At 51.7% G+C, this 57,671-nt stretch carries 49 protein-coding genes and 1 tRNA gene (2 of these 50 cut by a window edge); 37 read left to right on the top strand and 13 right to left on the bottom strand.

Annotated features, from left to right (window positions below; all coding sequences use genetic code 11):
• The 15 genes from proQ to ACQ66Q_RS04700 all read left to right on the top strand — a co-directional run.
• Positions 1-108, top strand: partial view of an RNA chaperone ProQ gene (gene proQ, locus ACQ66Q_RS04770; RefSeq protein ID WP_430455746.1) — the final stretch only. It extends 624 nt beyond the left edge of the window; 108 of the gene's 732 nt are visible here — the last part of the coding sequence; the start codon falls outside the window, past its left edge; its stop codon occupies positions 106-108.
• A gap of 15 nt (positions 109-123) precedes the next feature.
• Positions 124-2,124 (top strand): carboxy terminal-processing peptidase, encoded by a 2,001-nt coding sequence (gene prc, locus ACQ66Q_RS04765; RefSeq protein WP_430455745.1) that lies wholly within the window; start codon positions 124-126, stop codon positions 2,122-2,124.
• 115 nt (positions 2,125-2,239) lie between these two features.
• On the top strand, positions 2,240-3,619 hold the full coding sequence (locus ACQ66Q_RS04760; protein ID WP_377243093.1) for a sodium-dependent transporter: 1,380 nt from the start codon (positions 2,240-2,242) through the stop codon (positions 3,617-3,619).
• A 64-nt stretch (positions 3,620-3,683) separates the two neighbouring features.
• Positions 3,684-5,168, top strand: coding sequence for a Na+/H+ antiporter NhaC (nhaC, locus tag ACQ66Q_RS04755; RefSeq protein ID WP_430455744.1), 1,485 nt, complete (start codon positions 3,684-3,686; stop codon positions 5,166-5,168).
• Between the two features lie 96 nt (positions 5,169-5,264).
• On the top strand, positions 5,265-7,829 hold the full coding sequence (gene pepN, locus ACQ66Q_RS04750; RefSeq protein ID WP_430455743.1) for an aminopeptidase N: 2,565 nt from the start codon (positions 5,265-5,267) through the stop codon (positions 7,827-7,829).
• A complete protein-coding gene (locus tag ACQ66Q_RS04745; protein WP_430455742.1) occupies positions 7,822-8,049 on the top strand; it encodes a DUF2835 family protein in 228 nt (75 codons plus the stop codon). The genes pepN and ACQ66Q_RS04745 overlap by 8 nt, the downstream gene beginning before the upstream one ends.
• Positions 8,050-8,365: 316 nt before the next feature.
• Positions 8,366-10,504, top strand: a complete 2,139-nt coding sequence (locus ACQ66Q_RS04740; protein WP_430455741.1) for a DUF1302 domain-containing protein — start codon at positions 8,366-8,368, stop codon at positions 10,502-10,504.
• 18 nt (positions 10,505-10,522) lie between these two features.
• Positions 10,523-11,881: a DUF1329 domain-containing protein gene (locus tag ACQ66Q_RS04735; RefSeq protein ID WP_430455740.1), complete on the top strand. Its 1,359-nt coding sequence runs from the start codon at positions 10,523-10,525 to the stop codon at positions 11,879-11,881.
• A 77-nt stretch (positions 11,882-11,958) separates the two neighbouring features.
• Entirely contained in the window at positions 11,959-12,981 is a 1,023-nt protein-coding gene (locus ACQ66Q_RS04730; protein ID WP_430455739.1) for a WD40/YVTN/BNR-like repeat-containing protein, read from the top strand.
• Between the two features lie 2 nt (positions 12,982-12,983).
• Complete coding sequence (locus ACQ66Q_RS04725; protein ID WP_430455738.1) at positions 12,984-15,302, top strand: efflux RND transporter permease subunit; 2,319 nt, start codon at positions 12,984-12,986, stop codon at positions 15,300-15,302.
• A 270-nt stretch (positions 15,303-15,572) separates the two neighbouring features.
• A complete protein-coding gene (locus ACQ66Q_RS04720; RefSeq protein WP_430455737.1) occupies positions 15,573-20,411 on the top strand; it encodes an NAD-glutamate dehydrogenase in 4,839 nt (1,612 codons plus the stop codon).
• 83 nt (positions 20,412-20,494) lie between these two features.
• Positions 20,495-21,505 (top strand): quinone-dependent dihydroorotate dehydrogenase, encoded by a 1,011-nt coding sequence (gene pyrD / locus ACQ66Q_RS04715; protein WP_430455736.1) that lies wholly within the window; start codon positions 20,495-20,497, stop codon positions 21,503-21,505.
• A 102-nt stretch (positions 21,506-21,607) separates the two neighbouring features.
• Positions 21,608-22,126, top strand: a complete 519-nt coding sequence (locus ACQ66Q_RS04710) for a hypothetical protein (RefSeq protein WP_430455735.1) — start codon at positions 21,608-21,610, stop codon at positions 22,124-22,126.
• A gap of 118 nt (positions 22,127-22,244) precedes the next feature.
• Positions 22,245-23,360, top strand: a complete 1,116-nt coding sequence (locus ACQ66Q_RS04705) for a lysophospholipid acyltransferase family protein (RefSeq protein ID WP_430455734.1) — start codon at positions 22,245-22,247, stop codon at positions 23,358-23,360.
• On the top strand, positions 23,361-23,618 hold the full coding sequence (locus tag ACQ66Q_RS04700) for a DUF2960 domain-containing protein (protein ID WP_430455733.1): 258 nt from the start codon (positions 23,361-23,363) through the stop codon (positions 23,616-23,618).
• Between the two features lie 45 nt (positions 23,619-23,663).
• Here the strand turns inward: ACQ66Q_RS04700 and ACQ66Q_RS04695 are convergent, their stop codons facing one another.
• Together ACQ66Q_RS04695 and ald are read right to left on the bottom strand one after the other, a co-directional pair.
• Positions 23,664-24,122 (bottom strand): DUF192 domain-containing protein, encoded by a 459-nt coding sequence (locus ACQ66Q_RS04695; RefSeq protein ID WP_430455732.1) that lies wholly within the window; start codon positions 24,120-24,122, stop codon positions 23,664-23,666.
• A 124-nt stretch (positions 24,123-24,246) separates the two neighbouring features.
• On the bottom strand, positions 24,247-25,365 hold the full coding sequence (gene ald, locus ACQ66Q_RS04690) for an alanine dehydrogenase (protein WP_430455731.1): 1,119 nt from the start codon (positions 25,363-25,365) through the stop codon (positions 24,247-24,249).
• Between the two features lie 148 nt (positions 25,366-25,513).
• Between ald and lrp the strand changes: the two genes are divergently transcribed.
• The 7 genes from lrp to ACQ66Q_RS04655 all read left to right on the top strand — a co-directional run bounded on the left by lrp (position 25,514) and on the right by ACQ66Q_RS04655 (position 32,784).
• On the top strand, positions 25,514-25,996 hold the full coding sequence (gene lrp / locus ACQ66Q_RS04685) for a leucine-responsive transcriptional regulator Lrp (protein WP_208933512.1): 483 nt from the start codon (positions 25,514-25,516) through the stop codon (positions 25,994-25,996).
• A gap of 127 nt (positions 25,997-26,123) precedes the next feature.
• Positions 26,124-28,901 (top strand): DNA translocase FtsK 4TM domain-containing protein, encoded by a 2,778-nt coding sequence (locus ACQ66Q_RS04680; protein ID WP_430458535.1) that lies wholly within the window; start codon positions 26,124-26,126, stop codon positions 28,899-28,901.
• Complete coding sequence (lolA, locus tag ACQ66Q_RS04675) at positions 28,902-29,516, top strand: outer membrane lipoprotein chaperone LolA (protein ID WP_430455730.1); 615 nt, start codon at positions 28,902-28,904, stop codon at positions 29,514-29,516.
• Entirely contained in the window at positions 29,513-30,853 is a 1,341-nt protein-coding gene (locus tag ACQ66Q_RS04670; RefSeq protein ID WP_430455729.1) for a replication-associated recombination protein A, read from the top strand. The genes lolA and ACQ66Q_RS04670 overlap by 4 nt, the downstream gene beginning before the upstream one ends.
• Positions 30,843-31,220: a fluoride efflux transporter CrcB gene (crcB, locus tag ACQ66Q_RS04665; RefSeq protein WP_430455728.1), complete on the top strand. Its 378-nt coding sequence runs from the start codon at positions 30,843-30,845 to the stop codon at positions 31,218-31,220. Before ACQ66Q_RS04670 ends, crcB begins: the two co-directional genes overlap by 11 nt.
• A 6-nt stretch (positions 31,221-31,226) precedes the next feature.
• The gene (serS, locus tag ACQ66Q_RS04660; RefSeq protein WP_430455727.1) at positions 31,227-32,516 is read left to right on the top strand and encodes a serine--tRNA ligase; all 1,290 of its coding nucleotides are present in this window, start codon (positions 31,227-31,229) and stop codon (positions 32,514-32,516) included.
• 64 nt (positions 32,517-32,580) lie between these two features.
• Positions 32,581-32,784, top strand: coding sequence for a hypothetical protein (locus tag ACQ66Q_RS04655; protein ID WP_430455726.1), 204 nt, complete (start codon positions 32,581-32,583; stop codon positions 32,782-32,784).
• A 53-nt stretch (positions 32,785-32,837) separates the two neighbouring features.
• On the opposite strand, the gene ACQ66Q_RS04650 is transcribed toward ACQ66Q_RS04655, so the two are convergent.
• Genes ACQ66Q_RS04650 through ACQ66Q_RS04630 form a run of 5 tightly spaced genes read right to left on the bottom strand, consistent with a single transcriptional unit; the run spans position 32,838 to position 34,858 of the window.
• On the bottom strand, positions 32,838-33,185 hold the full coding sequence (locus ACQ66Q_RS04650) for a TusE/DsrC/DsvC family sulfur relay protein (RefSeq protein ID WP_430455725.1): 348 nt from the start codon (positions 33,183-33,185) through the stop codon (positions 32,838-32,840).
• Entirely contained in the window at positions 33,173-33,430 is a 258-nt protein-coding gene (locus tag ACQ66Q_RS04645) for a DsrH/TusB family sulfur metabolism protein (RefSeq protein ID WP_430455724.1), read from the bottom strand. The genes ACQ66Q_RS04650 and ACQ66Q_RS04645 overlap by 13 nt, the downstream gene beginning before the upstream one ends.
• Positions 33,430-33,780, bottom strand: coding sequence for a DsrE family protein (locus ACQ66Q_RS04640; RefSeq protein ID WP_430455723.1), 351 nt, complete (start codon positions 33,778-33,780; stop codon positions 33,430-33,432). The genes ACQ66Q_RS04645 and ACQ66Q_RS04640 overlap by 1 nt, the downstream gene beginning before the upstream one ends.
• On the bottom strand, positions 33,780-34,166 hold the full coding sequence (locus ACQ66Q_RS04635; protein WP_430455722.1) for a DsrE/DsrF/TusD sulfur relay family protein: 387 nt from the start codon (positions 34,164-34,166) through the stop codon (positions 33,780-33,782). Before ACQ66Q_RS04635 ends, ACQ66Q_RS04640 begins: the two co-directional genes overlap by 1 nt.
• Before the next feature lie 26 nt (positions 34,167-34,192).
• Positions 34,193-34,858 carry a Bax inhibitor-1/YccA family protein gene (locus ACQ66Q_RS04630; RefSeq protein WP_430455721.1) on the bottom strand — a complete coding sequence of 222 codons (666 nt, stop codon included), beginning with the start codon at positions 34,856-34,858 and terminating at the stop codon, positions 34,193-34,195.
• A 213-nt stretch (positions 34,859-35,071) separates the two neighbouring features.
• On the opposite strand from ACQ66Q_RS04630, the gene ACQ66Q_RS04625 reads away from it, so the two are divergent.
• A tRNA-Ser gene (locus ACQ66Q_RS04625) sits at positions 35,072-35,162 on the top strand.
• An 87-nt stretch (positions 35,163-35,249) separates the two neighbouring features.
• Here ACQ66Q_RS04625 and sppA read toward each other — a convergent pair.
• Positions 35,250-37,127 (bottom strand): signal peptide peptidase SppA, encoded by a 1,878-nt coding sequence (sppA, locus tag ACQ66Q_RS04620; protein WP_430455720.1) that lies wholly within the window; start codon positions 37,125-37,127, stop codon positions 35,250-35,252.
• Between the two features lie 181 nt (positions 37,128-37,308).
• Here sppA and ACQ66Q_RS04615 point away from each other — a divergent pair, with 181 nt between their 5' ends.
• The 4 genes from ACQ66Q_RS04615 to ACQ66Q_RS04600 all read left to right on the top strand — a co-directional run bounded on the left by ACQ66Q_RS04615 (position 37,309) and on the right by ACQ66Q_RS04600 (position 43,125).
• Positions 37,309-39,327 carry an FAD-dependent oxidoreductase gene (locus tag ACQ66Q_RS04615; RefSeq protein ID WP_430455719.1) on the top strand — a complete coding sequence of 673 codons (2,019 nt, stop codon included), beginning with the start codon at positions 37,309-37,311 and terminating at the stop codon, positions 39,325-39,327.
• Positions 39,328-39,713: 386 nt separating this feature from the next.
• A complete protein-coding gene (glgC, locus tag ACQ66Q_RS04610; protein WP_430455718.1) occupies positions 39,714-40,946 on the top strand; it encodes a glucose-1-phosphate adenylyltransferase in 1,233 nt (410 codons plus the stop codon).
• Positions 40,947-41,012: 66 nt separating this feature from the next.
• Positions 41,013-42,431, top strand: coding sequence for a glycogen synthase (locus ACQ66Q_RS04605; protein ID WP_430455717.1), 1,419 nt, complete (start codon positions 41,013-41,015; stop codon positions 42,429-42,431).
• Between the two features lie 133 nt (positions 42,432-42,564).
• Positions 42,565-43,125, top strand: a complete 561-nt coding sequence (locus ACQ66Q_RS04600; RefSeq protein WP_430455716.1) for an NAD(P)H nitroreductase — start codon at positions 42,565-42,567, stop codon at positions 43,123-43,125.
• Positions 43,126-43,187: 62 nt separating this feature from the next.
• Here the strand turns inward: ACQ66Q_RS04600 and asnS are convergent, their stop codons facing one another.
• Positions 43,188-44,588, bottom strand: a complete 1,401-nt coding sequence (gene asnS / locus ACQ66Q_RS04595) for an asparagine--tRNA ligase (protein ID WP_430455715.1) — start codon at positions 44,586-44,588, stop codon at positions 43,188-43,190.
• 116 nt (positions 44,589-44,704) lie between these two features.
• Here asnS and ACQ66Q_RS04590 point away from each other — a divergent pair, with 116 nt between their 5' ends.
• Positions 44,705-45,076 carry a hypothetical protein gene (locus ACQ66Q_RS04590; RefSeq protein WP_430455714.1) on the top strand — a complete coding sequence of 124 codons (372 nt, stop codon included), beginning with the start codon at positions 44,705-44,707 and terminating at the stop codon, positions 45,074-45,076.
• 2 nt (positions 45,077-45,078) lie between these two features.
• Here ACQ66Q_RS04590 and bioA read toward each other — a convergent pair whose 3' ends face one another.
• Positions 45,079-46,383, bottom strand: a complete 1,305-nt coding sequence (gene bioA, locus ACQ66Q_RS04585) for an adenosylmethionine--8-amino-7-oxononanoate transaminase (protein ID WP_430455713.1) — start codon at positions 46,381-46,383, stop codon at positions 45,079-45,081.
• A 135-nt stretch (positions 46,384-46,518) separates the two neighbouring features.
• Here bioA and bioB point away from each other — a divergent pair, with 135 nt between their 5' ends.
• The 7 genes from bioB to ACQ66Q_RS04550 all read left to right on the top strand — a co-directional run bounded on the left by bioB (position 46,519) and on the right by ACQ66Q_RS04550 (position 52,275).
• Positions 46,519-47,556, top strand: coding sequence for a biotin synthase BioB (gene bioB / locus ACQ66Q_RS04580; RefSeq protein ID WP_430458534.1), 1,038 nt, complete (start codon positions 46,519-46,521; stop codon positions 47,554-47,556).
• 5 nt (positions 47,557-47,561) lie between these two features.
• Positions 47,562-48,764 carry an aminotransferase class I/II-fold pyridoxal phosphate-dependent enzyme gene (locus ACQ66Q_RS04575; protein ID WP_430455712.1) on the top strand — a complete coding sequence of 401 codons (1,203 nt, stop codon included), beginning with the start codon at positions 47,562-47,564 and terminating at the stop codon, positions 48,762-48,764.
• A complete protein-coding gene (bioC, locus tag ACQ66Q_RS04570) occupies positions 48,757-49,545 on the top strand; it encodes a malonyl-ACP O-methyltransferase BioC (RefSeq protein WP_430455711.1) in 789 nt (262 codons plus the stop codon). The genes ACQ66Q_RS04575 and bioC overlap by 8 nt, the downstream gene beginning before the upstream one ends.
• On the top strand, positions 49,545-50,228 hold the full coding sequence (bioD, locus tag ACQ66Q_RS04565) for a dethiobiotin synthase (RefSeq protein ID WP_430455710.1): 684 nt from the start codon (positions 49,545-49,547) through the stop codon (positions 50,226-50,228). The genes bioC and bioD overlap by 1 nt, the downstream gene beginning before the upstream one ends.
• Positions 50,229-50,319: 91 nt before the next feature.
• Positions 50,320-51,195 (top strand): protease HtpX, encoded by an 876-nt coding sequence (gene htpX, locus ACQ66Q_RS04560; RefSeq protein WP_430458533.1) that lies wholly within the window; start codon positions 50,320-50,322, stop codon positions 51,193-51,195.
• A 219-nt stretch (positions 51,196-51,414) separates the two neighbouring features.
• The gene (locus ACQ66Q_RS04555; protein WP_430455709.1) at positions 51,415-51,975 is read left to right on the top strand and encodes a YSC84-related protein; all 561 of its coding nucleotides are present in this window, start codon (positions 51,415-51,417) and stop codon (positions 51,973-51,975) included.
• 66 nt (positions 51,976-52,041) lie between these two features.
• Complete coding sequence (locus ACQ66Q_RS04550; protein WP_430455708.1) at positions 52,042-52,275, top strand: TIGR02647 family protein; 234 nt, start codon at positions 52,042-52,044, stop codon at positions 52,273-52,275.
• On the opposite strand, the gene ACQ66Q_RS04545 is transcribed toward ACQ66Q_RS04550, so the two are convergent.
• Genes ACQ66Q_RS04545 through ACQ66Q_RS04535 form a run of 3 tightly spaced genes read right to left on the bottom strand, consistent with a single transcriptional unit; the run spans position 52,256 to position 56,023 of the window.
• Positions 52,256-54,187 (bottom strand): transglutaminaseTgpA domain-containing protein, encoded by a 1,932-nt coding sequence (locus ACQ66Q_RS04545; RefSeq protein ID WP_430455707.1) that lies wholly within the window; start codon positions 54,185-54,187, stop codon positions 52,256-52,258. The genes ACQ66Q_RS04550 and ACQ66Q_RS04545 overlap by 20 nt on opposite strands.
• A complete protein-coding gene (locus ACQ66Q_RS04540) occupies positions 54,181-55,122 on the bottom strand; it encodes a DUF58 domain-containing protein (RefSeq protein WP_430455706.1) in 942 nt (313 codons plus the stop codon). Before ACQ66Q_RS04540 ends, ACQ66Q_RS04545 begins: the two co-directional genes overlap by 7 nt.
• The gene (locus ACQ66Q_RS04535) at positions 55,115-56,023 is read right to left on the bottom strand and encodes an AAA family ATPase (protein ID WP_430458532.1); all 909 of its coding nucleotides are present in this window, start codon (positions 56,021-56,023) and stop codon (positions 55,115-55,117) included. The genes ACQ66Q_RS04540 and ACQ66Q_RS04535 overlap by 8 nt, the downstream gene beginning before the upstream one ends.
• A gap of 82 nt (positions 56,024-56,105) precedes the next feature.
• On the opposite strand from ACQ66Q_RS04535, the gene ACQ66Q_RS04530 reads away from it, so the two are divergent.
• Together ACQ66Q_RS04530 and ACQ66Q_RS04525 are read left to right on the top strand one after the other, a co-directional pair.
• On the top strand, positions 56,106-56,561 hold the full coding sequence (locus tag ACQ66Q_RS04530; protein ID WP_430455705.1) for a low molecular weight protein-tyrosine-phosphatase: 456 nt from the start codon (positions 56,106-56,108) through the stop codon (positions 56,559-56,561).
• A gap of 144 nt (positions 56,562-56,705) precedes the next feature.
• Positions 56,706-57,671: the 5' portion of a class II 3-deoxy-7-phosphoheptulonate synthase gene (locus ACQ66Q_RS04525; RefSeq protein ID WP_377243007.1), read on the top strand. It continues 384 nt past the right edge of the window; the window shows 966 of its 1,350 coding nt (coding positions 1-966); its start codon is at positions 56,706-56,708; the stop codon falls past the right edge of the window.

Raw genomic sequence — 57,671 nt, 5'->3', positions numbered from 1 at the left:
AGCCCAATCGCCGCCACTGTCGTAGAGTTAGCTAAACAAGACGTTATTGTGCAGCTGGCTTCAGGCATGATTGTCAAAACCCAGCGTGGAAGTTTATTTCAGGCTTAACACAAAGAGTGTCCGATGAGAAAATTATCAGGTATTGCCGCAGGTTTGTTTTTGGCGTTCAGTGGCGCCACTATTGCTGCACCGGTCGCGGAGAAAGTCACGCTACCGGAACTGTCTCAGCTTGACCAACATTTTACTGCCAGTAAACGTATAGCGGCGATCCTGACCCGTGGGCATTACCTGCCGGTACAGATTGACGATAAGCTGTCAGCAAAAGTGTTCGACCAGTATCTGGATAGTCTGGATTATTTTCACAACGTGATGCTCAAATCGGACGTTGCGACGTTCGAGCAATACAAATTTCAGTTCGATGATGCCATTGCCAAAGGCCAGTTTGACTTTGCATATCAGATGTTTAATCTGAGCCTGCAGCGCCGGGCTGAGCGTTTTGATTACGCCTTATCGGTACTTGATAAAGGCTTTGATTTTAATACTGAAGATGCCTACGAATATGAACGCGAAGATGCTGCCTGGCCGGAAACTGCAGCGCAGCTGAATGAGCTGTGGCGGCAACGGGTCAAGTTCGATGCGTTAAATCTGAAACTTGCAGGTAAAAAACCTGAAGAAATCAAAGATATCCTGACTAAGCGTTATAAATCGGCGAAAAAACGTCTGGCGCAGACTGAAAGCGAAGACGTGTTTCAGCTGGTGATGAATGCTTATGCACGCTCGATTGAAGCCCACACTTATTATTTGTCTCCGCGGAATACCGACCGCTTCCAACAGGAAATGAACCTGTCGCTGGAAGGGATTGGTGCGGTGTTACAGGCAGACGATGATTACACTGTGATCTCCAGTCTGGTACCGGGTGGCCCGGCTGATCTGACCAAAAAGCTCAAACCCAAAGACAAAATTGTCGGTGTGGCACAGGGCAATGACGAGTTTGTCGATATCGTTGGTTGGCGCCTGGACGATGTGGTTGATTTGATCAAAGGCCCTAAGGGCTCCAAAGTCCGGCTGCAGGTAATGGCTTCCAGTGACAGCGCCGGCGCGACACCACAACTGATTGAAATTGTCCGCGATAAAATCCGTCTGGAAGATCGCGCTGCCAAAGGCGAAGTGTTTAAATCGCAGTTGCATCAGAGCGATAAAAAAGTTGGCGTGATTAACATCCCGAGCTTTTATAACAATCTGACCGAAGATGTGCGCAAAGAGATCATCAAACTCAAAGCGGAAAAAATCGACGCGCTGGTCATCGATTTACGCGGTAACGGCGGTGGTTCTTTACCTGAAGCCATTTCATTGAGTGGTTTGTTTTTTGACCGTGGCCCGGTGGTGCAAATCCGCGAAGGCAACGGCCGCATCACCCAAAACGACGATACCGACGGCACTACTTTGTATGATGGGACTTTGACGGTGCTGGTAGACCGTTACAGCGCCTCAGCGTCAGAGATTTTTGCTGCTGCGATGCAGGATTATGGTCGCGCGCTCGTTGTTGGTGAACACACTTTTGGGAAGGGCACAGTGCAGCAGCATCGTGGTCTTGGCCGGATTTATGACACTTTCGATGCCGAGCTGGGCGGATTAAATTACACCATCGCCAAATTCTACCGCATCAATGGCGGCAGTACGCAACATAAAGGTGTAGTGCCGGATATCACCTATCCAACGCCAATCAATCCGGAAGAATGGGGCGAAAGCAAAGAAGAGAATGCATTACCGTGGGATTCCATCGCGCCAGCCAGTTATGCCAGCGTGCCGGATATCAAAGCTGCCTTGCCAATCTTGCAGGAAAAACACCAAAAACGCATTGCCGAGGAAGTTGAGTTCAAATACCTGAATGACGATATTGCCTTGTACAACAAGGAAAAAGATCAGAAAACAGTGTCATTGAATGAAAAGGTCCGGCTGGCGAAAAAAGACAGCGACAGCAAACGTGAACTGCAGCGCCTGAATGAGCGGCTGGCACGGTTAAAACTGCCGGCGGTAAAATCAGTTGATGACGCACCGGAAGTGCTGGAAAAACTCGATCCATTGCTGGAAGAAACTGTGCTGATCACCGCTGATCACCGCTGATCTGGTGCTGAGCAGCAAAATCGCCAAAAAATAACGCCGCATTGCGTGTGACCACGAACAAAGGACTGCCTGCAGTCCTTTGTTTTTATCTGAGATCCTTCAAAAAGAGAATGTTATGACGACTGCAAACGCTGCCGTCCAGCCGCAATGGTCAAGCCGGCTGATGTTTATTATCGCTGCTACGGGCGCGGCCGTGGGCCTTGGTAATATCTGGAAGTTTCCGTACATCATGGGGCAAAACGGCGGCGGCGCCTTCATGCTGATGTATTTGCTGTGCATTTTGCTGATAGGCATTCCGGTGTTGATGGCTGAAGTGATGATTGGCCGGCGTGGCAGACAAAGCCCGGGGTTGTCCGTCAAAGCGCTGGCGATTGAAGCCAAAGTGAATCCGCTTTGGCAGATCGCAGGCTGGATGGGACTGGTCGGTGGATTTTTAATTCTGTCGTTTTATTCAGTGATCGCCGGCTGGGCCTTTGCTTATGTCAGTAAGGCCGCGCAAAACAGTTTTGCCGGCCAAAGCGCCAGTGACATTGGCGCGATGTTTGGACAGTTTTCTGCCGATTTGTCTAGTTTGCTGCTGTGGACCACGTTAGTGATTGTGCTGACCTGCGTTGTGGTTGCCCGTGGGGTGAAACAAGGGCTGGAGCAAGTGATCCGCTGGATGATGCCAGCTTTGTATCTGCTGTTGATTGGCCTTGCCATCTATGCCGGCCTAACCGGTGATTTTGCCAAAGCGCTGCATTTTATGTTCGCGCCGGACTTTAGCAAACTGTCAGTGTCTGGCATGTTGATCGCATTGGGTCATGCGTTTTTTACTTTAAGTCTGGCCTCTGGCGTCATGATCACTTACGGCGCATATATGCCGGGCAGAGTATCGATTGCCCGCACTTCGATTTGGATTGCACTGGCAGACACCTCAGTCGCGTTGATCGCGGCCATGGTGATTTATCCTATTGTATTTGCGCATAATCTTGATGCCGGGCAGGGGCCTGGACTGATTTTTGTCACCTTGCCGGTGGCCTTTGGCCAGATGCCGGGTGGCCAACTGGTTGGCACCTTATTTTTTGTCATGCTGGTGTTTGCGGCTTTTACCTCAACCATTGCGATGATTGAATCTGTTGTTGCTTGGCTGACACAGGCTAAAGGTTTCAGCCGAGTGCGCGCTTGTGTGTTGTCCGGCATTGTGTTGTGGTGTTTAAGCCTGTTAACTGTTTTCAGTTTCAGTGGCGCCAGCTGGACCCAATGGCAATTCCATTTTGTCGGTAAAGAAGTGAATAACCTGTTTGAAATCATTGACCATCTGACCTCAGACATCATGCTGCCGCTCGGTGGTCTCGCCATCGCCATTTTTGCCGGCTGGAAAGTACAGCAACACGCCAGCCGGGAAGAGTTGAATACATCGCCGGTTGCTTATAGTATCTGGCTGTTCTGTATCCGCTGGTTCACGCCAGTGGCGATCGTAGCCGTGTTTCTGAATCTGACCGGTGTACTCTAATAAAAAAACAAAAGCCCGCCTGACGGGCCAAATACTAATAATAAAGCAAACAATAGAGCAATAAATGACAACATCAACAACTCCCAAAGCGCCCAGTATGCTGGACGCGCTGCTTCCGCTTGGCGCGCTGATTTTCCTGCTGAGTTTATCTGTTTACTTGTACGGCAGTGACTCATCTTTTGGTCCTAACCAGATGGCGTTGTTTGTTGCCGCTGGCATCGCCGTATTGATCGGCCTGAAAAACGGCTTCGGCTGGGAAGAAATGGAACAGGCGATGATCCGGGGGATCGCCTTATCACTCGGCGCCGTGCTGATCCTGTTTTCAGTGGGTGCATTGATCGGCACCTGGTTATTGTCCGGCACTGTCCCCGCACTGATTTATTACGGCTTGCAGGTGTTAGATCCAAGCTGGTTCTACGCTGCCACTTGTGTGCTCTGTGCGATTGTTGCACTGGGTATTGGCAGTTCCTGGACTACCGCCGCCACTGTTGGTGTGGCGCTGATTGGCGTGTCAATGGGCCTTGGTTTGTCACCGGTGATCACGGCTGGCGCGATAGTGTCAGGGGCTTATTTTGGTGACAAAATATCGCCGCTTTCTGATACCACGAATCTGGCACCTGCGGTGGCCGGGTCTGATTTATTCTCACACATCCGTCATATGTTATGGACCACAATTCCGAGCCTGATCTTAGCCATATTGTTGTTTATCCTGATTGGGTTTAACGCAAATGGTGTCGCTAACGTTGAAAAAATCGATCAGATCAGTCGTGATTTGCAGCAACACTTTGATATCTCTTTGCTGCATTTAGTGCCAATGGTGGTATTGCTGGTAATGGCGGTGAAGAAAGTTCCGGCCTTCCCGACCGTATTTATTGGTGCCTTGCTTGGCGGCGTTTGGGCTGTGCTGTTTCAGCAGCCTTTAATTGAGAAAATGGCCGACCAGGCCTATCCAACCGTGTTGGCACAATTGAAAGTCGTGTGGACCACTTTACACAGCGGTTTTGTTATTGAAACCGGCAATGTTGAATTAGACAAGCTGCTGAGCGGCGGCGGCATGTCAAAAATGATGAATACGGTTTGGCTGATTATGTCGGCAATGGTATTTGGTTCAGTATTGGAACATACCGGTTTGCTGCGACGGTTTGTGCAGGCGATTTTACGCCGCGCGCACAGCACCGGCTCGCTGATCACCAGTACCATACTGACCTGTATCGCCACCAATATTCTGGCAGCTGATCAATACATGGCGATTGTAATGCCGGGTCGGATGTATAAAGAAGAATTTGAAAAACGGGGTCTGGCGCCGGTCAATTTATCGCGGACTTTAGAAGATGGCGGGACTATTACCAGTGCGCTGATCCCGTGGAATACCTGCGGCGCCTATATGCACGGTGTGTTGGGTGTCAGTCCGCTGGACTATATTTTTTACGCGTTCTTTAATTTGATTAATCCGCTGTTGGCGATTGTTTATGCTTACCTCGGGATTAAAATTCTGCGGCTGACACCGCCGGAAGCGCTGTTGCCCGTTGTGGACAGACCAAAGGCCTGATCTGACAGCCTGCGACTTCGCAGGCTTTTTTTATCTGTTGATACGCCGCAAATGCTAAGTGTTATTTGTCGCGACTTTTATGTACCGGAGTTGTTTATGAGCGCCAATACTGCCAAAAATCGTCTTGATTATCAGCCACCGACTTATGTGATCAGTCAGGTTGAGCTCGAATTTGAGTTGTCACCAGCGGTAACGCGGGTGTTGGCGGTCAGTCAGTTACGCCGTGCTGTAGCCGGGGCTACGAGTCTGTGGCTGGATGGGCAGGATTTGCGCTTGATCTCGTTGACGGTGAATGGCCAAGACTGGACGGCGCGTGAGCAGCGCGCGGATGGTATCTTGCTGCGCGACCTACCTGAGCAGTTTGAACTCTGTATCCGCACTGAGATAAACCCGGCGGCGAATACGGCGCTGGAAGGGCTGTATTTGTCGAATGGCGCTTATTGCACACAATGTGAAGCTGAAGGTTTTCGCCGCATTACGTTTTACCCGGACCGGCCTGATGTCATGGCGGTATTTACCACGCATATTATTGCCGATACGAACCTGCCGTTTTTGTTATCCAACGGCAATCTGATTGCTAAACATCAGCTGGCTGATGGCCGCGTGCGGGTCAGCTGGCATGACCCTTTCCCAAAACCTTGTTATCTGTTTGCGCTGGTCGCCGGTGATTTTGATGAACTGACCGGCAGCTATGTCACTAAAAGCGGCCGCGATGTGGCGCTGAAGTTCTATGTCGATAAAGGCCAGCAACAACAAGCACAATTTGCGTTGGAATCGTTACAACGCGCGATGAAGTTTGATGAAGATGTGTATGGTCTTGAATACGACCTGGATATCTATATGGTCGTTGCGGTCGACTTTTTTAATATGGGCGCGATGGAAAACAAAGGCCTGAATGTGTTTAACAGCAAGTTCGTGCTGGCGGATGCGCAGACTGCGACTGACACCGATTACTTTAATATCGAAAGTATCATCGCCCACGAATATTTCCATAACTGGACCGGTAACCGCGTAACGTGTCGCGACTGGTTCCAGCTCAGTCTAAAAGAAGGCTTGACGGTCTTTCGCGATCAGCAATTCAGTGCGGCGATGGGCTCAGCCACTTTATGCCGCATCGATGCGATTAAAACCATCCGTACCGCGCAGTTTGCGGAAGATGCCGGTCCGATGGCGCATCCAATCCGCCCTGATGTGGTGGAGGAGATGAATAACTTTTACACGGTCACGGTTTATGACAAAGGCGCCGAAGTGATCCGGATGCAGCATACGTTGCTGGGCGCTGCAGGTTTTCGCCGCGGTATGGATCTGTACTTCCAGCGTCATGACGGTCAGGCGGTGACCTGCGATGATTTTGTTCAGGCTATGCAGGATGCCAATCAAACGGATCTCAGTGCTTTCAAACGCTGGTATAGCCAATCCGGTACGCCGGAGCTCAGCGCCGTGCTGGAAAATACTGCCGGCGGCGTGTGCTTAACCTTGCGCCAGCACACCCCGGCGACAAAAGATCAGACCGACAAGCAGCCGTTATTACTGCCACTGCGTTATGAATTACACGATGGCAAAGGCCAGATACAAAGCGGGCTGCTGCAGTTTGCTAACACAGAACAATCCTTTGATTTTGCCGGTTTGGAATTGCCAGTAATCCCGGTATTGCTGGCTGACTTTAGTGCGCCGGTAAAATTCAGCTACGCCTGGCAGACCGACGAACTGCTGTACCTGAGTCAGCATGCAAAGGACGGCGTGGCGCGCTGGGATGCAATGCAGCAACTGTGGTCCGATTTGGTCCGGCGCTCCGTGCATGACGGGGAGCTGGCACCAATTCCGTCAGGGTTGCTGGAAGTGTTAGGTCAGCTGGTCCGATCGCCATTGGCGGATTTGGCTTTTACTGCGGAGCTGTTGACCTTGCCGGGCTTTGATACGCTGGCCGAACAGTACGAACAAATTCCGGTTGAGAAGATCCTGCACGCGCTGGAGAGTTATCAGCAGCAACTGGCAACGTTGTTTGCAGCCGACTGGCTGGACTTGTACGAACGTCTGGTGCCTGCGCCTTATCAGTATTCAGAAGGACAAACCGGGCTGCGTGCACTGCGAAATACCGCGCTGCGCTATTTGCTGCGGGTCAAAGACACGCCGGATTTGCTGTGGCAACAGCAATATAACGGTTCCGACAATATGACTGACAAATTGGCGGTATTGCAGGCGCTGGTGCGCGCGGCACATCCACAGGCGTGCCAAATGCTGCAACAGTTTTACCTGCAGCACGGCCACAACGTCCAGTTGTTTGACAAACATTCAGCGTTGTTAGCATCGCTTGCTACGCCGCAAGTTTTTACCATGCTGGATCAGGCTGAACAGCTCGAACAGTTTGACTGGAAAAATCCGAATCGGGTGCGCGCACTTTATGCGGTGTTTGGTCAGCAGAATCCAGCGATGTTTCATCAGGCAGACGGCGCCGGTTATCAGCGGCTCGCCACTGTTATCGGTAAAGCAGATGCGATCAATCCGCAGCTGGCGTCCCGACTGGTTACGCCACTGTTGTCTTTCAAACGTTTTGCGCCGGCACGCTCAGCGCTGATGCAACAAGCACTGACACAGTTACAGCAACAACAAGGCCTCAGCCCGGATTTGACAGAAAAGCTGAATAAGGCGCTGCATGGCTGAACGGTGTTACCGGTTTCGCCTGCTGCTCAGTGCCGATCAGGTGTTGTCGTATTATCAGGGGCACGTCAAATCTGTCGTGGTGCAGGCCGACAACGGCCTGCGCATCCAATTGGATTTAGTGCATTTTCGGCGCTTTTTTCAGCATTCTGGTCTGGATGGTCGTTTTGAGCTGTTAACCGATGCTAAAGGGAAGTTTAAAGCACTGCACAAAATAAATTAGAGTGAATACTTTAAACGCTAGATTAAAACATGCACGGCGATTTTGTTGTTTTTAATGTTCTAATTCATGTAGTTAAGCGAATTCTCAGCAACTGGTCAGTCTTCAGTTAAACTGATAGGGAGAGGGATGTGTCGTTGGCAAGGTTATAACGGCAAAAACTAAAGACAAATCAACAGATTTACCCATCTTATAGCCTTGCGCCCTCTGGAAAATGATGTAATTATTTCTGCTACGTGCGTAGAGATCAGAGCAGTTGATCAAAGCGACCGATTACAAAAACAAAATATACCTGCAGGGACAGGGGGGAGAAACGAACATGAACAAAAGGCCATTAGCCTTCACCAAAAAGCCATTGGTGCTTGGTGTCGCGTCTGCACTGTTAGCCTTGTCTGCAACGTCCATTCAGGCAGCCAGTTTCACACTGGGTGAGGATGTCGAAGTTGTATTTGACTCAACCTTTTCATATGGTGCCAGCTGGCGGGCAGAGGACCGTAACTGGGACACCATCAGTAAAGTCAACCATCCACGTTTTAACTGGTCCGGCTACAACGCCGCCACCAACGTCATTTATCCTTCATCAGAAATTTGGGCGCAGCCAGGTGGCTATTCTTCGAATGGTGATGCCGGTAACCTGAATTACGACAAAGGTGATATTTTCTCTGAGTTGTTTAAAGGCACCCACGAATTATCAATCACCAAAGGCGACTTTGGTCTGTTTACCCGTTTTATGTATTTCTATGATGCTGCCCTGATGGACAATGAGGGTGCCTATACCAATCCGGTATCTGGCAAAGGCGTCGATCCGTGCCTCGATGACGACGCCCGCGATTTAGCCTGCCGGGATGTGCGTTTATTAGACGCTTATGTGTTCGCCAACTTCGCGCTGAATGACGGTGCGAATCCGTTACAAATCCGTGTTGGTGAGCAAGTGCTGAGCTGGGGTGAAAGTACCCTGATCCAGCATGGTATCAACATCACGCCAATTGATGTCGGTATTGCCCGTCTGCCAGGTGCAGACTTAAAAGAAGCTTACATTCCGGTTGGCATGGCTTGGGCATCTTTAGGTATTACTGAGCAATTGTCAGCGGAAGTGTTTTACCAGTACGACTGGCAAAACAGTTACCTGCCAGTGCCAGGCACCTATTTCTCTACCAATGATTTTGCTGGCAAAGGCGGTTACAACCAGAACATTCAACTCGGTTTTGCCGGTAACCCGGATTTGGATCTGAGCACATTACTGGCCGGTTTAAACGGTATCGGTAATGGTGTAAAAGCTGCGATGGCTGTATTACAAAACCCAGCCGCAACTGCCGCACAAAAAGCGGCCGCACAGACCAGCCTTGGCCAGTTGTCGAGTGCCTACCTGGCCTATCCGACCAAAGTCACCCTGCGGCCAAAAGGCGATGCCGGTGAGATTGAGCCGAGCGATTCTGGCCAATACGGTCTGAAATTGGAGTATTTCTCGCCAGAGCTGAACGACACTGAGTTCGCTTTGTACCACATGAATTACCATAGCCGTACACCGGTGATTTCAGGGATCGCTTCTGATTTCCGTACTGCAGCTATTCAGACTGACATTGCCTACATGGCAGCGAATACGCTGACTGCTGACAATGTTGGCAATCTCAAAGCGATGTCCAAAGGTTTGATTGAATATCCGGAAGACATCAAGCTGTATGGTTTCAGCTTCAACACCACGCTGGAAGGCACTTCTATCGCTGGTGAATTGGCCTACCGTCAAGATGAACCGCTGCAAATCGATGACGTAGAAATTCTGTACGCCGGTATGCCGGAACAGCTGGCAAACGCCGGCATCCGTCCGGATTTAGCCGGTATTTCACAAATCGGTCGCTTTAATGGCAAGAAAGTTCAGCCAGGTCAGTTTGCGCAAGGTTATGTGCTCAGCGATACGATGCAGGCGCAGTTAACCGTGACCCACCTGTTTGGACCGGTACTGAACACTGATAACTTCACGTTATTGGCCGAGATCGGTGGTATCGATATCAAAGATATGCCGGACGAGGATGTGTTACGTCTGAATGGTCCAAACACTGATCGCAGCGGCTATCCGTTAATGGGGACCAATGCACAGGGTCAGCTGATCCTGAAAACCGGTCTGCACACTGGCGTTTCGAACGGTGCAGAAACCAACCCATTCCCAACGAAATCTGCCTGGGGTTATCGTCTGGTTGCTGTCGCCAACTACAACAACGTGATGGCTGGTGTCAACCTGACCCAACGTCTGACATTCTCCCATGACGTCAACGGCATCACACCAGATCCGTTGTTCATGTTCTCAGAAGATAAAAAAGCGCTGAGTTATTCGCTGGCGTTTGATTACCTGAGCGCATGGTCTGCTGAATTGTCTTACAACGCGTTCTTTGATGGCGTCGGCACCACCAACAATACTGAAGACCGTGATTTCGTGTCTTTTAACATCAAATACTCTTTATAAGAAGGGACGAGAAGAATTATGAAAAAACTCACCCTGTTATCCAGCGCGATTGCGCTGGTCCTGAGCGCAGGCGCACTGGCTAAAATCAGCCCGGATCAGGTCGCCCGTTTAGGCGCAGATTTAACACCGCTCGGCGCAGAAAAAGCGGCCAACAAAGACGGCTCTATCCCGGCTTGGGAAGGCGGTATTACTGCTGCACCTGCCGGTTACAAACCGGGCGACCATCACCAGGATCCATTTGCTGGTGATAAAGTCTTGTTTACTATCGATAAATCCAATCTGGCTAAGTACAAAGATTCTTTGTCACCGGGTCAGCTTGCGTTGTTTGAGTTGTATCCAACTTACAAAATGAATGTGTACCAGACTCGTCGTACTGCGTCGTACCCACAGTATGTTTACGATGCAACGAAAGACATCGCCGGCAAAGCCGAGTTAGTGCAGGGCGGTAACGGCATCATTAACGCGGCGATTGGTATTCCATTTCCAATTCCGGCCAATGGTTTGGAAGCGATCTGGAACCACACCGTGCGTTACCGTGGTGTTGCTGCAACGCGTAATGGCGGCCAGGCTGCGCCTACAGCGACAGGTGACTACACGCTGATCGGTTTTGATGAACAAATCATGTTCAAATATTCTGACAAAGCGGCCACCGCTCAGGCATTACAAGCTGAAAATATCCTGTTCCGTTTTAAACAAAGCGTAACCACACCTGCGCGTTTAGCCGGTACTGCGCTGTTAGTGCATGAAACCATGGACCAGGTGAAGACTCCGCGTCAGGCCTGGACTTATAACACTGGCCAGCGTCGCGTGCGCCGTGCACCAAACGTGGCTTATGATGCACCAGGTACAGCATCAGATGGTCTGCGTACCACTGACGATTTCGATATGTTTAACGGCTCACCAGATCGCTATAACTGGAAACTGGTCGGTAAAAAAGAACTGTATATCCCGTACAACAGCTACAAATTGCATAGTAAAGACACGAAATACGCTGATCTGTTAAAACCAGGGCATATTAATCCGGAATATGTGCGCTGGGAAAAACACCGCGTTTGGCAGGTTGAAGCGCAATTAAAAGATGGCATGCGTCATGTGTATGGCAAACGTGTGTTCTTTATTGACGAAGATAGCTGGCAAATCCATGTGGCAGATTTGTACGACGCGCGTGGCGAGCTGTATCGCGTCGCGGTTGCACACGGTCTGAACTACTATGAAGTGCCAACGCACTGGAGTACGCTGGAAGTCTATCATGACCTCAATTCACGCCGGTATATTGCTATCGGTCTGGATAACGAAGACAAGATGTATGATTTCTCAGTGAAATTATCTGATAACGACTTCACACCAGCTGCGCTGCGTCGTGAAGGGACCCGTTAAATCAGCATGATCGGAAAAAGCGGTTGGCAGATTGCCAACCGTTTTTGTTTCAAACCGCACCTCGAGTAATCACTCTAATGAAGTTTAAATTTTTATCTGGCCTGAGTCTTATTTGTACTTTATGGCCTGCACTGGCAGAAACCAGTATCAAACCGCAAAGTGCGTATCTGCTGCCGCATGCCGAAAAATCAGTACTAACTGATTTGGTGCGTGTGTCAGCAGATATGTTGGTTGCCGCCGGCGAACGCGGGCATATTTTGTTAAGCCGCGACGGCAAAAGCTGGCAGCAAAGCCCGACGCCATTGCAATCCAGTTTGAATTCAGTGTATTTCGTCAATCCAAGTCACGGCTGGGCGGTCGGACATGACGCCAGTATTATCGCCAGCACTGATGGTGGGAAGAGCTGGCAATTACAGCAATTTTTGCCAGAGCTGGACAAACCATTATTTGACGTATTTTTTACCGACGAGCAGCACGGTTTTGCCGTTGGCGCCTATGGCTTGTTTTACCGCACTAAAGATGGCGGCCAAAGCTGGCAACAGGAATTTCATGCTGAATTGGCAAACGCCGATGATCAAGCCATGTTGGCGGAGCTGAAAGATTCAGACCCGGAAGGCTATCAGGCTGAGCTCAGTTCAGTGCTGCCGCATATTAACCGTGTGTTTGCCAACAAAGATCGGTTGGTGATGGTTGGTGAAGCCGGTTTCTGGGCCGTGAGCACCGATGGTGGCAACAGCTGGCAGCGCCAGCCCGAATTTTATAACGGGTCGTTGTTTTCAGTTAGTCAAAGCGCGTTGAATACGTTGTTTGCAGTAGGCTTACGCGGTCACGCTTTTCGCAGCAGTGACAATGGTCAAAGCTGGCAACAAATCTCGTTAAGCTCGCCAGCCACATTAAATTCGGTGGTGGCGGCAGATGGTTTGGTCTGGTTATTTGGCAATAGTGGCGTGATCTTCAAAAGTCACGATGATGGCCAAAGTTTTCAGCTTGTCCCACAAACAGAAGGCAAAGCAGTGCTCAATGGCATCACGGTCGGTAAAGATTTGGTGCTGGCGACAGAAGTGGGCATCAAGACAGTACAACAAGTGGTAAGCCAATAATTATGAGCGCAAATCGTTTTATCAATAAATGTGAATATGCCTTGTTCCGCCACCGTGGTCTGGTGGTGATCACGTTCGTGTTGGCGACCTTATTTTTGTTATTTAAAGCCAGCCAAATTAAATTGGATGCGGCCTTTACCAAAAATATCCCGCTGGCGCATCCGTATATGCAGACGTATATGAAGCATGCCAAAGATTTTGGCGGTGCTAACAATATCCTGATCTCGGTCTGTGATACGTCCGGCAATATTTTTAACCCGAATTTCTTTGAAACCTTCAGAAAAATCCACGATCAGGTGTACTACATGCCTGGTGTCGATCGGGTGTTAGTGAAATCGCTGTTTAGTCCCAGCACTCGTTTTGTTGAGGTCGTTGAAGACGGATTTGCCGGTGGCCCGGTGATCCCGGCTGATTTCACTGCCGATGAACGCGGTCTGTCGATTGTCCGGCAAAACGTGGACAAAGCCGGCATTGTGGGCCGGATGGTTGCGGATGATTACAGCTGTGCCATGGTCACCGCCCAGTTACAGGAAGTGAATCCTGATACGCTGGAAAAACTTGATACGATTGCCTTTGCCAGCCAGTTAGAAGCTGATGTCCGTGGCCAATTTGAAAATGACAAAATCACGGTGCATATCATTGGTTTTGCCAAAATGGTCGGTGACGTCGCACAAGGTGCTAAAGGTGTGCTGGTGTTTTTCGCTGTGGCGATCTTTATCACCGCCATCATGGTGTATATGTTCTCGCGCTCGATGAAGCTGACATTACTGCCGATTGGATGTTCGCTGATTGCCGTGATCTGGCAGATGGGCCTGCTAACGGTGGTCGGTTTTGGCATTGACCCGATGTCGATTCTGGTGCCGTTCCTGATTTTTGCTATCGGCGTCAGTCACGGCGTGCAGATGATCAACGCGACGGGTAAATCGGTCGCTGAAGGGTTGGACGCCAAAACTGCAGCCCAGGCCAGCTTCCGTAAGTTACTGATCCCAGGTGGTGTGGCACTGTTATCCGACACTGTTGGCTTTATTACATTACTGGCCATTGATATCGGCGTGATCAGAGAGCTGGCGATCACAGCCAGTCTTGGTGTTGGGGTGATTATTCTGACCAACCTGATCCTGTTGCCGGTCCTGATGTCCTATATCCGGTTTAACGACAAATACGTACAGGCAGTGTCAGCACCGACGCCAAAAGCGGATAAGTTCTGGTATGCACTGTCCGCCTGTACTGAGCGGAAGGTCGCAGCGCCGATTTTACTGGTGACCGCCGCCCTGTTTGTGTTCGGCTATCAGCAAAGTAAAGAGCTGAAAATTGGTGATTTACACCCGGGTGCTGCGGCGCTGCATGCCGATTCGCGCTACAACCAGGATACGTTCCTGATCACCGACCGTTACGCCATTTCGGTGGATTACATCAACGTGATGGTTGAAACGGACGCCAATGGCTGTACCTTCCATCCGATTATGGAAAAAATTGACCAGTTCCAATGGCAAATGGAAAACGTCCCCGGTGTACAAAGCGCAGTCTCATTGGCGTCGGTGTCAAAAAGCATCAATGCGGCTTTTAACGAAGGCAACGTGAAGTGGCGGGTGCTGCCACGCACGACTGAATCGCTGGTGCAATCGTCAAGCCGGGTCGAAACCAGCACTGGTCTGTTAAATCCTGACTGTTCGGTAATGCCGGTGATTTTGTTCTTGCAGGATCACAAAGCTGAAACTATCGAAAAAGTGGTGGCTGAGGCTAAGCGGATCGGTAAAGAACTCGGTACTGACCAGACCAAGTTTATGTTGGCGTCTGGGCCGGTCGGTGTGATGGCGGCAACTAATGAGGCAGTAGCTGCCGCACAGGACCCGATGACCTGGTACGTCTATGCCGCGGTGATCGCCTTGTGTCTGCTCAGTTTTCGTTCAGTCCGGGCGACAACTGCCGTTATTATCCCGCTGTACGTCGTGACGATGTTGGCGACTGCGTTGATGACTTATCTGGAAATTGGCCTGACAGTCTCCACCTTGCCGGTGATAGCACTGGGTGTAGGTATTGGCGTCGACTACGGCATTTATATCCTGACCAATATGACGCAGCCACTGCGCGATGGTGTACCGCTGCGTACTGCCTATTTCAACGCGTTGAAATCAACTGGCAGTGCCGTACTCTTTACTGCGGTGACGTTGGCCATCGGTGTCAGCACGTGGGTATTCTCGGCGCTGAAATTCCAGGTCGATATGGGCATCCTGCTGACCTTTATGTTTGTGGTGAACATGCTCGGTGCAGTGTTTGTATTGCCGGCACTGGCGGCGTTTTTCTGGCCACAGCGCAAATAGACGGCATTTCTGGCCTAAACTGCATAAAGATGCAAAACGCATCTTTATGCAGAATACTTAATGAAAATGGCCGAAAGGCTATTTTGTTATTTAATCCCGCTGAATATCTTGTCAAATCTGGCTTTTACGACTGGTACAACCAGAGTGAAAGGCAGAAATAAAGCTCGAAAAGCACTACAATTCTCAATAAACTTCGCACCTGACACGCTCTGTACATTATGCACAAATGTCCTGCTCCCCCCCGGGCGGTGACAAAATAAGGATACAAAAATGGCACTGATAGACGGTCAACCATCTGTACTACTACAAAACGTAAGCAAACTTATTCGTCAGAAAGTCAAAGATCAGGTCGACCTGGTCGAGAAATTCGCCTTCACCTTGTATGGCAATGTCGCGCATGACGACCTGGTTGGTCGGATTGACAGCGATTTGTACGGCGCGACGCTGAGCCTGTGGCAGACCTTTAATGGCCACCATAGTGATGAGGCGATGATCCGTGTATTTAATCCGGAAATTGCCAAAAACGGCTGGGAATCCAAGCACACCATCGTCGAGCTGGTGATCAAAGATATGCCGTTCCTGGTGGATTCACTGCGCATTGCACTGAATCGCCACAACATTACTGCGCACCTGTTATTGCATCATCCGTTACAAACTTTCCGTGACGACAAAGGCAATATTACCGAATTCCATAAATTAGGTACCAAAACCAATCCATCGACGAAACAGACTGTGTTCCACGTTGAAATCGACCGGATGACGGATAAAGCGGCGATGGAACAACTGACCGCTGAGCTGAGCTCAGTGATGCAGGATGTGTCGCTGGCCGTGATTGACTGGCAGCCGACCCGGGCAAAACTGGAGCAGGTCATTGCGGATCTGCCAAAGCATGCTGGTCTGGCTTCCGCTGAACAACTGCAGCAGGCGACTGATTTCCTGAACTGGCTGGTGAAGGATAACTTCACATTACTCGGTTACCGCCAGTATGCCATAGTGCCGATTGCCGGTGATTATAAAATCGAAGGTATTGCAGACAGCGCTTTAGGCCTGATGCGTCGCAGCACGTCTCGTGATTTGATGTTAAGTGACTTGCCGGATGTGGCGCGCAAACAGGCGCTGAGTTCGGATTTGTTAATCCTGACGAAAACCAATAACAAATCCCGCGTGCACAGACCTGCCTATATCGACTACATCGGCATCAAACGTTTTGACGCCAAGGGGCAGGTAGTCGGTGAAGACCGCTTTATTGGTTTGTATTCGAGTTCTTTGTACAACAACAGCGCGGCGGATATTCCGCTGTTAAAAAACAAACTGGCCAAAGTGATGGAACAGTCTGGTTTTGCTGTCGGTACCCACGCTTACAAAGCGCTGTTAAATATACTGGAAACCTATCCGCGTGATGAGCTGATCCAGGCTGATTATGACGAGCTGCTGGATGTGGCAACTGGCGTGCTGCAGATGCAGGAGCGTGATATGACGCGTCTGTTCTTGCGTAAAGACGCCTTTGGCCGCTTTGTCTCCGCCATGGTGTATGTGCCACGCGAACGCTACAACACGCAGCTACGTAAAGACACCCAGAAGATCCTGCAAGGTTTCCTTGGCAGTGATGAGCCGGTGGAATTTACCACTTATTTCTCTGAATCCGTGTTGGCACGCACCCATTATTTCGTGCGGATCAACGACAGCACAGTCGAGTTCAATGTGAAAGAAATCGAACAAAATCTGATTGAAGCCGCCCGTACCTGGGAAGATAAACTGGCGACCGCATTGGTCGGTAGTTTCGGTGAAGTGCGCGGCCGTGAGCTTGGCAACAAATATCTGAACGCATTCCCACGCGCGTATAAAGATGAAATGTTACCCAATGACGCGCTGGTTGATATCGCCAAGCTCGAAGCTTTAAGTGCGGATCATCCGCTGGAAATGCTGTTTTACCGGCCACAAGAAGAGGCGGCTGACAGCAAAGCAGTGCGGTTGAACCTGTTTCACAAAGACCGTCCGATCCACCTGTCTGACGTATTACCGATGCTGGAAAACTTTGGTCTGCGCGTGATCGGTGAAACGCCGTATGCCGTGCGTTGCCCGGACGGCTCGGTCGGCTGGGTACTGAATTTCAGCATGGAAGTGAACGGCGCGATGCCGGCTGACTTTGAAAAAGCCCAGCAGCTGTTCCAGGATGCTTTTGATAAAGTCTGGAAAGGTGATTTAGAAGACGACGGTTTCAACCGGTTGATTTTAGGCGCCGGTCTGACTGGTCGCGAAGCCTCATTATTACGGTCTTTTGCCAAATACAAACGTCAGATTGGCGGTACTTTCAGTCAGGCTTATATCGAGTCGACGTTTGGCCGTTACCCGCAGCTGGCGAATTTGCTGGTGAAACTGTTTAACAGCAAATTTGACCCGGCCGCCACCGCAACGGCAGAAGCAACCGCAGCGATTGAAGCAGACATTCTGGCGCAGCTGGAACAAGTGGCGAATCTGGATGATGACCGGATCATCCGCCGCTTCCTCGCCATTATTCAGGCGATTGTTCGCACTAACTACTTCCAGAATGCTGCCGATGGCAGCCAAAAACCTTATATTTCCTTTAAGGTGCGGCCGTCACAGATCCCGGATATGCCGCTGCCACTGCCATTCTTTGAGATCTTCGTTTATTCACCGAAGGTTGAAGGCGTGCATTTACGCTTTGGTAAAGTCGCCCGCGGTGGTCTGCGTTGGTCGGATCGCCGTGAAGACTTCCGCACCGAAGTGCTGGGTCTGGTGAAAGCGCAACAAGTGAAGAACACCGTGATCGTGCCGGTCGGCGCGAAAGGTGGTTTTGTCTGTAAAAAGCTGCCAACTACCGGCGGTCGCGAAGCCTGGTTGAACGAAGGCAAAGCCTGTTACCGTACCTTTATTCGTGCGCTGCTTGATATCACCGATAACATCGTGGCCGGCGCCATTGTGCCGCCGAAGTCGGTGGTGCGACTGGATGAGGACGACCCGTATCTGGTGGTTGCGGCCGACAAAGGTACAGCCACTTTCTCCGATATCGCCAACGGTATTTCATTGGAATACAACCACTGGTTAGGCGATGCATTTGCTTCCGGCGGCTCGAACGGTTACGACCACAAAGGCATGGGCATTACCGCGCGTGGTGGCTGGGAATCGGTTAAACGCCACTTCCGCGAAGTTGGCATTGACTGCCAAAGCACCGATTTTACCTGTGTTGGTATCGGTGATATGGCCGGTGACGTATTTGGTAACGGCATGCTGTTATCTGAACATATCCGCCTGCAGGTGGCATTTAATCACATGCATATCTTTGTTGATCCGAACCCGGTTGCTGCCAGCTCCTTCGTTGAGCGTCAGCGCATGTTTAATCTGCCAACTTCGACCTGGGACGATTACAACAAAGACCTGATCTCTGAAGGCGGCGGTATTTTCCTGCGCAGTGCCAAGTCGATCAAACTGTCGCCGCAAATGCAGCAAATGCTCGGTGTGACTGCGGCCAGCCTGACGCCAAATGAATTTATCCGCGCCTCGCTGATGATGAACGTCGACCTGATTTGGAACGGCGGCATTGGTACTTATGTCAAAGCGTCTGATGAAACACATGCCGAAGTCGGTGACCGTGCTTCTGAGCCGCTGCGCGTCAACGGTAAAGAAGTTAAAGCTCGCATCATTGGCGAAGGTGGTAACCTCGGTACTACTCAACGTGGCCGTATCGAATATGCGATGAACGGTGGCCGCATTAACACTGACTTTATCGACAACGTCGGTGGTGTGGACTGTTCTGACAACGAAGTCAACATCAAGATCCTGTTAAACGCGCTGGTCGCCAGTGGCGACATGACGCTGAAACAGCGCAATGATTTGCTGTACAGCATGACCAACGACGTCGCAGATATCGTGATCAGCGACTGTTATCGTCAGACACAGTCTATTTCTGTGTCGATGCTGCTCGGTGCTGAGCAGCTGAAAGAATACACCCGCTTTATCCACGCACTGGAAAAAGACGGCAAACTGAACCGGGAACTGGAATTCCTGCCAACAGACGAAGCATTGGCTGAACGCATGGTCAAAGGCCAGGGGCTGACCCGTCCGGAAATGTCTATCCTGACAGCCTATGGCAAGATGGTACTGAAAGAGCAATTGGTGACGCCAGAGGTGTCAGAAGCGCCATATTTCAAACAGCTGTTACTGGGTGCTTTCCCGAATGTGTTGGTGGATAAGTTTGCCGCTGAAATGGAAACGCACCCGCTGAAGGCTGAGATCATCGCGACCAAACTGGCCAATATGCTGGTGAACGATATGGGCGCGAACTTCGTGCAGCGCATGATGGAAGAGACAGGCTCCAGCGTATCGGAAGTCGCGATCAGCTACGCCATCTCGCGTGAGCTGTTTGACCTGCCGGGGATCTGGAGCAAGCTGGAAGCGCTGGATACTGCGATTCCGGCCGACCTGCAAACCCGTTTGCTGTTCCAGTTACGTCGCACCATGCGCCGCGTCACTCGCTGGTTCCTGCGTCACCGCAATAAGTCACTGAGCATTGCTGACACAGTCGCGTTCTTTAAACCTGCGCTTGATCGCGTCAGCGTGAAACTCGATACATTGCTGGCTCGTGCTGAAGCAGATTCTTTGTCGTTGTATGCGCAAAAACTGCAGGAACAACAGGTTCCGGCCGACGTTGCCGCTTACATGGCGCAACTCAGTACTGTGTTCTCAGTGATGGATATCGCTCAGGTCGCAGCGGCAGAACAAGCCGATTTGTTACTGGTCGCGGAGATTTACTTTAAGCTCGGCGACAAGCTGGATCTGCACTGGTTCCTTGAGCAAATCACTCAGCAACCAGTGGCAAACCACTGGCAGGCGCTCGCCCGGGCCTCTTACCGTGAAGAGCTGGACTGGCAGCAACGTGCCTTAGCGCAAGTAGTCGTCCACAGCTGCAACGGCAACTGTGTGGCCGAGGACGTGGTTGGTAACTGGCTGGTCGCCAACGACAGCGTGTTAGCACGCTGGCGTCTGATGCTGGCTGAGTTCAAAACCACGAAGAGCCATGAATTCGCCAAGTTCTCAGTGGCGCTGCGTGAGCTGATGTTGCTGAGTCACCACTGCGATTCAGTGAAGTAAACCCCGTAAATAAATGCTTCTGTCCATGCTGACAGACAGGTAAAATGCCCCGCAAATTGCGGGGCTTTTTTTAAGGACTTTTTATGTTTTATCAGTTGGCGCGTTCAGTGATGTTTCAGACCGATGCCGAAAAATCGCATCATTTCGCTCTGGCAAGTCTGAAGTTACTGCAACACACGCCGCTTCAGGCTTTGTGGTCCCAACAAGTCCCGTCAAAACCGGTGACAATCGCCGGCATCACTTTTGATAACCCGGTGGGCCTTGCCGCCGGGCTGGATAAAAACGCTGACTGCATCGATGCATTTGCGGCGATGGGTTTTGGGTTTATCGAAGTCGGTACCGTGACACCACGGCCGCAGGCTGGTAATGACAAACCGCGTATATTCCGCCTGCCACAGGCCGATGCCATCATTAACCGGATGGGGTTTAACAATAACGGCGTGGATTACCTGGTCGAGAATGTCAAAAACAGCCGCTACAAAGGTGTGCTTGGCATCAATATTGGCAAAAATAAAGACACGCCAAACGAGCAGGGTAAAGACGACTATGTCGCCTGTATGCGTAAAGTCTATCCGTATGCGACTTACATCACAGTCAATATTTCTTCGCCCAATACTCCAGGTTTACGGGATCTGCAGTTTGGTGAAGCACTGTTTGAACTGCTGGTTGCAGTCAAAAATGAGCAGCTGGACCTTGCCGCTAAACATGGTAAATACGTGCCGGTGTTTGTCAAAATCGCACCGGATATGGATGCGGTGGCTGTAGAGCAGGTGGCAGAGACCTTGTTGCGCAGCAAGATGGACGGTGCGATTGCCACTAACACCACGCTGGATAAATCAGCGGTTGCCAGTTTGACACATGGCGCCGAGATGGGTGGCCTCAGCGGTCAGCCGGTCCGGCAAAAAAGCACGCTGGTGGTCAGTCAATTACGTCAGGCTGTCGGGCCAGACTTTCCAATCATTGGCGTTGGTGGTATCGACAGCGCGGCGGCAGCACAGGAAAAATTCGCCGCTGGTGCGCAGCTGGTGCAGGTTTATACCGGGTTTATCTATCAGGGGCCGGCACTGATTAAACAGATCGTTACTGGCTTATAACGATCCTGATCTGATCATGTGTTTCTAGTGCAAAATGGTATTTAACTGCTTGATCCGTTTCGGATATAACGCTGTTATCGCCATATTATGTCTGGAATGACTGTGACTGAACCCATCGAACCCAATTTCGACTGGCACTGGTGCTGGCAACAAGATCAACTGTACCTGCTGACGTCTGCTGGTTTGCAACGCACGGCACTGACCAGCAGCGCAGTGCCAAGTGCAGCCGATGCTTTTACGCTTGGACAGGCCGAGATCTATTGGCAGTGTCTGTTTGCGCTGGAGCCGTTGCACTGGCCGCAGCAGGCGGTGTTCTCAGCCTGTGTCGATGCGGTCGCCCAGCTTGAATTTGGTTTGGCCTGTGCACATAAGAGCTTTTATCTGCAAAGCCAGCATAGCCGGTGTCATCCACAACCCTTTGATTTAGTAGAACTCTGTGGCCGCAACCGGGCATTAGCCATAGTGTTGGCGGCTGACAGCAGTCAATGCCGGCTGATGTTGTTGTCTGAGCTTGATACGCTGACCGGACGCGTGTTTCATGCCGGCCACAGCTTTAGCAGCTTGCATGATCGGCTGACACCTTACCATCCGCCCCATACCCCTCTGCGTAAATCAGCCTGATCTGGTCGGAGATCTGCTGATTTTGTGGAAAACATCAGCGGTTCTGTAGATTAATGCTAGGCAGTTGGCGGCAGATAGGTAAAAATACGCCGTTTCTGAGCCCATACAGGTAGACCGCGTGAACACTGAAGTGCAGAATTTTGACGAGATCCGGCCTTACTCCGATGCCGAAGTGCCGAAGGCTGTCGAACAAATCATTTCAGATCCTGAATTTACTGCCGCAATTATCCGTTTTAAATTTGGCAAAGCCTTTGGCGGCCTCAGCAAAGTATTGAGTCCGTTGTTGGGTTGGTATCTGCGCCGGCACTGGCGAAAGTTGCAGACGGTGCAGGATGTGCAACGCTACGTATCAGGTTATCTGGCGCAGGCACTGAAGCACACCACGGATGGGGTCAGTTGCAGTGGGCTTGATGCGCTGCCAAAACAACAGTCCTATCTGTTCGTTTGTAATCACCGGGATATTGCGATGGACCCGGCATTGGTCAACTGGTGCCTGCACGAGCATGGCTTTGATACCGCCCGCATTGCCATTGGTGACAATCTGCTGAAAAAGCCTTGTGTGACCGCACTGATGAAGCTGAATAAAAGTTTTATTGTGCGTCGCAGTGCCAAAGGTCCACGTGAAATGCTCAAAGCGCTGAGCCAGCTGTCGGCATATATCCGTCATTCATTGCAGCAGGGCCAACATATCTGGATCGCACAGAAAGAAGGTCGCGCCAAAGATGGTTTTGATCAGACCGATCCTGCCATTCTGAAAATGTTTTATATGGCCGGCAAAGCCGAAGGCCAGGAGTTTGCTGCCTACATGCAGCAACTGAACATTGTGCCGGTGGCAATTTCTTATGAATATGATCCCTGTGATGAAGCCAAAGCGCTGGAGTTGTATCAGCGGGCGGAAGACGGTGGTTATCAGAAAGCTGAATTTGAAGATATTGATAGCATTATCAAAGGGATCACCGGCTACAAAGGTCGGATCCATCTGCATTTTGGCCAAGTGGTCGATGCCGGGTTTACCACTCCGGAACAGCTGGCAGAACTCATTGATAAGCAAATTTATCAGGGCTATAAAATCTATCCGGCGAATCAGTATGCAGCTGGCGAGCCCGTGTCAGACGAGCAGGCTGCCGCAAAATTTGCCAGTCGTCTTGGCCATATGTTGCCGGAGATCCAGAGTTATGCCCGTACCATGTATGCCAATCCGCTGAAGAATTTTCATAAAGTGCAGGAAGAATAAATGTCCCGTCACATCACTTATACGTTTAAAGGGCAACAACGGCAGATCGCGTTTAGCTATGACAAATTTCATGATGTCTATGAAGCGGTCGCAGCGGCTGAAGGCATCGATCTGAAGAAATTTCTGCAGATGGAACAGCAAATAGCCGCGACCACCAAACATAAGTCTGCGATCAAAGAGTTTCGCTTGAGTGAGTTTAAGCGAATGGGGTTTGCCAATATCTATTTACATAAAGACGACACCGAGCAAACGCCTTAGTTGGTTGTGACTGTAGCTGGTTGTGTCTGCACAACCGCCGCAGCATCACTTGCCAGACGGGCAGCTGACCGGCAATGCCTGACAGCTACTGATCTTGTGCCCAACCTTGACGCCGTTGGCGGCGAACCAGCCGAGCGGCATTTCCAGCGCCGCGATCACATCACCTGGTGATTCATGTAAATCTTCACTGTTGGCAGCCATCGGCTGAATTTTGCTAATCTGCCAGTTTGGATTGATAAAGGCCACATCGAGTGCGGTTGGGGTATTTTTCATCCATAAAGTCATCGTTCTCGGCGTCTCGTATAACAGCAACATGCCATGGCGCACCGGCGCTTGTTCCATCAAGCCACGCATACGTCGTTCAACGGTGTCGGCCAGCTGCACTTGCAGCGTCTGACTGCCGGCCTGTAATGGAATTAACGGAAACACTGGTACCTCGGCCTTTGATACATCAACCTGGCATCCTAGCAAGGGTAACACGCACAACCAGCTGACTAACCGCATCGAAAAATACTCCTTCATTTTCTTTTATTGTGCCGCTGGCTCAGGCAGAAATGCAATGCATCTGGCAGAAGTTACACAGCAAAAAGCCGGGTTTCCCCGGCTTTTCGACCTACTGACTGCGGATTTACGCAGTCAGTGCCTGACGTGGGTCGACGTAGCTCAGGTTCAGCGCTTCAGCAACATGCTGATTGACGACCTGGCCGTTGATCACGTTCAGACCGTTTAACAGATGTTGATCGTCCAGCAGTGCCTGTTTATAACCTTTGTTTGCCAGTTTAATGATAAATGGCAGTGTGGCGTTATTCAGTGCAAACGTAGATGTACGTGGCACTGCGCCTGGCATGTTCGCAACACAATAATGCACCACATCATCGACAATAAAGGTTGGTTCTGCGTGCGTGGTAGCGCGAGATGTCTCAACACAACCACCCTGGTCAATGGCCACATCGACAATGGCTGAGCCGGCTTTCATCTTGCGGATGTGCTCGCGCGTTACCAGTTTCGGTGCGGCGGCGCCAGGAATTAATACGCCACCGATGACTAAATCGGCTTCCAGAATGTGTTTTTCCAACGCATCGGCAGTGGAGTAAATCGCTTTGACGGCGCCATTAAATTGCGCGTTGATGCGGCGTAACACGTCCACAGAGCGGTCCAGTACCACCACATCGGCACCGAGACCAATCGCCATTTGTGCAGCATTGGTACCGACCATACCACCACCGATCACCACAACTTTGGCTGGTTCAACACCAGGTACGCCGCCTAACAACATGCCACGGCCAGCACAGGATTTTTCTAAAGCACGGGCACCGGCCTGAATCGACATCCGGCCAGCAACTTCAGACATTGGCGCCAATAAAGGTAAACCGCCACGGCTGTCAGTGACCGTCTCATAAGCGATACAAATGGCTTTTGATTTGATTAAGTCTTCAGTTTGCGGCAGGTCTGGTGCCAGGTGTAAGTAAGTAAACAGGATTTGGCCTTCACGTAACATGGCACGTTCAACGGCTTGTGGCTCTTTCACTTTCACAATCATTTCTGCGATCGCAAAGATCTCAGCGGCAGAATTCAAGACTTGGGCGCCTGCAGCCTGGTACTCGGCATCGCCGCAACCAATACCGTCGCCTGCATTGTGTTCAACGTAAACAGTGTGACCATGTGCCACCAGTTCACGCACGCTGGCTGGAGTCATACCGACGCGGTATTCGTGGTTTTTAATCTCTTTTGGTACGCCAATAATCATAAAAGTCGCCTTTCTGAGCTGTTGTAGGGGGAGGGATATTTTTCGCTAGTATAAAGACATAAATGTAGAATTGCTGGTTGTTTTATTTTGATATGGCAGCATAATATATCGCAAATACTAAAATATCAGGATATATGACTTGCCAGCCATGACGCAGCCCAACGGGCGTAAACTGGACCGTATTGATCGGAAAATTCTGACTGAATTACAAAACGATGGTCGTCTTGCCAATGTTGAACTGGCGAAGCGGGTAGGGCTCAGCCCGACACCCTGCCTGGAGCGGGTGCGTAAGCTGGAGCAGGAACAGTTTATTCTCGGTTATAACGCCAGGGTCGACCCGAACAAAGTCGGCGCGGCGCTGTTAGTTTTTGTTGAAATTACCTTGAGTAAAACCTCGCCGGAAGATTTTGACGAATTCAATAAAGCGGTACAAAAACTGGATGAAATTCTGGAATGCCATCTGGTATCCGGCAGCTTTGACTTCCTGTTGAAAACCCGGGTTGCCAATATGGCAGCCTACCGGGAATTGCTCGGTGAGACCTTATTGCGCCTGCCCAGCGTGCGTGAAAGCAGAACCTATGTTGTGATGGAAGAAGTCAAACAAACGACTTTTGTTGCAGTGCGGGGCTGAAAGCGGCAATACTGGATAAAAAATCAGCAAAGGCCCGTCCGGCGCTGTTTTCTGACGTGGAAATATGTGCAGCGGCAAAGGCAGTCTGGTATCTTTGCTGCGTTTATCGAATGTCTTTCATAGGGTCATGCTGTTGCAAGCTAAAACTGTATTTTCGCTGAACGGAGTCCAGCGCCTGGTCGAAGTCGGATTGATTGCCTGTCTGGGCATCGCCGCGTTTATGTTGCTGGCTCTGCTGAGTTTTGACCCGGCCGATCCAAGCTGGACACAAACCGGCTATCACAGTGATATCCGCAATATCGCCGGCCCGGTTGGCGCTGAAGTCGCCGACATTCTGTTTGCCGTATTTGGCTGGTTGTCGTATCTGGTGCCGCCGTTTCTGGCGTTTTGCGGCTACCTGCTATTTCGCCGTTTTACCGATTTGTTGTCGCTGGATTATTTTGTCCTCGGCATGCGTTTGCTTGGTTTATTGCTGACTGTGATCAGCGCTTGTGCCATCAGCAGTATCAATTTCGACGATATCTTTATGTATTCGAGCGGGGGGGTGGTTGGCGATGTGTTAGTCGCATTGCTGCTGCCACAACTGAGCTTTGTTGGTTCCAGCCTGCTGTTATTATGTAGTTTTTGTATTGGCCTGACGCTGTTAACCGGTATTTCCTGGCTGACGGTGGCCGATCAGCTCGGCGCCCTGACCGTCAGCATTGCCCGCCATCTGTGGAATTTTAATGCCAGCCGCGATGCATTGCTGCGCCGGCTCAGACCTAAAGCAAAACTGGTTGCCCCTTTACAACGCACAGATTTAAAAGTACCGCCTTATCAGGCACCAGAGAAAGCGCAGCCTGTTGCCGCAGTCACTGTTACCGCAGTTTCCGCCCCTGCAGAGCAACAGCTCGAGAGCAGCTCGACGCTGCGGATTGAACCTGAATTCAGTGTTGCTGATAGCAGCGAAGCAGAGCGTGTTCAGGTGTTTGACACCGACATGCCGCATTTCAGTGCATACCAGCCGGTCGCCGCAGATGTGTCAGTGGTCGAGCCGGTCCTGTCGGCCAACACAGATCCAATGCCAGCGGTTGTAGCTCAGCCCAAAGCGGCCAGCCCGATTAAGGTAGATCCGTCGGTGCAGAGCCGGGCTTTTTTCCCGGAAGCGGGTGCCAGGGTCGAACCATTGCCCATTCAGCCGCTCGATATCCGTACCGAAGCGCGTGCTTTTGTCAGTATCGATGAAATTGCCGACGATGAACTGAGTTACAGTGCTATTGACGAAAGTTACGCCGACGATGAATTGGCACAGAGTTTCCTGCATACCCAATCACCTTCGCAGGTTATTCCGCCAGTTCAGCCGTTAGCGATAGAAGAAGATGACGATGCGCAGGACGAAGTGTTGTATCCGCAACAGCAAACACCGGTCGATGCATTGCCGTCAATCAGTCTGCTGGAACGGCCAAACCGCACCGTGAATCCAATCTCCGCAGAAGATCTGGAACGGGTGTCGCGGCTGGTTGAAGTAAAGTTACTTGATTTTAATGTCGACGCTAAAGTGGTCGGGGTTTATCCGGGACCCGTGGTTACCCGGTTTGAACTTGATCTGGCCCCAGGCGTGAAAGTGTCGAAAATCACCGGATTATCTAAAGACTTAGCCCGTTCCCTTTCGGCAATCAGCGTGCGCGTTGTCGAAGTGATCCCGGGCAAATCTTTTATCGGTCTGGAATTACCTAATCAACATCGCGAAATTGTCCGCTTGTCTGAAGTGATCGGGGATGAGGTTTTTGAACAATCAAAATCACCGTTAACGATGGTGCTGGGCAAAGACATTGCCGGTAAGGCGGTGGTGGCGGACCTGGCGAAGATGCCGCACTTACTGGTCGCCGGTACCACCGGCTCTGGTAAGTCAGTTGGCGTTAACGTGATGATTTGTAGTTTGCTGTATAAATCGACGCCCGATGATGTACGGTTCCTGATGATTGACCCGAAAATGCTCGAATTGTCGGTTTATGAAGGGATCCCGCATTTGCTGACTGAAGTCGTCACGGACATGAAAGAAGCGGCCAATGGCCTGCGCTGGTGTGTCGGTGAGATGGAACGGCGTTATAAATTGATGTCGATGCTGGGGGTGCGTAACCTCAAAGGCTACAATGCCAAAGTCGCTGAAGCCATTGCCGACGGCAAGCCGCTGCGCGATCCGCTGTGGAAAGCATCGGACGATATGCGCACCGAGCCGCCGATGCTGGAGAAATTGCCATCAATTGTCGTGGTGATCGACGAATTCGCCGACATGATGATGATTGTCGGTAAAAAGGTGGAAGAACTGATTGCCCGGATCGCACAAAAAGCCCGTGCGGCCGGTATTCACCTGGTCCTTGCAACACAGCGGCCGTCGGTTGATGTGATCACCGGTCTGATTAAGGCCAATATTCCGACCCGCATCGCTTTCCAGGTCTCGTCAAAAATTGACTCCCGCACCATTTTGGACCAGCAGGGCGCTGAAAGCCTGTTAGGCCAGGGCGACATGTTGTATTTACCGCCAGGCTCTGGCGTGCCGAATCGTGTGCACGGTGCTTTTGTCGACGACCACGAAGTGCATGCCATAGTCGCGGACTGGAAAACCCGCGGCCGACCAAACTATATTCCGGAAATCTTGTCCGGCGAAACCACCGAAGAAAACCTGTTACCCGGTGAAACACTGGAAGATGAAGATGCCGAAGCTGATCCGCTGTTTGACCAGGCGGTGGCCTTTGTCACTGAAAGCCGGAAAGCGTCAGTGTCCGGTGTGCAGCGTCGTTTCCGTATCGGTTATAACCGCGCTGCACGCTTAGTTGAAACGATGGAACAGGTTGGAATTGTCAGCGGTCCAGGCCATAACGGCAACCGCGAAGTGTTAGCGCCACCACCGCCAAAAGGGTTTTAAATGAAGCATTCAGTGATTGCATTAAGTCTGTTGTTCGCCTCAGGGCTGGTTCACGCGGCAGAAACGGCGGCAGAACAGCTCAAATATAAACTGGCGCGGCTTAACAGTTATCAAGCCAGTTTCCAGCAAACCGTCACTGACGCCACTAACAAGAAAGTGCAGGAAGGTGAAGGCTATCTGAGCCTGAAGCAACCGGCGTTATTTCGCTTTGAAACCATCAGTCCGACGCCGAACCTGTTGATCGGCGACGGGAAAACACTGTGGCATTATGATGAGACGCTGGAAGAGCTGAAAGTCTATGACGCCACCAAAGAAGTCGATAAAACGCCTTTTGTGTTGCTGACATCCAGCGATGCCAAACTCTGGGCCTTGTATAACGTCACCGGTGAAGGCGAAACGTTTGCCATCACGCCAAAAGATAAAAATAATCCGGTACAAAAACTGACGTTGCAGTTTTCCGGTGTTGGCCTTGCCAAGATGGCGGTAGCCAGTCAGGACGGCCAGACCAGCAGCTTTGAATTCATTGCGATGCAAAGCAACGTCAATATTGACACTGCCCAGTTCAAATTCAGTGCGCCGACCGGCGTTGATATTGTTGATCTGCGCGGCAAGTGAGCAATCTGTCCTTTAGTTTTGCGCCGGACGTGCGGCCGTTGGCTGCACGGTTAAGGCCCAAAACCCTGCAAGACTATGTCGGCCAACAGCATCTGGTTGGTCCGGATACGCCGCTGCGCCGTGCTATCGATGCTGGTCAAATTAGTTCGTTGATTTTGTGGGGCCCACCAGGGACTGGCAAAACCAGTCTGGCCGAACTGATCGCCGCCAGCGCAGATGCAGCGATAGAAAAGATTTCTGCGGTAACAGCCGGTATCAAAGAAATTCGTGAAGCCATCGACAATGCGCGGATCCGGCTGCAGCAAGGCCAGCGGACTTTATTATTCGTTGATGAAGTGCATCGGTTTAATAAAAGCCAGCAGGATGCGTTTTTACCGCATATTGAAGATGGCACTATTGTGTTTATTGGCGCCACCACTGAAAACCCGTCGTTTTCACTGAATAACGCTTTGTTGTCGCGCGCCCGGGTCTGTGTGCTGCGCAAAATCACCAGCGATGATTTACGCCAATTACTGCAGCGGGCTCTGAACGACGACAAACTTGGCCTCGCAGGCGCTGTGAGCCTGCAGCCGCATGCCGCAGAGCTTTTACTACAACTGGCCGATGGCGATGCACGCAAGATGCTGAATCTGCTGGAGCTCGCCGCCCAAAGCTCAGGCGACGGGATCATCAGTACGGAGTTGCTGAAACAGTTGGTGGAGCGGCAACTGCCTGGTTTTGATAATCAGGGTGAGCTGTATTACGACCTGATCTCTGCGTTTCACAAGTCGGTGCGTGGTTCGCAGCCGGACGCAGCCTTGTATTGGTACTGCCGTATTTTAGAAGGCGGCGGTGATCCGCTGTATGTCGCAAGACGCTTGCTGGCGATTGCGTCAGAAGATATCGGCAATGCTGATCCGCGCGCGTTGTCGTTGGCGCTGGCTGCTTTTGATACCTTTCAGCGTGTCGGACCCGCTGAAGGCGAGCGGGCGATCGCTCAGGCGGCTGTCTATTGTGCGCTGGCCCCAAAGAGTAATGCGTTATACAGCGCTTTTAATCAGATGCGTGCTTTTGTCCGCGAACAACCCTCATTTGACGTACCGATCCAATTGCGGAATGCCGCCAGCGGTCTATTAAAACAGCTGGGTTACGGCGAAGGCTATCGCTATGCCCACAACGAACCTGGCGCTTATGCCGCCGGCATGACCTATCTGCCGGCAGAAATGCAGGGCATGCAGTTTTATCAACCGACCGATCGCGGGTTGGAGAAGCAGCTCGGCGAAAAACTACGTTACCTGCAGCAGTTAGATGCACAGGCGCAACAGGCACAACATGGCGGACCCGCAGATGTGGATTAACTATGCAGCGATTGCAGTGGGTGGCGCCGCCGGTGCCTGCCTGCGTTTTGCACTCAGTGAAGCCATGTTGCATCTTTTTGGCCGGGCATTTCCTTTTGGCACATTGCTGGTTAATATTCTTGGCTCTTTTGCCATTGGGCTGCTTTATGGTTTAATCCTGACCGAGCAGTTAACGCCGAATCCATGGCGGATCTTTATCGGCATTGGTATCTTGGGTGCATTTACCACCTTTTCAACGTTCTCGATGGACACTGTGTTGATGCTGCAGCAGGGCGCTTTTGTTAAAGCGACGCTGAATGTGCTGGCCAACGTGGTGTTGTGTTTAACCCTGACCTGGCTTGGTATCAAGCTGGGGACTATGAAGTAAGCAAACATGTTAGATAGCAAATATTTACGTGCCGAACTGGCCGAAACTGCCGCGCGTCAGGCTACCCGTGGCTTTGTACTGGATGTCGAAAAAATCAATGCGCTGGAATTGCAACGGCGTGAATTGCAGGTGGCTACTCAGGAACTGCAGAATCAGCGTAATAGCAAATCTAAAGCGATTGGCCAGGCCAAAGCGCGTGGCGAAGATATCACACCGTTGCTGGCTGAAGTGGATGGACTCGGTGCCGAATTAGATCGCGCCAAGCTGCAATTGGATGCCGTGTTGGCTGAGCTTGATGCTATTGCCGCGACAATCCCCAATTTACCGGACTTATCGGTGCCGGTTGGCAACGATGAACAGGGTAACGTCGAAGTGCGCCGTGTCGGCACGCCACGTCAGTTTGACTTTGACGTGAAAGATCACGTGGCGCTTGGCGAAGCACTGGATAAAGGCCTTGATTTTGAAAGTGCGGTGAAAATCGCCGGTTCACGTTTTGTCGTGATGAAAGGCCAAATCGCCCGTCTGCACCGTGCACTGACTCAGTTTATGCTGGATCTGCATACCGAACAGCACGGCTACACTGAAATGTATGTGCCGTATCTGGTGAACAAAGATTCACTGTTTGGCACCGGTCAGTTGCCGAAATTTGGTGCCGATCTGTTCCACACCCAGCCAGCGACCGAAGAAGGCGTCGGCATGAGCCTGATCCCAACCGCTGAAGTGCCGGTAACCAATCTGGCGCGCGATCGCATTTATGATCTGGCTGAACTGCCGGTCAAAATGACGGCACATACGCCTTGTTTTCGCAGTGAAGCCGGTTCATACGGCCGCGATACCCGTGGCCTGATCCGTCAGCATCAGTTTGATAAAGTCGAACTGGTGCAACTGGTACATCCGGCGCAATCGATGGCTGCACTGGAAGAACTGACCGGTCATGCGGAAAAAGTGCTGCAGTTGCTAGAGCTGCCTTACCGGGTCATGTTGCTGTGCACCGGTGATATGGGCTTTGGCTCTTGCAAAACCTACGATCTGGAAGTTTGGTTACCTGCGCAAAACACCTATCGTGAAATCTCCTCTTGCAGCAGCATGGGCGATTTCCAGGCCCGTCGTATGCAAGCGCGTTTCCGCCCGGAAGAAGGCAAAAAGCCTGAGCTGCTGCATACATTAAACGGTTCAGGTCTGGCGGTCGGCCGGACACTGGTAGCGATTCTGGAAAACTGCCAACAGGCTGATGGCTCTATCGCGATCCCGGCAGTATTACAGCCTTATATGGCTGGTAAAACCGTGATTGCCTGATCTGCCAGGATGCCGGCGGCGCATGTCGCCGGCTCAGTTGATAATTTGAAAGGTCCAGGGTGAGATGACAGAACCGCAAAAACAACAGCCTGCAGAGCAGCGTAATCCGGGAATCACAAAAAAAGTGGTGGTCAAACGGACCCGGACCAGTCCGGTGAAAGTGTTTCTGCGCACCGTGTATTGGTTGATTACGCTGTCCATTCTTGCCATTGTGCTTTATATCAGCTTTGAAGCGGGCTGGATGATTTATAAAAACACCGCACACTAAATCATTGTTCAAAGCGGTGTTTTTGGCTAAGTGACGTTGCTATCAGGCCGGCATCAGAGGCACTTGGCCGGCTTAGGTAAACCTGCGATCCGGGTCGCTTGCTTGGCGGGCCCCTCCGGAAACAACATAAACAGATATTTACTGTTACCTTTTTCCGGGCCCAGTTTCTCCGCCATGGCTTTGACCAGAATGCGGATGGCCGGAGAGGTGTGGTACTCCTGATAAAAATCCCGCACAAACCAGACCACTTCCCAGTGTGCCGGAGTCAGGTCAATGGCTTCGAGTCTGGCAAATTCCTGCGCCAACGCCTCAGTCCAGCAGTGCAGGTCAGCAAGATAACCATGTTTATCTAACACGACGCCTGCCAAAGCGTTGTCGGCGTTTGCGATTAGTTCTGACATAAAATTACCTGTGTCGCCTGTAAAGTCAGTTCAACCCACTGGCTGTCGCTGAGTCTTTGAACCTCGGCAGGGCAAGCCAGGCCCCGAGCCTGCAAATCGTTGTCGAGCACACAGAGCTGACAGGGCCACTGCTGAGGCTCTAACAACAGATACACCGCATCCTGGCGCAGTAATGCATAATCCTCTGCGCCGGCCAATGACAGCAACGCTGGTACTGTGGGATGAGTTAGCTGGAATAATCGCATCAATGCACCAAAATATGGCTGGCAGCGTCCAGCAACTGTTGTTGAGCGCTTTGGTCGACGACCTGCACTGGTATCCGTAATTGCGCTGAGGTTAGTTGATACTGCTGCAATGAATGCTGACAAACGCAGATGGCAGCAATGTCATAGAGATCAAACAGTTTTTGGCTGACGGTGAAATCTTTGACAGCAACCGTGGCCTGAAGAGGCAGCAATTGTAATACCGCCGGTCCCCGATAGAGCAAAGTCACTTCGTGTTCGGTTGCGGCCAGTGCTAACGACAGATCCTGCGCTTCGCGGGCTGTCGCGGCTTCGAAGGCACTGGTTTGGTGGACGAGCAGAATTTTTGCCATCAGAACTGTACCACCCGGTCGGCATTTTCCAGCCGCATGCCAAATTCGGCGAGGCCGGCTAAAGTGAAACCGGGTCTGACTTTGGTAAAGCCACGTTTCTCTGCTGCGGTTGCGCAATACAGCAATGGAATTTGGTTTGACTCCGCAAAAGCGATCAACCGGCCTGCCAGATCTGGCTCATCGGCTGGTAAATCGATGTCGGCGCAAATGGCTTGGACGGCCTGCTGATAAAAAAACAGATGATTGATCTGGTGCCCGAGTTGTAGTGCCGCACTGGCAAAACGCAGCACATCATCAAGCACCGGGCTGGCATAACAGTCTGACTGAATATACAACACGAAGCTGGCCATAGGCTCCAACAAAAAAATGCCCCGAAAGCGGGGCATTTTAAAGCATCCTCAGACGGTTGTCGTTAGTCGTCGTTGCCAAAAACACCCAGCAACTGCAGCAATGAAGTGAACAGATTAAAAATGTTCAGATACAGGCTGACCGTTGCCCGGATGTAGTTGGTTTCGCCGCCGTTGATGATGCGGCTGGTATCAAACAAAATCAGACCCGACATAATCAATACAACCACCGCATTGATCGCCAAATGCAGCGCCGGTACCTGGAAGAACAGGTTGGCAAGACCAGCGATAATGACCAGTACCAGGCCAACAAACAAAAAATTGCCCATGAACGAGAAATCTTTTTTGCTGGTCAGGGTATAAGCCGACAAACTGAAGAAAATCAGGGCAGTTGCACCAAAGGCCTGCATGATCAATTCAGAGCCGTTTGGTAGAGCGGCAAAACGATTCAGCATCGGGCCAATAGACGCGCCCATGACGGCAGTAAAGACAAACACCCAGGCGATACCTGAGGCTTTATCTGCGGTTTTCATCACGACAAATACCAAAGCAAATGCCAGCAGTGATAAACCGATTCCGGCCATCGCGCTTAATTCGAGTGCCATCGAGATCCCGGCGGCAACGGCGCTGCCGGTCAGTGTCATCGCCAGTAACATATAAGTGTTACGCAGGACTTTGTTGATAGCTGCGCTGTCGTGACCAGACAGCACCTGTGATTGTTGATATTGCATAGACTCTCCTTGGTTATATAACGACTATACCGAATCCGAGCTGTTACTGTCATGTTATGCAGACCTGATGTGATGAAAAAGATTCCATTTCTGCGGCGCAGCAGTCAAAAAAACATCAGCTTGGATAAAAAATATTCTTTTAGTGAATTCAAAGCGTTAAATCGATAAAAAAACCTTTGAATTTAGCCGCGTCTTGATTAATATACGCGCCACGGAGAGATGGCAGAGCGGTTTAATGCACCGGTCTTGAAAACCGGCGAGGGTTAGTAGCCCTTCAAGAGTTCGAATCTCTTTCTCTCCGCCAAATACAAAAACCCCGCCTCAGTGCGGGGTTTTTACTTTTATGGGGTTTAATAGATCAGGCCGGCAGTGCCGGCCTGATCTATTCGTCTTATTGCACCTGACAAGCGAAGCAGACTGAGTAAATGCCATTCGGATCATTAAACTGACTCAGGACCTGCAGTTCCTGATTCAATTGCTGCATCAGTTTTTGCACTGGCGTCATCGTCACCGCTTGCTCCGGTAATAAACCCAGCATTTTGGCGCTGCCAAATAACTGCGCCATTAACTTTTCCTGCTCAGTCATTTCCTGTTCAATCAGTTGCACATCAAAATGCTTCAGACTGGCCGTTGCAGCAGCGGAAGCAATAGCGTCATCCAAAGTCCCCAGTTTATCCACCAGTCCAAGTTTTAACGCCGTTTGACCAGTCCAGACGCGGCCTTGCGCGATTTTATCCACTTGCGCTTTGTCGATATTACGGGTGGTACTGACATGAGTGATAAATTCGTCATAGCCGTTTTCGATACTGCGTTGCAGCAGTTTTTCTGCATCGGCCGGTAAGCCTTTAAAAAGCGGCAAACCAGAAGAAAAACCAGCCAGCTCAGTGGTACCCACGCCATCAACATTCAGACCCAGCGTCGTCATGGCATTTTCTGCCGTGTGAAACAGGGCAAAAATGCCGATGGAACCAGTGATCGTAGTCGGGGCAGCAAAAATCTGATCGGCAGGCGCAGCTATCCAATAACCGCCTGAGGCCGCTACGGCGCCCATCGAAGCAATCACCGGCTTGCCGGCAGCTTTTAACAGGCGGATCTCCTGAGCAATTTGTTCTGAAGCAAAAGCACTGCCGCCGCCGCTGTCGATGCGCAGAACCACTGCTTTCACTTTGTCGTCGTAGCGTGCTGTGCGCAGCAATTTAGCCGTGCTTTCACCACCGATCATACCGGCCTTAACATTGCCATCAACGATGGCGCCACGGGCAACGACCAATGCGATCTTATCTGTCAGCGGATTTACCACCGGAAACGGCGGAATGACCAGGCTTTGATAGTCTTCATAGCTGATTTGAGTGAAGGTGTGATTGTCTTTATCTTCACCAACCAACGCGATAATGTCCTGGCGGAATTCTTCGCGGGTTTTGATGGTATCGACCAGTTTGGCATCCAGTGCGTACTGGGTCATATCGCCGTTTGCGGCATTAATCCGTTCATATAGGCGGGCAAAGCTTTCATCAAAATTATCGACGGCAAAACCACGGCGGGCGGCGACCTGCTCTTTGTAGTTTTGCCAGAGTTCTGTTAACCAGACGCCATTGGCTTCTTTGGCTTCCGGTGACATATCGTTGCGGGTGAATGGTTCTACTGCCGATTTATAGGTGCCGACTTTAAAGACATGAGTGGAGATCTGCAGTTTCTCCAGCGCCGCTTTGTAATACATCGGGTAGCTGCCATAACCTTCGAGGATCACGGCTCCCATTGGATTGAGGTTAATGCTGTCGGCATAGCTGGCCAGGAAATATTGGTTCTGACTGTAATACGCGCCGGTGGCAAATACTTTTTTGCCGGCTGCTTTAAATGTTTCCAGCGCACCACCGACTTGCTGTAGTTTGTCCAAAGAGCCGCTGCCTAAATCGGATAGCGCCAGCACCATGACCTTGATCCGGTCATCTTTGGCTGCTTCGTTAATGACTTTGACTAAGTCACGAACTAAGATTTCTGGTCTTTCGTCTTCCGAACCGGTCGACTCGTTGATGGCTTTTTCCACCGGATCGACCCATTGTTTTTCTTCAACCAGATCGCCTTTTAAGTTCAACACCAGTGCAGTTTTATCATTGACTTCAACTTGTTCTTTATCGCTGAACAGTACGGCGATAAAACCAACAAACAGCAGCACAAAGACAAAATTCAGTACAAAGTTGCGGATAAACCGGAATCCCTGCCATACAGAGTGCAGCAGACGACGGATAAAACCAGGTTTTTGTTCAGACATTCAACTAACCTACGTCACATTTACAGTTATCGCTAAGATACTCAATTCACCGCCAGTGTTCGACGGCAATTTGTAAGAAAATGTTCGTAACCCGGTGAGAAAGCAAACAGTCGCGGCTTGTCAGCTCAGAAAAAAGACGCTACATTCCGCACATTCAACAGGTATGACCAGAGAGGTCGCAGTGTCTTATCCACATTTATTGTCAGCACTTGATTTAGGCTTCACCCAACTAAAAAACCGGGTGATCATGGGCAGCATGCACACCGGCCTCGAAGAAGAGAAACAGGGTTTCGATAAACTTGCCGCCTTTTATGCCGAGCGGGCAAAAGGTGGCGTTGGCCTGATCATTACCGGTGGGATCAGTCCGAATTTTCGCGGCTCGTTGGTGCCATTTGGCAGTCAGCTCAGCTGGTTTTGGCAAACCGGTAAACATCGGCTGTTAACTGAAGCGGTTCATCCATTTGGCGCAAAAATCTGCCTGCAACTGCTGCATGCCGGCCGTTATGGCTATCATCCACTGAATCAGGCGCCGAGTGCCATTCAGTCGCCGATCACACCCTTTAAACCAGCAGCAATGTCATCCCGTCAGGTGCGCTGCACCATCAAAGATTTCGCCAGTTCAGCAGCGCTGGCACAAAAAGCCGGTTATGACGGCGTTGAAATCATGGGCTCAGAAGGTTATCTGATTAACCAGTTCATTTGTCAGCGTACCAACCAGCGTCAGGATGAATGGGGTGGTAGTTTTGAAAAACGCTGCGCTTTGGCGCTCGAAACGATCCGGGCAGTGCGTGCCAAATGCGGGCCTGACTTTATCATTATCTACCGGCTGTCGATGCTCGATCTGGTTGAGGATGGCAATTCGTATGACGAAGTGGTGCAGCTGGCTAAAGCAGTGCAACAAGCCGGTGCGACGCTGATCAATACCGGCATCGGCTGGCATGAAGCGCGGGTGCCGACGATCGGTACTATGGTGCCACGCGCCGCCTTTCGTTGGATCACCGCACGAATTAAACAGCAGGTCAGTATTCCGGTGGTCGCGACCAACCGGATTAACACGCCGGAAGTCGGGGAAGATATCCTCGCCAAAGGCGAGGCCGATTTGATTTGTATGGCACGGCCATTTCTGGCGGACCCGGAGTTTGTCAACAAAGCAGCGGCCGGCACCCCTGAACTGATTAATACCTGTATTGCTTGTAATCAGGCCTGTCTTGACCATATTTTCCAGAAAAAACGCGCGACCTGTCTGGTCAATCCACGTGCCTGTTATGAAACCGAACTGAATTTTAACCCTGCAGCCACTCCGAAAAAAATCGCTGTGGTTGGTGCAGGTCCCGCCGGACTGGCATTTTCGGTCTATGCCGCGCAGCGCGGTCATAGCGTGACGTTATTTGATAAGGACGACCGCATCGGTGGCCAGTTTAATTATGCTAAACAGGTGCCGGGCAAAGAAGAATTTCATGAAACGCTGCGTTATTTTGGCCAGATGCTGAAACATCATGCGGTTAAACTGGAACTTGGCAGTCTGCAAACCGCAGAAAGCCTGGCCGGTGCCGGCTTTGATGAAATTGTCATTGCCAGTGGTATCAAACCGCGCGCGCTGCAAATTCCGGGCAGTGACCATAAAAAAGTGCTGAGTTATCTCGATGTGCTGCGTGACCACCAGCCGGTAGGCGAAAAAGTCGCTGTGATTGGTGCCGGTGGCATCGGTTTTGACATCGCCGAGTATCTGACGGAACCGCATTCACTAACATTACAGCCGGAAGTCTGGTTAAAAGATTGGGGCATCGATGCCGACTATCAGACGCGTGGTGCCTTGTTGCCGGCAGAGATCAGTCCGGCGCCGGCGCGCAAAATTTATCTGTTGCAGCGCAAAACGTCAAAAGTAGGTGCCGGACTTGGCAAGACCACCGGTTGGATCCACCGCAGCTCGCTGAAGAAAAAAGGCGTCGAGATGTTCGCTGGCGTGCAGTATCTGCGTGTAGATGATGCTGGTTTGTGGATTGAGCTGGATGGTCAGGAGCGTTGTCTGGATGTCGATCACGTGGTGATTTGTGCCGGCCAGGAAAGTCTGCGCTCGCTGCATGACGAGCTGACCGCCAGAGGCGTGAACAGCCATCTGATAGGCGGCGCTTTTGTCGCCGCAGAACTGGATGCCAAACGGGCGATAAGGCAGGGCGCTGAGCTTGCTGCAGTGATTTGATCGCTGATACCAATTCACCAGATCACCCGGATCATATTGGTAATATCTGCAAAACCATTCATCAGGTCGGTGCAAACCGGCCTGATGTTCCCCCAGCTGAAAACAATTTTTTCAGATTTCACTTGCCCCGCAAGCCTTTCCCAAGTTAAGTAACTGTCATACAGCTGCAACAGCGTGTTTTTGGTGCAAGGGCTTCTGTTTGCACCATTTTAGCGCGCGTTGTCATACTGTTGCCATCGAACCGCCATAAAGTGGTTCGGACGCCGCAGTGGTATTTCCCACATTGCAGGGAATTATCGGCGTAACTGCCAATCATGGTATTGGCCTTGCTTAGAGTTATGGCATAACCAGCAAGTGCAGTTTGTCGAAATCTACAGGGAGTCTATATGTCAGGTGTGTTAACAATGATTCTGGCTGGTGGTGAGGGGACGCGTCTGGCGCCACTTACCGGGATCCGAGCCAAACCCGCAGTACCTTTTGGTGGTAATTACCGCATTATTGATTTTGTATTAAACAATTTCGTTAATTCGGATTTGCTGCAAATTTTCGTGATCACGCAGTTTAAATCGCACTCCCTGATGAAACATTTAAGCCGGGCCTGGCGGGTTACAGGCTTGACCAGCCGGTTTATCGATCCGATCCCAGCCCAGATGCAAACCGGTAAACATTGGTATTTGGGAACTGCCGATGCGGTCTATCAGAATTTACACCTGATCTCAGGCCTCGATCCAGAGCATGTCTGTGTGTTTGGTGGCGACCATATTTACAAGATGGACGTGCGCCAAATGCTGGAGTTCCATCGTCAGCATGAAGCAAAACTGACCGTTGCGGCTATCCCGGTGCCGGTCGCGCTGGCGCATGAATTCGGCGTCATCGAAGTTGATGCCAACGGCAAAATGATCGGTTTTGAAGAAAAACCGAAGTCCAATCCAAAAACCATCCCGGGCCGGCCGGATTTTGTGTTGGCCTCGATGGGCAATTACATTTTCGAAGCCAAAACTCTGGTCGAAGTGCTGGAAGCGGATGCGAAAGAGCCTGACTCCAAACACGACTTTGGCCACAATATTATTCCGAAGTTGTATCCGCTTGGTGAAGTGTACGTCTATGACTTCTCGACGAACCGGATCTGCGGTGAAAAAGAAGAAGTGCGCGGTTATTGGCGCGATGTGGGCACCATCGATTCGTATTACGAAGCTAACATGGATTTAATTTCCATCGTGCCACCAATTGACCTGTACAACAAATACTGGCCGATGCGCAGTTATACGCCGCCAATGCCACCAGCGAAGTTTGTCCACGATGAAGCGAACCGGACTGGGCAGGCGATTAGTTCGATGGTCGCTGCCGGCTGCATCGTCAGTGGTTCAATCGTGTATCATTCGATCCTCGGTTACAACTGTCACGTGCACAGCCACGCCTACATCGAAAAAAGCGTGCTGATGGGTAATAACGATATTGGCCGGGGCTGTCGCATTCGCCGCGCCATTATCGATAAAGACGTGCGGATCGCGCCAGGGACTGTGATTGGTGAAGATCCGGTACTGGATAAGCAACGTTTCCACGTGTCGCCTGACGGCGTGGTCGTGATCCCGAAAGGGGCCATGGTTGGTTTTGACTAGCCGATTTTGATTCAGCGGTGTGACTGAACCCGGTTTGTCTGTGCTGGTTTAAAAGAAGGATTTGCAATGCGGTTGGCATTTATCTGCAGTGAGTTTGAAGGGTTGCTGAAAACCGGTGGTCTGGCCGACGCGACCCGGGGGCTGGCGACTGCGCTGCAGCAAGCCGGACATCAGGTGCAGGTTGTTATGCCGCGTTATGGCGCCTTGTATGCGGTCGAGCAGACCGCAGACTGGCAATCCTTGTATTTCGAGCTCGGTCATCAGACCTATGGTTGTGCCGTCAGGCATACCATAGTTGATGGGATCCGGGTGGCGCTGATTGAACATCACCAGTTCTTTCAGCGGCCACGGCCTTATGATGATGGCGATCAGCCTTATCCGGATAACCTGCAACGTTTTGCTTTTTTCTGTAAGGCTGCGCTGGTCTATTTGCAGACGCAGCCAGAAGCCGTTGACATCGTGCATGGACATGATTGGCAAAGTGCCTTAGCCGCTTGTTATTTAAAAGAAATGCAGCAGGGGGCTTTAGCTGATAGCCGATTTGTTCTGACCGTACATAACGCCGCTTATCAGCAGGGGTTTGGCCGCGAACAGCTTGCTCTGTTGGGGCTGGACCACTGGCATTTGCCGGCTGAACTGCCGACGACCCTGCTGGCGCTCGGCTTATGGCAGGCTGACAGTATCAATACGGTGAGTCCGGGCTATCGGGACGAGTTGCTGACAGAGCCGGCAGCGAATGGACTGGCCGCACTGTATCAGCATAAACAGAATCGTTTTGTCGGAATTCTGAATGGCTGTGATTACAGTCGCTGGGACCCTTCTACTGATTTGAGTTTGCCAGCCCGCTACGACAGCAGTGACCTGAGTGGTAAAGCGTTGTGTAAGGCCGAATTGCGCCGCCAAACGCAGCTGCCTGACAGCAACGCGCCGTTATTTGTCAGTGTCAGTCGCATCACCGGGCAAAAAGGTTTTACGCTACTGATCCCGGCCTTGCAGCAATTCCTTAGCACGACGGATGCACAAGTTCTGTTGATGGGGACCGGCGAACAACAATATATCCAGCCGTTACGCGGGCTGGAACAGCAGTTTCCGCAGCAATTCCGTTTACTGGAAGGTTTTGATGAGCCGCTGTCACATCAGGTCGAAGCGGCCGGCGACTTTTTCTTAATGCCAAGCCTGTTTGAACCCTGCGGGCTGAATCAGATCTATAGTTTGCGTTATGGCACTGTACCGCTGGTGCGGGCGACAGGTGGTTTAAAAGATACCGTCACCGACCTGAGCAGACGCGGGGCGACCGGCGTGATATTTGCAGAACCGACTGTGGCAGCGCTGGTTGAAGCAATGTCGGTAGCGTCTGCATTGTATCGCAATAAGCGCCGCTACCGCAGTGTGCAGCAACGCGGCATGGCGCAGGTGTTTGACTGGCAACAGGCTGCTATCGCGTATCAGGCGTTGTATCGTAAAACGCTGGCAAATGCAGAATAAGTTAACCGCAATCGGTTGAATATAAACAATATTTGTCTGAAATAGCCGCAATCGGCAGTGGAAGAGGCAATTTCGGTTGTCGTTTCTTAATGAAGTTTGCTAGCCTTAGCGGGTCTTTCTCAAGGGCTTCTTTATGGACGCAATGACATTACTCACGACCCGCTATTCCTCTTCCCGCTTAACTGAACCTGCACCGGCAGGCGAAGCCTTGCAGCTGATCAAACAAGCCGCATTGCGGGTGCCTGATCACGGCGGCCTGCGTCCTTGGCGGTTTATCGTATTTAGCGGTAAATCAGCGCTGACTAAACTTGGCGACATTTTCGCCGAGGCCGCGCTGGAAGATGACCCGACTATCGCCAATGATTTGTTGGAGCGGGCACGACAACTGCCACTGCGCGCACCTATGGTGATTGCTTGTATTGCCAGATGTCGCGAACACCATAAAGTACCGGTATCCGAGCAGGTGCAATCAGCAGCTTGTGCTGTGATGGCGATGCAGCAGGCCGCATTTGCGCAGGGCTTCGGCGGCATTTGGCGCACCGGCGCTTATACCCAATATGAATTTGTGCGCCAAACGATGGGCTTGGCAGAAGACGACGAAATTGTCGGCTATCTGTATCTGGGCACTTGTGCTACCGAAACGCCACAGCGACCGCAGTTAGAAGTGAATGAGTTCTTCAGCGATTATCAGTAACTAACCTGTTTTACAGCCGAAAAAAAACCGCCGAAAGGGCGGTTTTTTTTTACTCTGGCAGATTAGAAGTCAGCATTGCCAGGCGTACGCGGGAACGCAATCACATCACGCACGTTACCGACACCAGTCACATAAGACACCAGACGTTCGAAGCCCAGACCAAAGCCAGCGTGTGGCACTGTGCCATAACGGCGCAGATCACGGTACCAGCTGTAATCTTCTTTATTCAGACCCATTGCATCCATCCGTGCATCCAGTTGTTCCAGACGCTCTTCACGCTGGCTACCACCGATGATTTCACCGATCCCAGGCGCCAGAATATCCATCGCGGCCACCGTTTTTCCGTCTTCGTTCATCCGCATATAAAATGCTTTGATGTCTTTTGGATAGTTTTGCAGGATCACCGGCGCGCCGACATGGACTTCGGCCAGATAACGCTCGTGTTCAGACTGTAAGTCCACACCCCATTCCACCGCGTAGTCAAACTTTTTGCCGCAGTTTTGCAGGATAGTAATAGCGTCAGTGTAATCCATCCGGACAAAGCTGGATTCAACGATTTGCTGCAGGCGGCTGATTGCTTTGTCGTCGACACGCTCAGCGAAAAACGCCATATCGTCGGCACGCTCGGCCAGCACGGCTTTAAATACGTACTTAAGCATGTCTTCTGCCAGCTGCGCGACGTCTTTAAGTTCGGCAAAAGCCACTTCAGGCTCGATCATCCAGAACTCGGCAAGGTGACGCGTGGTATTAGAGTTTTCCGCCCGGAATGTCGGGCCAAAGGTGTACACATTGGACAGTGCACAAGCATATGTTTCTACGTTGAGCTGGCCCGAAACAGTCAGGAAGGTCTCTTTGCCGAAAAAATCTTGTTTGTAGTCAATGTGGCCTTTGTCATCCCGCGGCAGATTTTCCAAATCCAGCGTACTGACGCGGAACATTTCGCCGGCGCCTTCGGCATCAGCACCGGTAATGATCGGTGTGCTGATCCAGTAAAAACCACGCTCGTGGAAGAAACGGTGAATAGCCTGCGCCAGACAATGCCGCACGCGGGTAATGGCACCGACCATGTTGGTGCGGGCACGTAAATGTGCCTGTTCGCGCAGATATTCCATGCTATGGCGCTTTGGTGCCATTGGGTAGGTATCCGGGTTTTCCACCCAGCCCAGCACTTCAACCAAGCTCGCCTGAATTTCATAGGATTGACCCTGACCTTCAGATTTCACTACTGTGCCTGTAACAATTACCGAACACGCAGTCGTCAGGCGTTTGATCTCGGTTTCATAATTATTCAGTTCAGCCGGAGCGACGGCTTGCAGTGCATCAAAACAGCTGCCGTCGTGTACGGCGAGGAAAGAAATACCGGCTTTGGAATCGCGACGGGTACGGATCCAACCTTTGACGGTAATAGTGGCACCGGCAGCATACTGGCCGGCAAGTACGTCTTTAATCACTGCATGCGTCATGCATCAGGCTCCAACTTGCGCTTCAGAAAAGTTTGATTTTAATTCAGGAGGTGTAATGATACGCAGGCAGCGCTTAAGCACAAGCAAAACTTGTCACAAACCGAAGGAACCGCGCCGTGGATGAACCTGTAAGCAGCAGACCGCGTAAAAATCGTCGTAAAGGCCCGGATTGGGTCGTGCTAAGTTTTCATTGGTTGTCAGTTGTAGGCTGGGTCATTCTGATTGTGGCGTTAGGCCTGAGTCATCTGGCGAAACCGGAAATGAATTCCGGTTTGGTGCGGTATTGGGGAATTCAGATCCGCGATTACTGGGAGCCGACCCTGACCAGCCAGTTGATTTATCTGCTGTGGTGGTGTTGCCTGGTTAGTCTGTTTAGTATCGTGCTGAATCAGTTTCGCCTACGTCGGGCGACCGACCGTCAGCAATACAACTCGGTCGCTTTGTTACTGATCGCAATGGCTGCCTTAAGTTTTTTTTACCAGATCTAGTCTCAGGCTCCCGGCAGCGCCTGAGCCTGATGCAGCACATCCTGCTGCACAATAAACTGCAAGGCAGCTATCAGCTGGTCGAGTTCAGCAGCCTGAATGGTATAAGGCGGCATCAGATAAAACAGCTTGCCAAAGGGGCGGATCCAGACGCCTTGCGCTACCATCAGAGCCTGTGCTTTGGCCACATCAATATTGCCCTTCATCTCGACAATGCCGACTGCGCCTAACACCCGGACTGCTTTCACTGCGGGATACTGCGCCAGCAGTTTTAACTGCTTTAACTGTTGTTCAATTTGTGTAACCTGGGTTTGCCAGGCTTTGGTTTGAATAATCTTCAGACTGGCGCAGGCGACAGCACAGGCCAGTGGATTCGCCATATAAGTTGGACCATGCATCAAAGCGCCGACAGCGCCGCTGCTGATGCCATCGGCAACAGTTACGCTACACAAAGTTGCCGCCAGTGTGATGTAGCCACCACTCAGCGCTTTGCCAAGACACATGATGTCAGGCTGGATCCCGGCATGGTCGACAGCGAATAGCTTGCCGGTGCGGCCAAAACCGGTGGCGATCTCATCGCAAATCAACAACACCTGATACTGGTCACACAGCTGCCGCGCCAGGCGTAAATACTGTGGATGATAAAGTCGCATGCCACCCGCGCCTTGTAGAACAGGCTCGATGACAAAGGCTGCCAGCTGCTGATGATGTTGTGCGAACATCTCGCGCAGCGCATCGCCATCCGAGTTTTGCCAATCATCGTCAAATGCCCGTGTCGGCGCTGGAGCAAACAAATGTGAGGTCAGTTGCGCCTGAAACATCGCGTGCATGCCATCGACTGGATCGCACAGCGCCATAGTCGCAAACGTATCACCGTGATAGGCCTTGCGCAGACTCAGTACACGGCTTTTCTGCAGGTTACCAATGGCAAGCTGATATTGCAGCGCCATTTTTAGTGCCACTTCGACCGCAATAGAACCACTGTCGGCATAAAAAATATGTCGCAGGTTCGCCGGCACCAGCTCGAGCAGCAGTTTACCGAGTTCAACGGCCGGTGCATGGGTGATCCCGCCAAACATCACATGACTCATCTGCTGCAGCTGCTGAGTCACCGCAGCGTTTAACTCTGGATGATTGTACCCATGTATAGCAGCCCACCAGCTCGACGTGCCATCGATCAGCTCGCGGCCATCATCGAGGATGAGCGTACAGCCATCAGCGCTGCGCACCGGATAGACCGGCAAAGGCGAGGCCATGGACGTATAAGGATGCCACAAATGCTGGCGGTCAAATTGCAGATCTATGCTCATAAAATAACCATTGGTAAACCTGAGGAACTGGTATGCGTTGACAAGGCAAAGTGCGCGGTTAGACTAGCGACAAACCCAGTCAAAGACAAATGAAATACAGGGACTTTTATGCATTCGCTTTTTACCGATCCAAGCCTGTCACAGGTCCGCCACGACTGGACTCTGGCCGAGGTTAACGCTTTATTCGCCTTACCTTTTAACGACTTAATGTTTCGCGCCCAATTGGTGCATCGCGCCAATTTTACCGCCAACGAAGTGCAGGTCAGCACGCTGCTGTCGATTAAAACCGGCGCCTGCGCTGAAGATTGCAAGTATTGCCCGCAAAGCGGTCATTACAACACCGGTCTGGAGCGCGAGCGGCTGCTGGAAGTAGAAAAAGTACTGACGCAGGCCAAAGCGGCGAAAGATCAGGGCGCCAGCCGGTTTTGTATGGGTGCGGCGTGGAGCAATCCAAAACAACGCGACATGCCTTACATCATGGAAATGATCCAGGGTGTGAAAGGCATGGGCCTGGAAACTTGTATGACGCTAGGTAAGCTCACGGCGGATCAGGCCCAGGAACTGGCCGGAGCCGGGTTAGATTATTACAACCACAATCTGGATACTTCACCGGAATTTTATGGCGAAATTATCACGACCCGCACTTATCAGGACCGTTTAGATACGCTGTCACACGTGCGCGATGCCGGGATGAAAGTGTGCTGTGGCGGTATTGTTGGCATGGGTGAGAGTGCCAATGACCGCTCGGCGTTACTGCGCCAAATCGCCAATCTGCCGGAACATCCGGAATCAGTGCCAATCAATATGTTGGTCAAAGTGGCCGGTACGCCGCTGGAAAACGTCGATGATTTAGATGGGTTTGAATTTATCCGTACCATCGCTGTGGCGCGCATCATGTTGCCAAAAAGTCATGTCCGCTTATCCGCTGGCCGCTCCAGAATGAATGAACAAATGCAGGCGCTGTGTTTTATGGCGGGCGCCAACTCGATTTTCTACGGCGATAAGTTGCTGACCACTGAAAACCCGGAAGCGAATGCTGATATGCAGTTGTTTGCCAAGCTTGGTTTAAAACCAGAGCAGCGCGGTGATGTGTCGGATGAAGCGCATGAAGCCGCGATGGCGCAGGCGATCCAGGAACAACTGGAACCGGCGTTATTTCATGCCGCCGTCTGACACTCATGCAAACTGCTGAGATCCAGCGCTGGTTGGCTGCGCGCCGTGAGCAAGGTTTGTATCGGCAGGAACAGCAGGTACAGACTTTGCCGGGCGGTTTGCTGCGCTGTCACGGCGAGCTTTTGGTCAATTTCTCCGGCAATGATTATCTGGGTCTTGCCGAAGCGCCGCCGCTCAGGCAAGCGCTTGCTGACGCCGCGCGAACTGATGGCGTGGCTAGCACCGGCTCACCCCTCATTACCGGTTATCAGCCTGCGCATGCCGAACTCAGTGCCGCGCTGTGCGATTGGCTGGGCGTTGAAGACGTGTTGTTGTTCAGCTCCGGTTTTGCGGCCAATCAGGCGATGCTCAGCGCGCTGCAAGGCCCGAATGATCTGTTGCTGCTGGACAAATATTGTCACGCCTCCATGCAGGATCTGCTGACCAGTGGTCAGCGGGTGTTTAAACGCTATGCGCATCAGGATCTGACCGCGCTGGCGGCTTTGTTGCAGCGATCTGCGACAAACAATCAGCCCGTCGTGGTTGCCACCGAAGGGGTGTTTAGCATGGACGGCGATGTCACCGACTGTGCGGCATTGCTGGCGCTGTTAACACCGGACCAGCCGCTGTTACTGGATGATGCGCATGGTATTGGCGTGCTTGGCCTTGAGGGCCGTGGCAGCTGGGCTGCGCATGGTGTGCAGGTCTCAGCTTTGCAGTGTCTGATGGCAAATTTTGGCAAAGCGCTGGCTGGACAAGGCGGCTTTCTGGCTGGCAGCCGCGATGTGATTGATTTTATCCGCCAGCAGTCACGGCATTATATCTACAGCACTGCATTATCGCCGGCATTGTGCCGCGCCATGCAAACCAGCGTTCTGCTTTGTCGCACCGAACAGTGGCGTCGCGACCTGCTGGCCGACAATATTGCCCTGTTTCGCCAGCTAGCCCTGCAGGCCGGACTTAGCATCAGTGCTTCGACCACCGCCATTCAACCGGTGTTGTGTACAGACAATGCCAGTGCATTGAGTTGGAGCGCTACGCTGAAACAAGCTGGCATCTGGCTGCATGCGATCAGACCGCCGACCGTGCCACAGGCACGGCTACGCATCAGTCTCAGCGCCAGTCATAGTGAATTACAGATCCGTCAGTTAGTGCAGGCGCTGGTACAAACGCAGCCCGCTAGTGCACAACACCGAACGACCACCTTACCGGAGAATTGTCGTGAATAATCTGCTGCAAGCGGACCAAATTAATGCCCATTTCAGTAAAGCGGCAAAAAGCTACGAACAAGGTGCGCGGCTGCAACGCGAAGTGGCCTTTGATGCACTGCGGTTTCTGGCGACGCAGCAGCACGGGACCTTGTTAGATTTGGGCTGCGGTCCGGGTTGGTTTCACCACAATCTGAGCAGCCACTGTGACCATCTGGTTGCGCTGGATTTAAGTGCCGCAATGCTGCAACAGGCCGAGCGTCATGGTATTGCCAATGAATTTATCCAGGCCGATGCGGCGGCTATTCCACTGCCGGAGCACAGTGTCGACACGGTATTCAGCTCGTTGATGCTGCAGTGGTGCGCAGATCCGGCTGCGGTGTTTGCTGAAATCGCGCGGGTACTGAAGCCCGGTGGGCGTTTTGTACTGACAACGCTGGTCGAAGAGTCGATGTTTGAATTTCAGCAGGCCTGGCGTTTAAGCGGGCAAGTACCGCCGACGCTGCAATTCAGTCCGGTGGCAGATTACCTGCAGAGTGCACGCAAACAAGGTTTGCCATGTCACGCGCAGCAAAAGACCTTTCAGTTGTTTTTCCCTGATGTGTTTACCCTGGCCCGCGAATTTAAGCTGATTGGCGCGAATTACACTGGTCTTAAACCGGCAGCGATCCCAGGCCTCGCCGGGCGTGCTTATTGGCAACGTTTTGCCGATGCCTATCAGCGCAATCTGACCACCCAAGGTTTGCCACTGAGTTATCAGGTGTTGTTTATCTTTGGTCAGATGCCGGGAGAACCGAACTGATGGCAACACATTTTTTTGTCACCGGTACCGACACTGATGCCGGTAAAACCTATTGCAGCGCTGCACTGTTATGCGGCTTGGTCGCAAACGGTGTACGCTGCGCTGCGCTAAAACCTATTGCCAGTGGCGTGGACGCCGCCGGGCACAACACAGATGCGAAAGCGCTGGCGGCGGTCACCGGCCAGACTGTACAAGCAGTCAATCCAATCTGTTTTACCCTGCCTACCGCGCCCCATCTGGCCGCGCAGGCACAAGGCGAATCTTTATCACTGGCACAGCTCGATACAGTGCTTGTTGCAACAAAGCCGGAGCCAGCCTGTGAGTTGACCCTGGTGGAAGGGGCTGGTGGTTGGTTATTGCCATTAAACGCACAGCAATATCTGGCGGATTGGGTGATAGCCCAGCAATGGCCGGTGCTGCTGGTGGTTGGCGTAAAACTTGGCTGTCTGAATCACAGCCTGCTGACCGTCCGTGAGTTACGCCGCGCCGGCGTGCCGCTGCTTGGTTACATCGCCAATGTGCTGGATCCTGAGATGCATTATTTGGCCGAAACACTGCAAGATCTGCAAAGCCGTTTGCAGTTGCCATGTCTGGCAACTCTGCCGTTTGCGCCACAAGGTCCAACGGATGCGCAGTGTGCCGCGCTGGCACAGACGTTTCTGCAGAATTTTTACGGTAGTTGATAGCCGATTTGCGCCGACATACCGTATCAGCCTTGATATCGGCGTAAACGCCCATATGATGGTTGCAGGTCATCGGAAATAAGAGGTAATGATGAAACGTATTCTGTTGTTTATTATGACAAACTTAGCTGTGATGCTGGTACTGTCTGTCGTGCTGAGCATTCTATTCAGTGTGTTTGGCATCGATCGGCAAAGCATGGGTGGCTTGCTGTTACTGGCGGCAGTGTTTGGTTTCGGCGGTTCATTTATTTCACTGGCGATGTCCAAGTGGATGGCAAAACGGTCGACCGGCGCTGTAGTGATCACTCAACCGCAAAATGCGACTGAGCACTGGTTGTTTGACACTGTGCGTCGTCAGGCGCAACAAGCCGGGATTGGTATGCCTGAAGTCGCCATCTACGATTCTCCGGAAATGAACGCATTTGCCACCGGTATGAGCCGCAATAACGCGCTGGTGGCCGTCAGTACCGGTTTGTTACGCAACATGCGTGAAGATGAAGTGGAGGCTGTGCTGGCGCATGAAGTGTCACACGTCGCCAACGGCGATATGGTCACGCTGACGCTGATCCAGGGCGTGGTCAATACCTTCGTAATTTTCCTGGCGCGCTTAATCGCCGGCGCTATCCACAACGTCACGCGCAGCAGTGATGATGAATCATCCGAAAGCGGTGGTTTTGCTTATATGATGACGGTGTTTGTGCTGGAAATGTTATTTGGTGTGCTGGCCAGCGTCATCGTGATGTGGTTCTCCCGCAAACGAGAATACAGCGCTGATGCCGGTGCTGCGAAGCTGGTGGGTGCCAATAAGATGGTGGCTGCGCTGGAACGCCTGCGCAACAACCATGACAGTCAGCTGGAAGGCTCGATGATGGCCTTTGGTATCGCCAATAAATCTGCGCGCAGCGAGATGTTCTTGAGTCATCCGCCGCTGGAAAAACGTATTGCCGCACTGAGAAACGCTGCTTAAGCTCGTTGATCAGCTAAAAAGCAGGCCGCATCGCGGCCTGTTTTTTTTAAATACCAGTGCACAGAAATTTCCGGTTGCTGCGAATAAGTTTCTGACGCAATATAATTTTTTAGCGTTGGCCATCGGTCTACACGCCGTAAAAATCGCCGATTGTTCTGCAACCTTTTGCAGCGGCGAAGGGTCAGAAAACGCAAGTTGATAATTTTCAGGAGCATAACAATGACAAAATGGCTGATTTCATCTGCGCTGGCACTGGTGCTGGTTCTCAGTGGGTGCGCCAGTAACGGTGGCCAGACTGCGGATCAAAAGCGCCAGTCCATCGAGCAAATGCGCGCCGGCACGCTGAACAAACTGTACAAACAAAAACCCTATGCGGCGGATACCATCGAGCGTGCGGCTGGTTATGCGGTGTTCTCTAATGCTAACGTCAATCTGATTTTCGCCAGTGCGGGCGGTGGCCATGGTGTGGTTCATAGCAATAACGGTACCGTGACTTATATGAAAATGGGCGAGGTTGGTCTTGGGCTTGGCATCGGGGCTAAAGACTACCGGCTGGTATTTGTGTTCCACAATCAACAGGCACTGAATCGTTTTGTCGATGACGGTTGGGCTTTTGGTGGACAAATGGATGCGGCAGCAAAAGCGAATGAAAAGGGCGACGCGATTGGCGGCGAAATCACCGTTGATAATATTACGATTTACCAGTTAACTGAAACGGGTCTGGCGTTGCAGGCCACTATTAAAGGCACCAAGTTTTGGCGCGATGACGCATTAAACTAAGCGCCGGATTTGCCGGCGATAGTCTCGCAGACTATGGTTAGAGCAGAATAACACCAAGGAGTAGCTATGCCTGTAAACGCACATCTGAATGTTGAGATCCGGGTTCTGAATTTGTTTAACCTAGATAGCAGCCTTGAAGGAATAAAAGCGCACAAAGATGCGGACGACGAAACGAAGGCAGCCATTGCCCGGCTGTATCAAAAAGGGCTGGTAACACAACCTGACGGCGGTTACCTGACTGATCTGGGCCGCAACTGCGCAGAACATATCCAGAATGCACTCAGGATTTTAGCCGTTTAAGTTTAGGTTTCAGCTGTTTCATGATCAGACGGGCCTGAATGAAAGCATCAGGCTCGCCATTAAATTGCCAGCGTAAATAGGCTTGCAGACAAGCAGAGATCTCCGGCATCAACAACGGATGTTTCTCGGCCCATTGCTGCAAATATTGTTGATAACTTTGTTGCGGCAATTTGGCCTGCAACAGCAACAACGGCTGAAATAACCGCTCCACTGGCTGCAACCGCGGACGCTTCCACCACCAAAAAGCCAGCCACAAGCCCGGCAGTATCAATAACCCCCAAGCATGGTGTATTTGCAACCTGAGCTGTTGCCGCCAACTGTTGAACTGGCTAAACAAACCCTGTTGTTGGTTGCTGTCAAAACTCAGCACCCACATCGACCAGTAATAGTCCATATTCCGAAGTGGCTGCATCAGCCAGATCTCCAGCCGTTGCAGCATCCAGTCGCTGCCAAGTCCTGAGAACTCAGACGATGCATCGCTCCCGGCCAGATCACGCAGTAATGCCGGCTCAATCAGCGCAGTTGGATCAAAGGGCCACCACTGGTCATCCTGATAATACTCCACCCAGGCGTGAGCATCTTTTTGCAGCACCTGCAGATAAGCACCATCGTCTTGCCATTCGCCCCCGAGATAACCGCCGACTAACCGCGCAGGCACACCGGCAGCGCGGAATAAAAACACTGTACTGCCGGCATAGTGACTGCAAAATCCCAGTTTTTTCTCAAACAGGAAATTGTCGATTTGCTCCCCGTTGATTTCTCCTGGCGACAGACTGTATCTGAACTCTTGCTGTTGAAAATACAAACCGATCCGCGCTGCCAGTGTTTTCGCTGCGGGCACGCCTTGATTCAGTTGCTGCGCCAGTTGTCTTGCTTTGACATTACCGGCCGGCAATTGCAGATAGCGCGACACGTCGCCACGCGCCGGCAATGGCACCAGCGAACTACTGATCTGATAGCTGATGCGCTGGCTGAGTGGTTGTTCCGCGACAACCAACGCTTCGCGATTGACCGCAACATTACTGCTGTGTTGGTGCGGTGCTCCCAAGACAAACAAACTGAATTGCTGATGGGGCTCGGCGATCACGGTATAGCGGTAGTGTGGGGTGTCTGCAGGCGCCGGACTGGCTTTGGGCTGCGGCCGTTGCGCCCGCCAGTTTTGACCATCAAACACATCGTAGATTTTTGCCCGGAAATAGCGCACTTCTGCCGGAGGCGCTGCGCCGTCAAATTTAACGCGAAAAGCCAGCGCATTTGATTGCAGCAGGTTGGAGACAGATCCCGGCGCCAGATTATCACTCAGTCCAGTCTGGTTTAACTTGGCGCCTGGCAATTGCCATAACGGCGGCAGACGCGGAAACAGTAAAAACAGCAGTACAGTCGCTGCCGTCATCAATGCAGCCACGCGACTTATCTGCCGCCATTGCCACTGCGGTTGTTCCCGACAGAAACATAAGTGGTGACAATGTAGATTCAGCAAAAAGGCGCAAAAAATCAGCACGGCCAGCCAGAGATCCTGATGCAGGATAAAAGCGCAGGCTAACAGGAAATAATGCACCCATAGCAGCTGCGAGATATCAGAGGGTCGCCGCTCCGACAAACCGAGTAGTCGCAACACCGCCGCCAACAGCAGAAAATGAAACATCAGGTGCATCACGCCAAGCTGGCGGCTGCTGATCAGTAGCGCTACCAGCATGGCGCCGGCCAACAAGTTATTTTTCGTCAGGCTCCAGGCGGGACCACCACGATACAATTGCCATAGTTTTGCCAGCAATAACAACGCAAACACCGCCAGACTCCAGCTGCTGTAAGCCGGCAGTAGTAGCGCCCAAAGCAGTAGCTGAAACAACCATAAGCGCCATTGCAACGTCTGAAACAGCTGTGGGCTGATTTGAGCGAGAACATTTACCATAGCGCCAACGCCTGTAATACCTGGCGTAAATGGGCCGGACCGCTGCCAACCGCAATGTCCGTGGGCGTGCTGCGCAAGCCAAACGGTTGTTGCGCCTGCTCGGCCCGCAGCGCCCGCTCGGCCAGGTCAGATAGCTGAGCCTCCAGCGTATTAAGCCGCGGATCTGCGCTCAGCCACAAATCAGTGCCGGGTAATGTCGTGGCGCTGAACTGATGGACCAGCAATTGTTGTTGGCGGCTGAATCGCTTCCAATCAAGCTGACGCCACGGATCGCCCGGCTGATACTGGCGTTGCCCGGACCATTCTTCCGCATTTTGCTGCTGCGGGTCAGCTAGTTGGTCGGCGTAAGGGGCAGGGACTGGCGCCGGGAACACCCAATAATGGCATTCCAGCCGCACATAACACCAGCACCGCACTAAGCCAAAGGGGTAAACTGACTGCAGCTTTAGTCGCGGAATAACAAAATAACCGCGTTTGGGTGCCGGCAGTTCAAGCACAACAGTGGTATCACTGACCGGAATTAACTGGCCCGATTGTTGTTGCCAACCGGCATCGAGCGCCAGCGGCACTCCGGTTCGGCGCTGCAGGGTCAGCAGAATGCCGGCATTTTGCCCGGCAAAAACATCGGCCAGCGGCCGGGCAGACAGTTCACAATGATGCAGATTCAAAAAAGCCAACACTATGGTGCTGATCATTAACACCAATAGCAGGTAGGCCAACAGCAAAATCAAATTATTCTGATAGTTGGTGCCGAGAATGTATAACAACAGCACCAGTGCACAGAGTCCAAAGCCAAACCGGGTCGGAAAAACAAACATAAATCTTTGCTGCAGGCGCACTACAGCAGACACGGGTTGCCGTGTATCCAGCCAGCGCCAGATCCGCTGACGGAATTGCTGCTGCACTCTGGTGGTGATCCCTACCATGTCAGACATGACACGGCGTATGTTGCAGTAATAGCGCACTGGCGGCAGTTTCGCCGGCATGTCCGCGTGGCTGCAACCGGTGTTCAGTCACCGCACTGAATACCTGACGGATATCGTCCGCAGTGACAAAACTGCGTTGATCCAGCAGCGCACAAGCGCGGCCGGCACGCACCAGCGCTTTGGCTGCGCGTGGCGATAATGGCTGCATATCATCGCGCTGCCGGCTGTGTTGAACCAAATCCAACACATAATGCAGCAGACTGTCGCTGCATTTAATCGTATCGACCTGCGCCTGTAACTGCAGCAACCCTGCGGTATCGAGCAGTGCCCGCGTCGCTTCAACCCGCCCGGCTGGTTGTTGTAACAACAGCAATTCAGCGGCCCGGTCCGGAAAGCCGAGACTCAACCGCATGGTAAATCGGTCGAGTTGTGACTCGGGCAACGCGTTAGTGCCGCTGTAATTTTGTGGATTCTGGGTCGCAATGACAAAAAACGGCGAGGGCAATTCACGGGTGGCACCGTCAATTGACACCTGATGCTCTTCCATCGCTTCGAGTAACGCACTTTGGGTTTTTGGGCTGGCTCGGTTGATTTCATCGGCCAGTAACACCTGACTGAACACAGGACCCGGCTGGAATTTAAACTCCTGTGTCCTGGCATCAAACAGATTAAAGCCGGTCAAGTCAGCGGGTAACAGATCACTGGTAAATTGGACCCGGCGATAACTCAGACCAAGACTTTGCGCCAGCGCATGCGCCAACGTGGTTTTGCCCATGCCGGGCATATCTTCGAGCAATAGATGCCCGCCGGCCAGCAGGCAGGTCAATGCCAGTCTGATTTGGGCTGGTTTACCAAGGATCACCTGATTCAGTTGTTGCTCGACTGCGTGTAATGCATGTACCACTGGAATGTCCTTGTTTGTCTTGCACTTTGGCAAATAGTCACAAAATTCGTATACTGGCGCAACTTCTTTAGGCACAAGGACAATGCCCTTGAAAATCCTGTTTGTCTGTCTTGGCAATATTTGCCGTTCACCAACCGCGCATGCGGTATTTCGTCAACTTGCGACGACACAGGGCCTGCCTTGTGAAGTAGAATCTGCCGGCACCAGCGCCTCACACAAAGGCGATGCCCCGGATCCGCGCAGTATCAAAGCGGCACCAGATTATTCGTTTAAAGGCATCAAATCCCGCCCGGTTTTAAGCACCGACTTTGTTGAGTATGATTTGATTCTGGCGATGGATCAGCAAAACCTGGCTGATCTGACCAAACGTTGTCCGCCTGAGCAGCAACATAAACTGAAACTGCTGATGCAGTACCACCCCGAGTTTCCGAAGTGGCAGGAAGTGCCAGATCCTTATTATGGCGGGCCGCGCGGTTTTGCCGTAGTTTTTGATCTGATTGAGCAGTCATGTCAGCAATTGCTGCGCCAGTTAAAGCAAGGCTGACGAATAAATAGCCGTTTATACGTCCAGATTGAAATTTATCCGGTGAAAGCGTTGAATTTCAGAGCGGCTGCCTTTACCTTGTGCGGTGGAGCCATAACTCAAGCGAAATTTACATCCACAAACACCCGAAATAGGAATCTTAAAGTGACTACCTGGACGCCTCAAAGCTGGCGAGCATTTCCGATCCAACAGCAACCCCATTATGACGATCAGGCTTTATTAGCCTCGGTAGAGCAACAGCTGCATAAATATCCGCCGCTGGTTTTTGCTCAGGAAACCCGTGATCTGTTTAGTCAGCTCGGCCAGGTGGCCGAGGGCAATGCATTTTTACTGCAGGGTGGCGATTGTGCGGAGAGCTTTAGCAACTTTAATGCGCCGAAGATCCGGGACACTTTTAAAGTACTGTTACAGATGGCGGTGGTGCTGACCTTTGCCGGCAGTTGCCCGGTGGTCAAAGTCGCCCGGATGGCCGGCCAATACGCCAAGCCTCGTTCCAGCGATTTAGAAACAATTGATGGCATCAGCCTGCCAAGTTATCGCGGTGATATCGTCAATAGCTTTGAATTTACTGAAGCGGCACGCCAACCAGATCCAAACCGGCTGATGACGGCCTACCATCACAGTGCGGCGACGCTGAACCTGCTGCGTGCATTCGCTCAGGGCGGCCTTGCAGACTTGCACCAGGTCAGTCGCTGGAACATGGGCTTTGTTGAAAGCAACCCATTAAAAGGCCGCTACCAGGATATCGCCCAGCGAATCCAGGAAGCGCTGCGCTTTATGGAGATTTGTGGCATCAGTGCACAGAATTCGCCATCGATCCGTGAAACGACGCTGTATACGTCACATGAGGCATTGCTACTGAATTATGAAGAGGCACTGACCCGTCGTGATTCATTAACCGGTCTGTGGTATGACTGTTCCGCGCATATGGTGTGGATTGGTGAAAGAACCCGTCAGCTCGACCATGCGCATATCGAATTCTTCCGCGGCATCCACAACCCAATTGGCGTCAAGATTGGCCCGGGTATGGATGAACTGGATTTGATACGCTTAATCGATGCGCTGAATCCGGACAATATTCCTGGTCGCCTGACGCTGATCACCCGGATG

It is taken from the genome of Rheinheimera sp. (assembly GCF_965283995.1).
Lineage (GTDB): Bacteria > Pseudomonadota > Gammaproteobacteria > Enterobacterales > Alteromonadaceae > Pararheinheimera.
Note: the sequence above shows the minus strand (reverse complement) of the source record. Positions and strands in the feature narration are given on the sequence as shown.

Excerpts from the sequence above, each read along its gene's own strand:
- prc (WP_430455745.1), top strand. The coding sequence starts at position 124 with ATGAGAAAATTATCAGGTATTGCCGCAGGTTTGTTTTTGGCGTTCAGT.
- ACQ66Q_RS04760 (WP_377243093.1), top strand. The coding sequence starts at position 2,240 with ATGACGACTGCAAACGCTGCCGTCCAGCCGCAATGGTCAAGCCGGCTG.
- nhaC (WP_430455744.1), top strand. The coding sequence starts at position 3,684 with ATGACAACATCAACAACTCCCAAAGCGCCCAGTATGCTGGACGCGCTG.
- pepN (WP_430455743.1), top strand. The coding sequence starts at position 5,265 with ATGAGCGCCAATACTGCCAAAAATCGTCTTGATTATCAGCCACCGACT.
- ACQ66Q_RS04745 (WP_430455742.1), top strand. The coding sequence starts at position 7,822 with ATGGCTGAACGGTGTTACCGGTTTCGCCTGCTGCTCAGTGCCGATCAG.
- ACQ66Q_RS04740 (WP_430455741.1), top strand. The coding sequence starts at position 8,366 with ATGAACAAAAGGCCATTAGCCTTCACCAAAAAGCCATTGGTGCTTGGT.
- ACQ66Q_RS04735 (WP_430455740.1), top strand. The coding sequence starts at position 10,523 with ATGAAAAAACTCACCCTGTTATCCAGCGCGATTGCGCTGGTCCTGAGC.
- ACQ66Q_RS04730 (WP_430455739.1), top strand. The coding sequence starts at position 11,959 with ATGAAGTTTAAATTTTTATCTGGCCTGAGTCTTATTTGTACTTTATGG.
- ACQ66Q_RS04725 (WP_430455738.1), top strand. The coding sequence starts at position 12,984 with ATGAGCGCAAATCGTTTTATCAATAAATGTGAATATGCCTTGTTCCGC.
- ACQ66Q_RS04720 (WP_430455737.1), top strand. The coding sequence starts at position 15,573 with ATGGCACTGATAGACGGTCAACCATCTGTACTACTACAAAACGTAAGC.
- pyrD (WP_430455736.1), top strand. The coding sequence starts at position 20,495 with ATGTTTTATCAGTTGGCGCGTTCAGTGATGTTTCAGACCGATGCCGAA.
- ACQ66Q_RS04700 (WP_430455733.1), top strand. The coding sequence starts at position 23,361 with ATGTCCCGTCACATCACTTATACGTTTAAAGGGCAACAACGGCAGATC.
- ACQ66Q_RS04695 (WP_430455732.1), bottom strand. The coding sequence starts at position 24,122 with ATGCGGTTAGTCAGCTGGTTGTGCGTGTTACCCTTGCTAGGATGCCAG.
- ald (WP_430455731.1), bottom strand. The coding sequence starts at position 25,365 with ATGATTATTGGCGTACCAAAAGAGATTAAAAACCACGAATACCGCGTC.
- lrp (WP_208933512.1), top strand. The coding sequence starts at position 25,514 with ATGACGCAGCCCAACGGGCGTAAACTGGACCGTATTGATCGGAAAATT.
- ACQ66Q_RS04680 (WP_430458535.1), top strand. The coding sequence starts at position 26,124 with ATGCTGTTGCAAGCTAAAACTGTATTTTCGCTGAACGGAGTCCAGCGC.
- lolA (WP_430455730.1), top strand. The coding sequence starts at position 28,902 with ATGAAGCATTCAGTGATTGCATTAAGTCTGTTGTTCGCCTCAGGGCTG.
- crcB (WP_430455728.1), top strand. The coding sequence starts at position 30,843 with ATGTGGATTAACTATGCAGCGATTGCAGTGGGTGGCGCCGCCGGTGCC.
- serS (WP_430455727.1), top strand. The coding sequence starts at position 31,227 with ATGTTAGATAGCAAATATTTACGTGCCGAACTGGCCGAAACTGCCGCG.
- ACQ66Q_RS04655 (WP_430455726.1), top strand. The coding sequence starts at position 32,581 with ATGACAGAACCGCAAAAACAACAGCCTGCAGAGCAGCGTAATCCGGGA.
- ACQ66Q_RS04650 (WP_430455725.1), bottom strand. The coding sequence starts at position 33,185 with ATGTCAGAACTAATCGCAAACGCCGACAACGCTTTGGCAGGCGTCGTG.
- ACQ66Q_RS04645 (WP_430455724.1), bottom strand. The coding sequence starts at position 33,430 with ATGCGATTATTCCAGCTAACTCATCCCACAGTACCAGCGTTGCTGTCA.
- ACQ66Q_RS04640 (WP_430455723.1), bottom strand. The coding sequence starts at position 33,780 with ATGGCAAAAATTCTGCTCGTCCACCAAACCAGTGCCTTCGAAGCCGCG.
- ACQ66Q_RS04635 (WP_430455722.1), bottom strand. The coding sequence starts at position 34,166 with ATGCCCCGCTTTCGGGGCATTTTTTTGTTGGAGCCTATGGCCAGCTTC.
- ACQ66Q_RS04630 (WP_430455721.1), bottom strand. The coding sequence starts at position 34,858 with ATGCAATATCAACAATCACAGGTGCTGTCTGGTCACGACAGCGCAGCT.
- sppA (WP_430455720.1), bottom strand. The coding sequence starts at position 37,127 with ATGTCTGAACAAAAACCTGGTTTTATCCGTCGTCTGCTGCACTCTGTA.
- glgC (WP_430455718.1), top strand. The coding sequence starts at position 39,714 with ATGTCAGGTGTGTTAACAATGATTCTGGCTGGTGGTGAGGGGACGCGT.
- ACQ66Q_RS04605 (WP_430455717.1), top strand. The coding sequence starts at position 41,013 with ATGCGGTTGGCATTTATCTGCAGTGAGTTTGAAGGGTTGCTGAAAACC.
- ACQ66Q_RS04600 (WP_430455716.1), top strand. The coding sequence starts at position 42,565 with ATGGACGCAATGACATTACTCACGACCCGCTATTCCTCTTCCCGCTTA.
- asnS (WP_430455715.1), bottom strand. The coding sequence starts at position 44,588 with ATGACGCATGCAGTGATTAAAGACGTACTTGCCGGCCAGTATGCTGCC.
- bioA (WP_430455713.1), bottom strand. The coding sequence starts at position 46,383 with ATGAGCATAGATCTGCAATTTGACCGCCAGCATTTGTGGCATCCTTAT.
- ACQ66Q_RS04575 (WP_430455712.1), top strand. The coding sequence starts at position 47,562 with ATGCAAACTGCTGAGATCCAGCGCTGGTTGGCTGCGCGCCGTGAGCAA.
- bioD (WP_430455710.1), top strand. The coding sequence starts at position 49,545 with ATGGCAACACATTTTTTTGTCACCGGTACCGACACTGATGCCGGTAAA.
- htpX (WP_430458533.1), top strand. The coding sequence starts at position 50,320 with ATGAAACGTATTCTGTTGTTTATTATGACAAACTTAGCTGTGATGCTG.
- ACQ66Q_RS04555 (WP_430455709.1), top strand. The coding sequence starts at position 51,415 with ATGACAAAATGGCTGATTTCATCTGCGCTGGCACTGGTGCTGGTTCTC.
- ACQ66Q_RS04550 (WP_430455708.1), top strand. The coding sequence starts at position 52,042 with ATGCCTGTAAACGCACATCTGAATGTTGAGATCCGGGTTCTGAATTTG.
- ACQ66Q_RS04545 (WP_430455707.1), bottom strand. The coding sequence starts at position 54,187 with ATGGTAAATGTTCTCGCTCAAATCAGCCCACAGCTGTTTCAGACGTTG.
- ACQ66Q_RS04540 (WP_430455706.1), bottom strand. The coding sequence starts at position 55,122 with ATGTCTGACATGGTAGGGATCACCACCAGAGTGCAGCAGCAATTCCGT.